General features: G+C 45.9%; 58 protein-coding genes, 2 other RNA genes, 1 pseudogene and 1 other annotated feature (1 of these 62 cut by a window edge). Of the genes and pseudogenes, 30 read left to right on the forward strand and 31 right to left on the reverse strand.

Going from position 1 to position 57,671, the window contains the following annotated elements; translation table 11 throughout:
* Positions 1–725, forward strand: partial view of a thioredoxin domain-containing protein gene (locus C1A10_RS06120; protein WP_101909770.1) — the 3' end only. Its footprint begins 1,324 nt before the window's first position; the window shows 725 of its 2,049 coding nt (coding positions 1,325–2,049); the start codon falls outside the window, past its left edge; it ends in the stop codon at positions 723–725.
* A gap of 59 nt (positions 726–784) precedes the next feature.
* Here the strand turns inward: C1A10_RS06120 and C1A10_RS06125 are convergent, their stop codons facing one another.
* The 9 genes from C1A10_RS06125 to pheS form a co-directional block, all read right to left on the reverse strand.
* Positions 785–1,384, reverse strand: coding sequence for a TIGR04100 family radical SAM protein (locus C1A10_RS06125; protein WP_101909411.1), 600 nt, complete (start codon positions 1,382–1,384; stop codon positions 785–787).
* A 15-nt stretch (positions 1,385–1,399) separates the two neighbouring features.
* Positions 1,400–1,912: a TIGR04002 family protein gene (locus tag C1A10_RS06130; protein ID WP_101909412.1), complete on the reverse strand. Its 513-nt coding sequence runs from the start codon at positions 1,910–1,912 to the stop codon at positions 1,400–1,402.
* On the reverse strand, positions 1,899–2,732 hold the full coding sequence (locus C1A10_RS06135) for a bifunctional hydroxymethylpyrimidine kinase/phosphomethylpyrimidine kinase (RefSeq protein ID WP_101909413.1): 834 nt from the start codon (positions 2,730–2,732) through the stop codon (positions 1,899–1,901). Before C1A10_RS06135 ends, C1A10_RS06130 begins: the two co-directional genes overlap by 14 nt.
* 437 nt (positions 2,733–3,169) lie before the next feature.
* Positions 3,170–3,709, reverse strand: a complete 540-nt coding sequence (locus C1A10_RS06140) for a hypothetical protein (protein ID WP_101909414.1) — start codon at positions 3,707–3,709, stop codon at positions 3,170–3,172.
* Positions 3,710–4,060: 351 nt separating this feature from the next.
* Positions 4,061–4,468 carry a bacteriohemerythrin gene (locus tag C1A10_RS06145; protein WP_101909415.1) on the reverse strand — a complete coding sequence of 136 codons (408 nt, stop codon included), beginning with the start codon at positions 4,466–4,468 and terminating at the stop codon, positions 4,061–4,063.
* 139 nt (positions 4,469–4,607) lie between these two features.
* Complete coding sequence (ymfI, locus tag C1A10_RS06150; protein ID WP_101909416.1) at positions 4,608–5,342, reverse strand: elongation factor P 5-aminopentanone reductase; 735 nt, start codon at positions 5,340–5,342, stop codon at positions 4,608–4,610.
* Between the two features lie 59 nt (positions 5,343–5,401).
* A complete protein-coding gene (locus C1A10_RS06155) occupies positions 5,402–5,647 on the reverse strand; it encodes an IreB family regulatory phosphoprotein (RefSeq protein WP_101909417.1) in 246 nt (81 codons plus the stop codon).
* A 156-nt stretch (positions 5,648–5,803) separates the two neighbouring features.
* Complete coding sequence (gene pheT, locus C1A10_RS06160) at positions 5,804–8,185, reverse strand: phenylalanine--tRNA ligase subunit beta (protein WP_101909418.1); 2,382 nt, start codon at positions 8,183–8,185, stop codon at positions 5,804–5,806.
* A 34-nt stretch (positions 8,186–8,219) separates the two neighbouring features.
* Entirely contained in the window at positions 8,220–9,239 is a 1,020-nt protein-coding gene (pheS, locus tag C1A10_RS06165; protein WP_101909419.1) for a phenylalanine--tRNA ligase subunit alpha, read from the reverse strand.
* Positions 9,240–9,307: 68 nt separating this feature from the next.
* Positions 9,308–9,532 (reverse strand) — a binding site (T-box leader).
* A 149-nt stretch (positions 9,533–9,681) separates the two neighbouring features.
* Between pheS and C1A10_RS06170 the strand changes: the two genes are divergently transcribed.
* Positions 9,682–10,677: an RING finger protein gene (locus tag C1A10_RS06170; protein ID WP_180951019.1), complete on the forward strand. Its 996-nt coding sequence runs from the start codon at positions 9,682–9,684 to the stop codon at positions 10,675–10,677.
* Positions 10,678–10,709: 32 nt separating this feature from the next.
* A complete protein-coding gene (gene galU, locus C1A10_RS06175; RefSeq protein ID WP_101909421.1) occupies positions 10,710–11,579 on the forward strand; it encodes a UTP--glucose-1-phosphate uridylyltransferase GalU in 870 nt (289 codons plus the stop codon).
* 576 nt (positions 11,580–12,155) lie between these two features.
* Here the strand turns inward: galU and C1A10_RS06185 are convergent.
* Together C1A10_RS06185 and C1A10_RS06190 are read right to left on the reverse strand one after the other, a co-directional pair.
* Positions 12,156–12,776, reverse strand: coding sequence for a hypothetical protein (locus tag C1A10_RS06185; RefSeq protein WP_101909423.1), 621 nt, complete (start codon positions 12,774–12,776; stop codon positions 12,156–12,158).
* A gap of 48 nt (positions 12,777–12,824) precedes the next feature.
* On the reverse strand, positions 12,825–13,403 hold the full coding sequence (locus C1A10_RS06190; RefSeq protein WP_101909424.1) for a hypothetical protein: 579 nt from the start codon (positions 13,401–13,403) through the stop codon (positions 12,825–12,827).
* 420 nt (positions 13,404–13,823) lie between these two features.
* Between C1A10_RS06190 and C1A10_RS18200 the strand changes: the two genes are divergently transcribed.
* Positions 13,824–14,123 carry a hypothetical protein gene (locus C1A10_RS18200; protein WP_145997703.1) on the forward strand — a complete coding sequence of 100 codons (300 nt, stop codon included), beginning with the start codon at positions 13,824–13,826 and terminating at the stop codon, positions 14,121–14,123.
* Here C1A10_RS18200 and C1A10_RS06200 read toward each other — a convergent pair.
* From C1A10_RS06200 to C1A10_RS06230, 5 genes are all read right to left on the reverse strand, one after another.
* Positions 14,086–14,940, reverse strand: a complete 855-nt coding sequence (locus tag C1A10_RS06200) for a TraX family protein (RefSeq protein ID WP_101909426.1) — start codon at positions 14,938–14,940, stop codon at positions 14,086–14,088. The two genes, C1A10_RS18200 and C1A10_RS06200, sit on opposite strands and share 38 nt — an antisense overlap.
* Positions 14,941–15,020: 80 nt before the next feature.
* Positions 15,021–15,488, reverse strand: a complete 468-nt coding sequence (locus tag C1A10_RS06205; protein WP_101909427.1) for a hypothetical protein — start codon at positions 15,486–15,488, stop codon at positions 15,021–15,023.
* Positions 15,489–15,730: 242 nt separating this feature from the next.
* Entirely contained in the window at positions 15,731–16,561 is an 831-nt protein-coding gene (locus C1A10_RS06210) for a hypothetical protein (RefSeq protein ID WP_101909428.1), read from the reverse strand.
* 718 nt (positions 16,562–17,279) lie between these two features.
* Positions 17,280–17,918, reverse strand: coding sequence for a hypothetical protein (locus C1A10_RS06225; RefSeq protein WP_101909431.1), 639 nt, complete (start codon positions 17,916–17,918; stop codon positions 17,280–17,282).
* A 15-nt stretch (positions 17,919–17,933) separates the two neighbouring features.
* Entirely contained in the window at positions 17,934–18,755 is an 822-nt protein-coding gene (locus tag C1A10_RS06230) for a hypothetical protein (RefSeq protein ID WP_145997704.1), read from the reverse strand.
* Positions 18,756–19,083: 328 nt separating this feature from the next.
* Between C1A10_RS06230 and prfB the strand changes: the two genes are divergently transcribed.
* The 11 genes from prfB to ssrA all read left to right on the forward strand — a co-directional run bounded on the left by prfB (position 19,084) and on the right by ssrA (position 28,192).
* Positions 19,084–20,208 (forward strand): peptide chain release factor 2, encoded by a 1,125-nt coding sequence (gene prfB / locus C1A10_RS06235; RefSeq protein WP_101909433.1) that lies wholly within the window; start codon positions 19,084–19,086, stop codon positions 20,206–20,208.
* A gap of 123 nt (positions 20,209–20,331) precedes the next feature.
* Complete coding sequence (locus C1A10_RS06240; protein WP_101909434.1) at positions 20,332–21,936, forward strand: peptidoglycan D,D-transpeptidase FtsI family protein; 1,605 nt, start codon at positions 20,332–20,334, stop codon at positions 21,934–21,936.
* 193 nt (positions 21,937–22,129) lie between these two features.
* Positions 22,130–22,996 (forward strand): DegV family protein, encoded by an 867-nt coding sequence (locus C1A10_RS06245; protein WP_101909435.1) that lies wholly within the window; start codon positions 22,130–22,132, stop codon positions 22,994–22,996.
* 104 nt (positions 22,997–23,100) lie between these two features.
* Positions 23,101–23,199: signal recognition particle sRNA small type (gene ffs / locus C1A10_RS06250), an RNA gene on the forward strand.
* Between the two features lie 49 nt (positions 23,200–23,248).
* Positions 23,249–24,856: a DNA polymerase III subunit gamma/tau gene (gene dnaX, locus C1A10_RS06255; protein WP_101909436.1), complete on the forward strand. Its 1,608-nt coding sequence runs from the start codon at positions 23,249–23,251 to the stop codon at positions 24,854–24,856.
* A gap of 50 nt (positions 24,857–24,906) precedes the next feature.
* Complete coding sequence (locus tag C1A10_RS06260; protein ID WP_180951051.1) at positions 24,907–25,230, forward strand: YbaB/EbfC family nucleoid-associated protein; 324 nt, start codon at positions 24,907–24,909, stop codon at positions 25,228–25,230.
* A gap of 8 nt (positions 25,231–25,238) precedes the next feature.
* Complete coding sequence (gene recR, locus C1A10_RS06265; RefSeq protein WP_101909438.1) at positions 25,239–25,838, forward strand: recombination mediator RecR; 600 nt, start codon at positions 25,239–25,241, stop codon at positions 25,836–25,838.
* Between the two features lie 95 nt (positions 25,839–25,933).
* Positions 25,934–26,698, forward strand: coding sequence for a sulfite exporter TauE/SafE family protein (locus C1A10_RS06270; RefSeq protein ID WP_101909439.1), 765 nt, complete (start codon positions 25,934–25,936; stop codon positions 26,696–26,698).
* Between the two features lie 182 nt (positions 26,699–26,880).
* Positions 26,881–27,282 carry a GtrA family protein gene (locus C1A10_RS06275; RefSeq protein ID WP_101909440.1) on the forward strand — a complete coding sequence of 134 codons (402 nt, stop codon included), beginning with the start codon at positions 26,881–26,883 and terminating at the stop codon, positions 27,280–27,282.
* Positions 27,283–27,331: 49 nt separating this feature from the next.
* Entirely contained in the window at positions 27,332–27,799 is a 468-nt protein-coding gene (smpB, locus tag C1A10_RS06280; RefSeq protein ID WP_101909441.1) for an SsrA-binding protein SmpB, read from the forward strand.
* Between the two features lie 44 nt (positions 27,800–27,843).
* Positions 27,844–28,192: a transfer-messenger RNA gene (ssrA, locus tag C1A10_RS06285) on the forward strand.
* Between the two features lie 199 nt (positions 28,193–28,391).
* Here ssrA and C1A10_RS06290 read toward each other — a convergent pair.
* From C1A10_RS06290 to C1A10_RS06300, 3 genes are all read right to left on the reverse strand, one after another.
* A complete protein-coding gene (locus tag C1A10_RS06290; protein WP_101909442.1) occupies positions 28,392–28,571 on the reverse strand; it encodes a hypothetical protein in 180 nt (59 codons plus the stop codon).
* A gap of 210 nt (positions 28,572–28,781) precedes the next feature.
* On the reverse strand, positions 28,782–29,135 hold the full coding sequence (locus C1A10_RS06295) for a YmaF family protein (RefSeq protein ID WP_242968846.1): 354 nt from the start codon (positions 29,133–29,135) through the stop codon (positions 28,782–28,784).
* A 469-nt stretch (positions 29,136–29,604) separates the two neighbouring features.
* On the reverse strand, positions 29,605–33,840 hold the full coding sequence (locus tag C1A10_RS06300; RefSeq protein WP_242968847.1) for a 2-hydroxyacyl-CoA dehydratase: 4,236 nt from the start codon (positions 33,838–33,840) through the stop codon (positions 29,605–29,607).
* 326 nt (positions 33,841–34,166) lie between these two features.
* Here C1A10_RS06300 and C1A10_RS18940 point away from each other — a divergent pair, with 326 nt between their 5' ends.
* Positions 34,167–34,421 (forward strand): CPBP family glutamic-type intramembrane protease, encoded by a 255-nt coding sequence (locus tag C1A10_RS18940; RefSeq protein ID WP_101909443.1) that lies wholly within the window; start codon positions 34,167–34,169, stop codon positions 34,419–34,421.
* Positions 34,422–34,578: 157 nt separating this feature from the next.
* Here C1A10_RS18940 and C1A10_RS06310 read toward each other — a convergent pair whose 3' ends face one another.
* Positions 34,579–35,103, reverse strand: coding sequence for a flavodoxin domain-containing protein (locus C1A10_RS06310; protein ID WP_101909444.1), 525 nt, complete (start codon positions 35,101–35,103; stop codon positions 34,579–34,581).
* Positions 35,096–35,557, reverse strand: a complete 462-nt coding sequence (locus C1A10_RS06315; protein ID WP_180951020.1) for a MarR family winged helix-turn-helix transcriptional regulator — start codon at positions 35,555–35,557, stop codon at positions 35,096–35,098. The genes C1A10_RS06310 and C1A10_RS06315 overlap by 8 nt, the downstream gene beginning before the upstream one ends.
* Before the next feature lie 357 nt (positions 35,558–35,914).
* Between C1A10_RS06315 and C1A10_RS06320 the strand changes: the two genes are divergently transcribed.
* The 4 genes from C1A10_RS06320 to C1A10_RS06335 all read left to right on the forward strand — a co-directional run bounded on the left by C1A10_RS06320 (position 35,915) and on the right by C1A10_RS06335 (position 38,761).
* Positions 35,915–36,781, forward strand: coding sequence for an SAM-dependent methyltransferase (locus C1A10_RS06320; RefSeq protein WP_101909446.1), 867 nt, complete (start codon positions 35,915–35,917; stop codon positions 36,779–36,781).
* 121 nt (positions 36,782–36,902) lie between these two features.
* Complete coding sequence (locus tag C1A10_RS06325; RefSeq protein ID WP_101909447.1) at positions 36,903–37,640, forward strand: EFR1 family ferrodoxin; 738 nt, start codon at positions 36,903–36,905, stop codon at positions 37,638–37,640.
* Positions 37,641–37,642: 2 nt separating this feature from the next.
* Complete coding sequence (locus tag C1A10_RS06330; protein ID WP_101909448.1) at positions 37,643–38,260, forward strand: lactate utilization protein; 618 nt, start codon at positions 37,643–37,645, stop codon at positions 38,258–38,260.
* Positions 38,261–38,350: 90 nt separating this feature from the next.
* On the forward strand, positions 38,351–38,761 hold the full coding sequence (locus C1A10_RS06335) for a hypothetical protein (protein WP_101909449.1): 411 nt from the start codon (positions 38,351–38,353) through the stop codon (positions 38,759–38,761).
* Positions 38,762–38,805: 44 nt separating this feature from the next.
* Here C1A10_RS06335 and C1A10_RS18440 read toward each other — a convergent pair whose 3' ends face one another.
* From C1A10_RS18440 to C1A10_RS06365, 6 genes are all read right to left on the reverse strand, one after another.
* The gene (locus tag C1A10_RS18440; protein ID WP_180951021.1) at positions 38,806–38,979 is read right to left on the reverse strand and encodes a hypothetical protein; all 174 of its coding nucleotides are present in this window, start codon (positions 38,977–38,979) and stop codon (positions 38,806–38,808) included.
* A gap of 228 nt (positions 38,980–39,207) precedes the next feature.
* Positions 39,208–39,753 (reverse strand): redoxin domain-containing protein, encoded by a 546-nt coding sequence (locus tag C1A10_RS06345; protein WP_101909451.1) that lies wholly within the window; start codon positions 39,751–39,753, stop codon positions 39,208–39,210.
* Positions 39,754–39,829: 76 nt separating this feature from the next.
* Positions 39,830–40,606: a FadR/GntR family transcriptional regulator gene (locus C1A10_RS06350; RefSeq protein WP_242968849.1), complete on the reverse strand. Its 777-nt coding sequence runs from the start codon at positions 40,604–40,606 to the stop codon at positions 39,830–39,832.
* Between the two features lie 344 nt (positions 40,607–40,950).
* Complete coding sequence (locus C1A10_RS06355) at positions 40,951–42,156, reverse strand: mandelate racemase/muconate lactonizing enzyme family protein (RefSeq protein ID WP_101909452.1); 1,206 nt, start codon at positions 42,154–42,156, stop codon at positions 40,951–40,953.
* A 68-nt stretch (positions 42,157–42,224) separates the two neighbouring features.
* Positions 42,225–43,646, reverse strand: coding sequence for an APC family permease (locus tag C1A10_RS06360; RefSeq protein ID WP_101909453.1), 1,422 nt, complete (start codon positions 43,644–43,646; stop codon positions 42,225–42,227).
* 143 nt (positions 43,647–43,789) lie between these two features.
* Complete coding sequence (locus tag C1A10_RS06365; RefSeq protein ID WP_101909454.1) at positions 43,790–44,980, reverse strand: mandelate racemase/muconate lactonizing enzyme family protein; 1,191 nt, start codon at positions 44,978–44,980, stop codon at positions 43,790–43,792.
* 768 nt (positions 44,981–45,748) lie between these two features.
* On the opposite strand from C1A10_RS06365, the gene C1A10_RS06370 reads away from it, so the two are divergent.
* The 6 genes and pseudogenes from C1A10_RS06370 (at position 45,749) to C1A10_RS06395 (ending at position 49,859) form a co-directional block, all read left to right on the forward strand.
* On the forward strand, positions 45,749–45,994 hold the full coding sequence (locus tag C1A10_RS06370; protein WP_101909455.1) for a DUF1653 domain-containing protein: 246 nt from the start codon (positions 45,749–45,751) through the stop codon (positions 45,992–45,994).
* Positions 45,995–46,172: 178 nt separating this feature from the next.
* Entirely contained in the window at positions 46,173–46,973 is an 801-nt protein-coding gene (locus tag C1A10_RS06375; protein WP_101909456.1) for a CPBP family intramembrane glutamic endopeptidase, read from the forward strand.
* Positions 46,974–47,082: 109 nt separating this feature from the next.
* Complete coding sequence (locus tag C1A10_RS06380) at positions 47,083–47,556, forward strand: peptide-methionine (S)-S-oxide reductase (protein WP_101909457.1); 474 nt, start codon at positions 47,083–47,085, stop codon at positions 47,554–47,556.
* A 332-nt stretch (positions 47,557–47,888) separates the two neighbouring features.
* Positions 47,889–48,854, forward strand: coding sequence for a DUF3658 domain-containing protein (locus C1A10_RS06385; protein WP_101909458.1), 966 nt, complete (start codon positions 47,889–47,891; stop codon positions 48,852–48,854).
* Positions 48,855–48,909: 55 nt separating this feature from the next.
* Entirely contained in the window at positions 48,910–49,323 is a 414-nt protein-coding gene (locus tag C1A10_RS06390; RefSeq protein ID WP_101909459.1) for a DUF3788 domain-containing protein, read from the forward strand.
* A 68-nt stretch (positions 49,324–49,391) separates the two neighbouring features.
* Positions 49,392–49,859 (forward strand): annotated as a pseudogene (locus C1A10_RS06395) (hypothetical protein).
* Between the two features lie 253 nt (positions 49,860–50,112).
* On the opposite strand, the gene C1A10_RS06400 reads toward C1A10_RS06395, so the two are convergent.
* Together C1A10_RS06400 and C1A10_RS06405 are read right to left on the reverse strand one after the other, a co-directional pair.
* Complete coding sequence (locus tag C1A10_RS06400) at positions 50,113–51,297, reverse strand: DUF1648 domain-containing protein (RefSeq protein ID WP_101909460.1); 1,185 nt, start codon at positions 51,295–51,297, stop codon at positions 50,113–50,115.
* Positions 51,294–51,674, reverse strand: a complete 381-nt coding sequence (locus C1A10_RS06405) for a GntR family transcriptional regulator (protein ID WP_101909461.1) — start codon at positions 51,672–51,674, stop codon at positions 51,294–51,296. The genes C1A10_RS06400 and C1A10_RS06405 overlap by 4 nt, the downstream gene beginning before the upstream one ends.
* Positions 51,675–51,954: 280 nt before the next feature.
* Between C1A10_RS06405 and C1A10_RS06410 the strand changes: the two genes are divergently transcribed.
* Positions 51,955–52,845, forward strand: a complete 891-nt coding sequence (locus C1A10_RS06410; protein WP_101909462.1) for a MerR family transcriptional regulator — start codon at positions 51,955–51,957, stop codon at positions 52,843–52,845.
* 609 nt (positions 52,846–53,454) lie between these two features.
* Here C1A10_RS06410 and C1A10_RS06420 read toward each other — a convergent pair.
* Together C1A10_RS06420 and C1A10_RS18445 are read right to left on the reverse strand one after the other, a co-directional pair.
* Positions 53,455–54,582 (reverse strand): DUF6709 family protein, encoded by a 1,128-nt coding sequence (locus C1A10_RS06420; RefSeq protein WP_101909464.1) that lies wholly within the window; start codon positions 54,580–54,582, stop codon positions 53,455–53,457.
* Between the two features lie 128 nt (positions 54,583–54,710).
* Positions 54,711–54,848 (reverse strand): hypothetical protein, encoded by a 138-nt coding sequence (locus C1A10_RS18445; protein ID WP_180951022.1) that lies wholly within the window; start codon positions 54,846–54,848, stop codon positions 54,711–54,713.
* Between the two features lie 47 nt (positions 54,849–54,895).
* Here C1A10_RS18445 and C1A10_RS06425 point away from each other — a divergent pair, with 47 nt between their 5' ends.
* From C1A10_RS06425 to C1A10_RS06435, 3 genes are all read left to right on the forward strand, one after another.
* Positions 54,896–55,936: an NAD(P)/FAD-dependent oxidoreductase gene (locus C1A10_RS06425; protein ID WP_101909465.1), complete on the forward strand. Its 1,041-nt coding sequence runs from the start codon at positions 54,896–54,898 to the stop codon at positions 55,934–55,936.
* A 35-nt stretch (positions 55,937–55,971) separates the two neighbouring features.
* Entirely contained in the window at positions 55,972–56,337 is a 366-nt protein-coding gene (locus tag C1A10_RS06430) for a DUF4180 domain-containing protein (protein WP_101909466.1), read from the forward strand.
* Positions 56,338–56,886: 549 nt separating this feature from the next.
* Positions 56,887–57,618 (forward strand): FadR/GntR family transcriptional regulator, encoded by a 732-nt coding sequence (locus tag C1A10_RS06435; RefSeq protein ID WP_101909467.1) that lies wholly within the window; start codon positions 56,887–56,889, stop codon positions 57,616–57,618.
* The last annotated feature ends 53 nt before the right edge of the window (positions 57,619–57,671 follow it).

Below are 57,671 nucleotides of genomic sequence, written 5' to 3' on the forward strand. Positions count from 1 at the left end.
CAAGGCAGTTTATTCAGGATTCCCTGACGGACAAAGATGGGTTGCTCTATATCAGTTATCGTGACGGAAAAGTATCCGGAGCCGGGCTTTTAGATGACTACGCTTTTTTAACCTGGGCGGACCTGGAATTGTATGAGGCAACGTTTCAGGTCAAATATCTGGAAAGCGCCCTCAAGCTGGCGCAAACAGTCGTTCTGCGGTTTGCTGATGAAGCGGGCGGATTCTTTCTCAACGCTGAAAACGGGGAAAACCTCATCTTCCGTCCTAAGGAGCAGTATGATGGGGCGATGCCGTCTGGAAACTCAGTTTTCGCCTACTGCCTTGTGAAATTGGCGGCGCTTACCGGAGAACAGAACTGGCAGCAGGCGGCTGACCGGCAGCTCGCTTTCTATAAAAGGCCATTTTCGGAACAACCGGGTGCGTATAGCTTTGCGCTGATGGCGCTGATGCTGTCTGTATATCCCACAAAAGAAGTGGTCTGCGTTTTTCAGGAAGAGCGGGGTGCCACAGAGCTGCATCGGGAGTTGTATGGCCTTTTTTCGCCGCAAACATCCATATTGGTGAAAACTGCGGCAAACGCGGAGCAGCTTTCCAAAGCGGCACCCTTTACCCGGGATTACTTTTGTAAAGAAGGACAGAAGGCGGCTTTTTATGTCTGCCAGAACCAAAGCTGCTCCCCGCCGGTAGAGAACGCAGGAGAACTGCTGCGGCAAATCAACCTGTAATAAGGCCGCTCTGCCAGCCGGACAAAAAGCTGGCTGACAGGGCGGTTCCCGTTTTACGCTTATAGTTTTTCCCTAACCCGAAGCGGAATTCCAAGTCCGGATGCAAGTTGCCTGCAAGCGGCAATCTCTTCTTCTGATAGAATATCTACCACGGTGAACATCACATGGGGGACATACGATTTACAGCTTACCGCAAATTGCAGCATCGAATCAAATGCCGGAAGCCCGTAAATACTTTGCACGACCTCATGATAACGCTGACGGTTGGGAGCATTCAGGCTAATGGAAACCGTATCGACCAATCCTTCCAGCAGCGGGGCTGTCGGCTTTTTGTGGATCAGGTCGGCGAGCCCGTTGGTATTTACGCGAATGGGAAGGCTGCTGATCGCCCGGATGCGGCGGCAGACTTCCAGAAGCACGTCGAGCTGCTCCATAGGTTCGCCATAGCCGCAAAAGACGATTTCCCGGTAACTGCCAAGGTCATAAGAAGCAAGGGCCTCCAGCACTTCATCAGTTGTCGGCTCTTTTTTGAGCCACAGGCTGCCTGAATCGCCTACTGTATCCTGCTCCTGCCGGATGCAGAAGACGCAGCGGCAGGGACAGCGGTTTGTCAGGTTCAGATAGATACCGTCGCCAACGGTATAGGCAATTTGATTCATAAAGGCTCCTTCTCTCTAAATAATCAGTTTGGATTTGATTTTTACCCGGTCAAGCAGATACCCACACAATACATAACAGAGGGAACTGCCTGCGGACTGCAACAGGGAAACAGGAATCTGCACCAGCCCGCCGGCGGCATCACCGGTCAGCAGTACCCCGGCTATATAATATCCAACGACCGTAATGACGCAGGAAAGAACAAGCGCGATAGAATTGCGCGTGCAAAGGATTGTTTTGCGGCGGCTTGTAAAGGATAGCGCGACGAGACTTTTTATGATCAGGGTTGCCGGCAGCCAGACAATCGCCCCGGGGGTGAGCACATCGGACAGGCCCGCGCCGATTGCACCCGCGGCGACGGCATAAGGGGCGGGAAGCATGCTGCCTGCCAGATAAATAAAAGCGTCGCCGAAATGCAGGTATCCTCCGTTGGGGCCTGCCGGGATATGAAAAAAATAGGCGGTGGTAAGATAGATGATTGCGGCGAAAAGGCCCGCCAGGCATAATTTTTTCGTCTTATTCAGATACATTTGGCACCAGCCTCCATAAGTATTGTTCAAACGGAATTCCTTCACGCGGGTCATTTTCGGAACTTAAATTTCCGAGAGCAAGTGAGATGAAATCTGCCGCCAGTTTGACGGCATCTGTCAAAGACATGCCGCGCATGACGGCACCGCAGAGAACGGATGCAAAGATATCACCGGTTCCGGAATAGCCAATACCTGTATCGGGATAGTTCAGCCGATAAACCGCCTGATGCTCAAGATCGATATGCAGAATTTGCGCCAGCTCTTTGCTTCTGCATCCGGTGACAATGATCTGCTTTAAAGTCTCGGAGGCGATTCCAGACGCAATCTTCAGAAAATTCTGATCGGACAGCTTGCTCCAGTCTGTATCAGGCGGCAGATCGGACAGCAAAAAAAGTTCGGTCGGGTTGGGCGTAATCAGGTGCGCGTGTGCCATCAGTCGCTTCATTTCACGGACATAGTTTTGGTCAAAACAGGAATACAACTCTCCCTCATCCCCCATAACAGGGTCAACCAAAACAAATGCGTCGGGGTATTGGCTGATTAGTAGCTTGGCAATCATGGCAGGCTGGGCACCGCTGCCAAAAAAACCCGTGTAGATTGCGTCCGGACGCAGATTGCGCCGCTTCCAATGTTCCAGATAGGCCGGGACTTCGCCGGTTAAATCCAGATAAGAATAATCTCCGAAGCCGGTCTGATTAGAAAGGATTGCGGTAGACAGCGGAAGACAGTGATGCCCCATTGCCGACAGGATGGAGATTGCGGCGTTCAGTGAGCATCTGCCGATCCCGGAAAGGTCATGTACCGTCACAATACGCGGCATAGGTCACCTATTCTTTCTCATCATATTAAATCCAGTATAAATTGGAGGAGAACGGTTTGCAAATTGGCAGGCCGCTTTCTTTCAAACTTAAAATTTGTGATTTATCACAAATTTGATGCGATCATATTAAAAATAAATTGTAGTTATCACAATGAAACTGTCACGCCAGTTTAACCGGTTCGAAGCGAAATAAAAGCCTGATAAAATGAAAGGTTTGCACAAACCAGTTTTTTATTCATTTTATTAAAAATAAAGAATAGGACGTACGCCGCATATTTGCTCACAAAATAAAAAGCAACGCCGATTGCAGTCGGCGCTGCTTTCTTGCAGCTTTAGGCGCCACAGGATGGTGACGCGGTTAAGAATTTTGAATGTCAGATTATATTGGGAGAGAGTTTGTTTCAGTCATGGAACGATTTACTTCTTTTCTTATATACTTACTGCACGGAAAACGATACATCATCGAAGTCGACAAATTCTGTGGGACCGCCGGTGGTGACAGTAATATCAATTCTTGCCGCAGTCGTATTGCATGGAGCGACAGTCGTGATGATCTGATAAAAGCTGAATCCGGCAGTGGCAGGCAGGAATCCGGCAGGCACGGTGATAGCCCCGCCAAAAGCGTCTCCGTTCGGAGTTACAAAATGGACGGAAGCCGTGAACCCGGCGGTTGGAGCAAGCCCTTCCGCACGTGCGAACAGGGAAAGCACATAGGCCCGCCCGCCCGCTACATTCGGGATAAGTTGTGTCAGGTTCGCCCCGTTTTGGAGCGTGACGGAAGAAGTACCGGAGTGTACGCGCCCGGGCGTTGTATTCTGAGCTACCAGGGTGGGCGTTGTTGTGGTCCAGCCCGTAGGAACGGTTCCTGTAAAAGATTCCATCCCGCCGTTTACGACCAGCTCACCGCATCTGACAGGAACGATCGGCTCCGGAATGGGGCAGCAGCGGGAGGATGCGTTTGTGCAACATAAAGACATTCTTATACCTCCTTATGAGATTCATTACATGTTCTTTTCATTCAGACAGAGGAACGTTATCTATCCAAAACATCTTATGCCAGAAACTTGATATGCGTTCAGGTTCCCGGCCGCCCGGGGGCGCCGTTTGCCTGCGGCATGAATAGCAAAATAAAAAAGGAGACCGCAGTGGCTGCGGTCTCCTGACTGTGAAGAACGTTGCGTCAATATTTACCGGTCAATGGATAATGGGGTTCCGGAATGGCCTTGGCTTTCTGGTTACTGACTGTGAAAACAGAAAGACGGTCCCTTTTTCTCTGTTTCCCCGTATCAATAAGACGTCAATATAAGGCCGTATTTACCATGAAGAGGCTATGCCCCTTTTGTTCTCAGATGCATTGCAACTTTGACGTCCTCTTTTTTGATGTGATTAATCAGCCATGATGCAATAACGCTGTTCACTTTGGCCACCAGCTGAATGGTTGCACCTTCTTTATCAAATTCCGCCTGAATTTGCTTCACCGATTGTTTAAAGTCTTCATGATACTGCTTGTGCTGAGCATAGCCCGGATAGCCGTACTTTTTCTGAAGCGTTTCCTCATCGCCAAAATGGCGTGTTATGTAATCGCTCAGAAATTTCAGGGTATTTCCGATTTCGGACCGGCCTTTTCCCTTTGCACAGGATTCCAACAGATCATTGATTGCCTGAATCAATGCCTGATGCTGCTTGTCAATCGCGGTATTCCCGGTTTCCAAGTCTTTTGTCCATGCGTACGCCAAGTTGATCAACTCCTGCTCTATTATATATTATTGAATACCGATCACAATACAAAAACGAATAGGATCATCCTTCGGGCCGCAGTTTCATTTATGATTATGATTAATATACCTTTTTTGTAGAATTTTGTCAATCGGTTTGTCAGATCACAATGCCGCCGTTAGGGCTGATTACCTGCCCGGTGATGAAATCACCCTGTTCCGAAGCAAGGAACAGAATCAACCCCGCAATATCTGCCGGGCTGCCAATCATGCCCAAAGGGGTTTCTTCACACAGCGCGTCTACGGCAGCCTGATCCAACTGAGCGTTCATTTCAGTAGAAACTGCGCCCGGAGCAACACAGTTGACCGTAATTTTTGACGGCCCGAGCTCTTTTGCGAGCGCTTTGGTAAACCCGATTACCGCAGCCTTGGATGCGGAGTAATGCACCTCGCAGGAAGCGCCTGAAATGCCCCAGATGGACGAGAGATTGATGATTTTACCCGATCTGCGGCGAATCATCTGTGGAAGCACCGCCTGGGCGGTATAAAACATCCCGTCCATATTGACAGCGAACATCCGCCGCCATTCGTCGCCGGTGATATCGGTAAACAGCTTTTGCTGGGCGATACCCGCGTTGTTGACAAGCACATCGATCTGGCCGAAACGCGCAGTAACCTGACGCACCATGGCGTCCACCTGAATCCGGTCTGAAACATCCGCGCAGAAAACAGCGCAGTCCGCCCCCGTATTTTCCAGCTCTTTTTGCAGGGTTTGGGCTGCCTCGCGGTGAGTATAATAGTTGATGGCCACACGATATCCCGCGTACGCAAACTGTGTTGCGGTTTTGGCCCCGATGCCGCGGGATGCGCCGGTAATCAAAACGGTTTTTGACATGATGAAGCCTCCCAAAAATAAAAAGCTCCCGCCGAACGACGGGAGCGGAGCAAAACCAATTAATCGTCCAGATAATTTTTGACGAGCAGCTGCAGCAATTCATCGCGATCAATTTTTCTGATCAGTGCTCTGGCGTTGTTATGCGTTGTAATATAGGTCGGGTCTTCTGAAAGGATGTAACCCACGATTTGATTGATTGGGTTATACCCTTTCTGACGGAGCGCGTCATAAACCGTTGTCAGGATTTCCTTGAGCTGCTGCTCCTTGTCCTCATGAATCGAAAACGATATGGTTGGCTCGTGCATTACATCACCCCTTTTCTTTTCTCTATTTTACAACATATTTCGCTAGGAGGCAAGGATAATCAGAAAATTTATCTTCTGAAATAGTCTATGATATTCAAAGCCGGAATATACGTTTAGCGGGAGCCGGCTGGATAGCCGGCTCCCGCATGCAGTTTGTCAGGAACGGATTTCGGCACCGATGGATTTGAGCGCTTTCAGCGCACGCTTCACTGCGGCGTCGGCCTCCTCGTCAGTCAGGGTGCGGTCCGCGGCACGAAGCACCAGATTGTAGGCGACGCTTTTTTTGCCGGTTTCTACCTGCGCGCCGCGATAAACGTCAAACAACCTGATCTCTTCGAGGATGGCGCCAACCGCTGTTTTGATCGTTTTCTGCAGTTCCGCGACCGGAAGCGCGTCGTCGCAGAGCAGCGCCAAATCACGGGTTGAAGCGGGGAACTTGGGCAGCGGGCGGTACCCCTTTTCCGGTGTGATAGTTTGGAACATCGCCTTCATATCCAGGCAGGCAACATACGCCCTCGTCCCGACTGCGTAGTTTTCAAGAACGGTGGGATGGATTTCTCCGATTTCGCCGAGCGACGTCCCTCCAATACGGATTGCCGCGCACCGTCCGGGATGGAAGGTCGGATGGTCTTTTTTGGCTGTGAATTCGCAGCCTTCGATACCAAGCACCTCCAGAAGCATTTCCACGATGCCCTTCAGGCTGAAGAAGTCATGCTCTTCGCCATACATTCCCATGACGACCATCGGATTTTCTTCCGGAAGCGGTTCTCCGCTTTTGGGGATATAAACGTTCCCGATTTCATAAAGAGCAGCCGCTTTGTTCCGGTTGTTATAGTTGCGGGAAAGCACCTCGAGCATGGACGGGACAATTGTCGTGCGCATTACGCTGGTATCTTCGCCGAGCGGGTTGCTGATGACTACACAATTTCGGTACGAGCTGTCCGCGGGCAGGTTGATTTTGTCATAATACTTCGGGCTGATAAACGAATAGGTCGAAACCTCATAAAGCCCCTGCGCCTGGAGTATGCGGTTGATGCTGCGCTCAAACTTCTGCTCCGGGGTATATTTTCCGTTGGCGACGCCGCGAATCGCGGTAACCGGTATTTTATCGTAACCATAGAATCGCGCGATTTCTTCGGAAATATCAGCCTTGTGCTCCAGATCGCTGCGGAAGGAGGGCGGAATGACATCGTCTCCATCAATTTTGCATTCCAGCCGGGTGAGGATACGGTGCATTTCTTCGACCGGCACATCAATCCCGATAAAACGGTTGATCCAATCCGGTTCCAGGGGAATGCGGCGTTCCTGACGGCTGGAATGGTCGACATCGATCATCCCGCCGACGACTTCACCGGCTTCCAGCAGTTCCACCAGTTCACAGGCGCGTTCCACGGCGGGAATACAGGTTTCCGGGTCGAGCTGTTTTTCAAAACGTCCGGACGCTTCCGTGCGCATGCCGAGCTTTTTGGCGGTAGTCCGAACGGATGAGCCATTGAAGCAGGCGGATTCAAACACGATGGTATTGGTGTCGTCGGCAATTCCGCTGTATTCGCCGCCCATGACGCCCGCGACCGCAGAGGGCTTCTTTACGTCTGCGATTACCAGCATGTCGGGTGTCAGGGTACGCTGAACCCCATCGAGCGTTTCCAGCGTTTCACCCTCGTGCGCGCGGCGTACAATGATCTTCCCGCCATCTACAAATTTGTAATCGAATGCATGCATCGGCTGGCCGTATTCCAGCATGACATAGTTGGTGATGTCGACGATATTGTTGATTGGGCGGACACCGGAGGCACGCAGGCGTTCCCGCATCCAGCGGGGCGACGGGCCGATCTTGATATTTTTCACCATACGGGCCACATACCGCGGGCAAAGGTCCGGCGCGGTGACATCCACTCCCAGCAGAGAATGGATGTCACCCTCTGTTTTGCGAATGACAGGCGCTTTGATGTTCAGCGGACGGTCGAATGTAATTGCCGCTTCCCGCGCAAGCCCTGTCACAGAGAGACAGTCCGGGCGGTTGGAGGTAATTTCGAATTCCACGCAGATGTCGTCCAACCCGATGGCGGACTGGATGTCCTGACCCGGCTTCAGGTCCGGTTCCTGAATGATAAAAATGCCGTCCTCAATCGCATAGGGGAAATCATGGACGGTCAGCCCGAGTTCACTCAGGGAACAGAGCATGCCGTTGGATTCCACCCCGCGCAGTTTTCCTTTTTTAATGTGCTTTCCGCCGGGCAGGTCGGAATCGTGAAGCGCCGCCGGGACAAAATCACCGGCATGGACATTCTGCGCGCCGGTAACAATCTGGACGTTTTCACCGGTGCCGACGTCTATCTGGCAGATAAACATGTGGTCTGAGTCGGGATGGCGTACAATTTCCGCCACTTTGCCGACGACCACATTGCGGATTTCGCTGCCTTCCTGTTCCCAGCCCTCTACTTTGGAACCGGACATCGTCATTGCTTCCGCGAATTCACGCGGGGTTACATGCCCGACGTCCACATAGTCGGACAGCCATTTCATTGATAAATTCATGTTGCAAACCTCCGTACACTATTTTCAGCAGCGATTAAAACTGATCCAGGAAACGAACGTCGTTTTCATAGAACAGACGCAGGTCGTCAATGTTGTAACGGCGCATGACGATTCGTTCCAAACCGATTCCGAAAGCAAAACCGCTGTATTCTTCGGGGTCGATGCCGCAGATGGAGAGAACATTGGGGTGCACCATGCCGCAGCCGAGAACTTCGATCCATCCTTCTCCCTTGCAAAGGCGGCAGCCTTCGCCGTGACAGGAAAAGCACTGCACATCCAGTTCGGCGGAAGGTTCGGTGAACGGGAAGTGGTGCGGACGGAAGCGGACAACAGATTCTTCCCCGTAAAGGCGCTTGACAAACATTTCAAGCGTCCCCTTCAGATCGGCCATGGTAACATCTTTGTCGACTACAAGGCCCTCGATCTGGTGGAACAGCGGGGAATGGGTGGCGTCAACCGCGTCCGAGCGGTAAACCCGGCCCGGCGCGATAATCCGGATCGGCGGCTTCTGCTTTTCCATTGTACGCACCTGGACAGGCGAGGTCTGGGTACGCAGAACCACATTATCCGAAATGTAGAAGGTGTCCTGTGTATCACGTGCAGGGTGGTTTTTGGGGATATTCAGGGCTTCAAAGTTGTAATAATCCAGTTCCACCTCGGGGCCTTCCGCAATGGAAAATCCCATCCCAAGGAAAATCTCTTTCACTTCGTCCAGAACCTTTGTCAGAGGATGCGCTTTTCCGAGCGGCATCGCTTTTCCGGGCATTGTGACATCCAGATGCTCCGATTCCAGCTTCTTTTGCTGGACCGCAAGTTTGATTTCCGCGGCTTTTTGATCAATCAGCTGTTCAATTGCGGTACGCACTTCGTTTGCGAGCTGGCCGACCTTGGGCCTTTCCTCAGCGGAAAGCGAACCCATCTGCTTTAAGATCGCGGTCAGTTCCCCCTTTTTGCCAAGATATCTGACACGCAGTTCCTCCAGCAGCTTGGGGTCGCTGACAGCCGCCAACGACTGGGCGGCCTGCTCCTGAATTGTTTTCAGCGCGTTTAACATGTTTGTCATCATCCTTTATCGCATATTTTTCCGGATAATCTGCATAAACTAAAAAAGCTACCCGCCCCAAAAGGGACGAATAGCATAACAGCATCCGTGGTACCACCCAAATTTCCGGCAAAGCCGGACACTTTCGCGCCGTTTAACGAGGCGAACCGTCACCGCCTACTCCAATTTCAGCAGCGCCGCTCACGGGTGAACTTCACAAGCATTCGCCGCAGCCTGCTTTCAGCCGGTGACAGGCCTCTCTGATGCGGTTAGGGACATGCTACTCTCCCGATCTGTGCGTTTTTCAAATTTAATATTAACATATGGTTGAAAAAAATGCAAGCGGGAATCAATTGTGATGGAAAGTTCATAATTACGCCCTTGAATTTTTTGGCAAACGCTGTATTATAAACTGATAGAAGTATGCTTAAGCATGAATTCGGGAGTTGATCTTTTGGCAAACTATGTAGGCGTGCATTGCCCTGTCTGCGACAAACGTTTTGCGGATGGCGATGACATTGTAGTATGCCCCATCTGCGGGGCTCCGCATCATCGGGAATGTTATCAGAAAACCGGACACTGCGCTCTGGAAGAACTGCATCTGAAAGGGCATACATGGCAGGCTTCTGAAAAACAGGCGCAGACGGATGGGAACGGAGCGCCAGGGGAGGCCGTCTGCCCGGCCTGCGGTGCTCACAATCCCCGAAGCGGTATCTTCTGCCAGGTGTGCGGCGCTCCTTTGGGACATGGCGGCGAGGGAAGAATGGCCAACCCTTACGGAAACCCGTTTGCGAAAGGGAACGCAGCGTCCGGTACGGCCTATACGGCGGCTTTCGGCGGGCTGTCCCCCGATGAGGAAATCGAAGAGGAGAGTGCGCGGGATATTGCGCTTTTTATCGGCAACAACTCTTACTATTTTCTTCCCCGCTTTAAGCTGCTCAGCAGACACGGCGGCATCACCTTTAACTGGGCGGCGCTGCTGTTTCATGCATTTTATTTCTTATATCGAAAAATGTATCTGGCCGGGGCGTGCATTTTTGGCGTCTTGCTGCTCACCTATATTCCGGAATTTATGACATTGAAGGAACAGACTTTTTATCTGATGCAGAATATGGCCGACCTGTTTAACGGAAACCCCGTGGCGGAGTTTGTCCCCACGGAACATCTGTGGGCATACAAGGTGGTTCCTGTCATCACGTCGCTGCGCATTATGATGATGGCCGTGCTTTCAATGTTTGCAAACCGGATTTATATGAGGCATGTTCTGACCCGCGTGCGCCAGATCAGAGAACATTTTTCAGATGAGTCCGGCAGGATCAATGACGGGCCTTATGTGAAAGAACTTTCCAGTCAGGGAAGAACGATGGGTGCCGGCTGGATGGTGTTACTTGTTGTAACTTATTTCATCGTTTCCACGGCGATTAAGATGCTGTTTGTCCTGCTTGGATGATGATTTCAAGTCAGAAATATGGAGGATTTCCAATGAAGGTACGCAAAGCAGTTATTCCGGCGGCGGGTTTGGGCACTCGTGTGCTGCCCGCTTCCAAAGCGGTTCCCAAAGAGATGCTTCCCATTGTGGATAAGCCTGCGATCCAATATATTGTGGAAGAGGCGGTTGCGAGCGGGATAGAGGATATTTTAATCATCACCAACCGCGGCAAGTCCCTGATCGAAGACCATTTTGACCATGCCCCGGAGCTGGAAGAAAAGCTGCTTTCCTCCGGCAAGCAGAAACTGTATGACGATGTGGTTTCACTGGCACATCTCGCGAATATCCAGTACGTCCGGCAGAAAGAAACACGCGGCCTGGGCCATGCGGTCTGGTGCGCAAAATCGTTTGTAGGGAACGAGCCGTTCGCGGTTCTTTACGGCGACGATGTCATTATTTCCAAAACGCCGGCAACCGGTGAACTGATCGGCGTCTATGAAAAGTACGGCAAGAGCGTGGTCGGCATCAAGCCGGTGGCAACGGAGCTGCTTCCAAGCTACTGCACGCTGGGCGTAAAGCCGGTGGAAGGCAAAACTTATGATGTGTTCGATATGATTGAAAAACCGCTCCCGGAGGAGATCATCTCCAATTTCGCGATTTTGGGACGCTGTGTTCTGACACCGGATATTTTTGAACTGATTGAGAAAACACCGCCCTCCCGGAACGGGGAAGTGCAGCTCACCGACGCCATGCGGGAGATTGCCCACCGCGGCGGCATGATGGGGATTGAGTATACGGGCACCCGCTATGACATGGGCAATAAGCTGGGCATTTTGCAGGCGATTGTAGAGGTCGGGCTGGAACATCCCGAAATTGGGGGTGCCTTCCGCGAGTACCTCAAATCCATGGCTGCGACACTGTAAATAAAACAATAGGAAACAGCCACCGCAGCAAAATCCGCTGCGGTGGCTGTTATTGTCATTGCTTCTATCTAGGGTTTGGTTCACAGAAGGCCGCTGCAAAATTAACGCCGCCATATAGCAGCAGGAAATAATCGGCTTTCTTAAAATAGGCCATCATAAAGCCGGGAAGCTTTTGATTAAATATGATAAATCCCAAAAAGCAAAGGATGCAGGCCAGTGAGAGTATCAGATAAAAGGGATGAGGCCGTTTTGCTTTGAACAGGCCGCCGCGATGAATGACAGAGAAAAAGATGCCCCAAAGGAACGCGAATAGGTAAATCAGAACGAGCCCCAACAGGGGAGTTTTGAAATAATATTTCTGTATCCTGTCATAATGGGCGGAAACGATAAAATATAAAACAGAAAAGCCGAGGAACAAAAGAAGTTCGAGCAGTGGCCTCAAATACTTTTTACGCCAAAAAATCATAGTTTAAAAAATCATCTCCTTTTGAAAATAAAATGATAGACGGAGTTTCACCGTCTATCATTTCATAGGTTATATTGATTCTACTTAGGATATGACGCTCAAGTGTGAACTTAATTTGCTTTTACATGATCAGATGCAATATAGGTATCTGCGATCTTAGATATTTCAACTTGGAAGTCATTTCTTGTATCGTCATTCCACTCACTTATGCTGTTTTCTTTTGCAAATTTCGCTTTTTGTGAACTCACATATTTATTGGTTATCATTTCTTTTTTTAAATTATCAAACTGTGAATCCCAATATTCATCTATGGTCATTCCCATACCCTCAAAATAAGCATTCACATCCTCAGGGTTTAAATCAACTGTGTGATAATCATTTTTTTGTTTTTCAATCATAGCATATACTTCATCATCTGTTACGTTATATCCTGCGGCCAAAGCCTTTTGGTATAAAGCCTCTCGATGAAGCAGATATTCTTTAGCACGCTCTTCAGCGTTATCATTTCCTGTTAACTTATTTCTTTCCGCTACTTGCTGTAATTCACCTTCAAAAACAGAAATAGAATCGCCATGAAGAATAATTTTACCTTTTTCTGAATCAGTTAAAGGACGCTCACATTGCCCAATTTTTTTAATTAAATCTAGGTTATCTGAGTTATTTTCAGCATATACAGATGGCATACAAAGACATACAATAAATATTATAATTATAAGAACAAATTTTTTCATGATATTTCTCCGTTTAAATCTACTGGGAATTGCTGTTTGTTGCGGGAATTAATTTGGAATGGATTCTCTCATAGGCGACAACACGTTAGACAGCCGTTTTAAGGACTCGATATGGGCGTCCAACACTGCATCATAGTGTTCGCCATATTTTTGTGTGACGGCTTGTTGGAGCCTCAGTTCGTAATCCAGAACAGATTGTATCGTCCCATAAAGGTCATCATTCGGGTTCAGATCAATCGGTAGCTGGAGATCCTGATAAGCGATTGCCGTAAAAGCGTTTTCTGCGTCCTCGCCTGTCAGAAGCCCTTTTTGCACAAGGGAATTTAAGAACAGGCGCTGTGCACGTTCTGACTTTCCCAAAGACTGATATGTTTTCGCCAGCTCATCCAACTCTTCAAATGTGACTGTCCGAACCGGTTTAGTATTGCCAAACGCTTGTTTTTCCATGTCGTACAAGGTACGAATACTATAATCCGATTGTAATCCGCTGTTGCTGGTGGATGATTCCACCGACTGATTGTGCTCTGCTTCATTTTGCAGAGAAAATATGATGTTTTTAACGGATGGTACAGATGCCCGGCCTGTGTTATAAGTAGGGACTGTTTGTCTGATTCCAGTGACTGACATAAGAGACATCCTTTCTAATGTATCAATTCAGTTTTATGAATCTATGGATACGTGATTTTGCTTTCTGTGCGCTTGACAAGCAGCAAGCAGACAAATGATTATAATATTGAACTGATTCCAAATCTGAAAAGACCGATTCAAGGGGAACAGCGGGTACATGAACACGTATATTGTACCAATCGACAAGTACAGGTTATAGGTAAACAATTGATTCAAGTTACCTATTTTCGATTTTTGTGTGATGTATAAAATAATTGCGGTAGAAACGAGCGGGAGTAAATATAAGAAAGGCTGAAGCACAACCGTTTCTTTGTCAAATAAGGACTGGCGCACAACAGCATAGTAAGCAGCGTTGCAGGATAGCAGTGTGCCTACAAACAGCACAAACGGTCGGAGCTTGCGGGATGGGTACAGGGAAGCGTGAAATACCGCAAGGAATACGGCGTTTACAACCAGAACGTTAAAAAAACCAATCCAGAAACCTCTCCATCCGTTTCCGTTAAAGCTCAGATAGATCATTTTCGCGTCGGAAAACAAAAAGAAAAAACACGCGAAAAGGCCTGCGGCACGGAAAAAAAGGGCGGTGGCTTTTCTTGCGGAAAATGGATGACTGACGAAAGAATGCAAAAAGCTGATAAAATCCATATGATGCTATCTCCCTTGGATAGAATTAATAGGTCAATTACTTACCAATTAAACTGCCTATGTAAAAAAGTATGATAATGTGAACAGGATAGAATATATAAAATATATATTTTAACTTTTTCCCTTGCTTTCCGTTATAAATAAGCAGAAAAGGTAAGGCGGCAATCATCATCCATTGAAAGTCTTTGTAAATTAACGAACCGCCTACATCCATTGGATTTATCCCAATTATTGTATCTAAAATATACTCCAGCATATCAGGCAATAAAGTAAATCCCAAATGATAAAATTTTCCTAAGACCACAGATATAAGATTCGTTGCTGTAGCTATAAAGTAAAACATGCAGAAAACAATGTACCCAATGATCAGAAGTTTGCGGTTATCTTTGGTAAGATAAAACAATACACCTAAAAAGGTAAAAATTATACCGCCTTCTAAGCAAAATATATTTCCAAATAATGCAGACAGAAAATAGGCATCAAATTCCTCTGATATAAATAATGCATTCAAAAATAAAATATTTATACTTATGCTGAAAACTTGCCATATGATATATGCAATCAATAATTTCTTGAAATTCCGGTCTTTATTTTTATAAGATTCCAGTAAAGAAAGCAGTACACATATAGAAAACAAAGTTCGAAAATAATTATTTTCAATGAAAATAAAGCACTGAATGATAGACATGACCAATCCAGCGATGTATAGTCTAAGAAGGTAGAATTTTTTGTTACTGGTATATGAATAGGCCAAAACTGAGCAGAACGTAAAAATTGGCGCAGCAAGTCGCCCGATCCAGCGCAAAAAAATGGGGGTATTCGGTATAAACAGGCCAATATGGTCTGCAAGCATGGTTAAGAGCGCAAATATTTTTAATGTTATGAATGACAATTCAAAACCCCCGAAAATGATTGGTGCCTCGAATAAGCCCCGAAAACGGATGTTTCGGGGCTTATGGAATTAGAAATCAGTTATTCTATATATCCGCTGAAATCCTGCGATGCCCCTGCGAAATATATATAGAATTTGGTTGAAGCCTTCATACCTGTAACGCTATAATCTGAAGTAGTGTTTGCTGCTAAAGTATTCGTCGAATATGTATGTGTACGAGTTTTTACTTTAACAGTGAGTTTATAGTTTGAGTTATTTGTTATATGAATGGTATAGCTATCTTTTCCGGTTAGCTTATATTCAGTATATAACGGTTGTTCATACGAGTTACCGGCAAAATCATAACGACCGTCATCTGAAATATCCCAAACCTTAGATGGAATGCCAGTGCCATTCGGACTGATATCTGAGGGTTCATAAGGAGAAACTCCAATGTTGGCTGAGTTAATATATTGACTGGAATCAGTGCTATTACTGGCCAATATAGGTATTGAATTCCCCATTATGATAAGAACGGTAGAAAGAATAATGGATAGTAATTTTTTCATACAGTATATCTCCTTAGTAAAATTCAATTATTTTCAACCGTTTGTACACGAACGTATTGAATCTTTTGCTTCTATAATTACGATAGTCCTGTTAACAAATAAATGCAACTCAATCAGGTAAAAAATAGCAAACGAAACAAAAACTTTGTGATAGAATTGTGACAGATTAAAAACAATTTTACTTTGTTTATCAATAAAGCCGTGCAGCTTTTTTAATTTAATAGTCCAATGGATCACCTCTTTTACTCTTCCAATGTTTTGTATTCAAACACACGATTTTTAAAATCTTTCTCCACGGTAATTTCCTTCTGTTCGCCGGTCATCACGTTGTAGATGTAGTTGAACCACATCGGATAATTCGGTGCGTTGTCGACATCTCCTGTGCGCTCATAGTATTCAAGCCATTCCGGATTGTCCTGCGTCCACCAAATTGCCACATTCGAAAGCGGCATCATCAGCCCGGTCAGGCGCTCGTCCTGATAGATTTGTTCCAACGTTTGGGAGGGCATGTGGTATCGGTAGATTGCATTCCCTATACGGAAAAAGATCAATACGTCGCCGACAAACAGATCCATAATCGGGTCAGTAAATTTCCCACCTACATCCAACAGCACCGTTCTTCCCGTTGTATCCGGATTGAACCTCAGAATCTGTCCCTGAACAGTGGCACAATAGGTTGTTTTGGTAGGATTATAAATACATGAAACCTGTTCCGGAAGGAGCAGCTCGTCGACGGCAGGGTTCCAATCAAGCGTTAAAGTCTTGTAAATATGCCCATCTTCCAAATAGCAATAATACCCTTCTTCATCGCTGTTGTAGCCGGGAGAAGTGTCCCATTTTCGTTCCACCGAAAAAAAATCTTCGTAACTCATTTCCTCACGGGAGATATCAGGTTCTTCTTTGTTTAAAGCTGCATCTACTTCTTTCTCGCTGGATGCTTCACTGCTTTGGTTGGCCACAGAGTTGCTTGCCTCGCTGGACGGCTCCACTTCGGGGTTACAGCCGGTCAATGAAAAGCATAGCAACAAAACACTTACAGAAAGCGCACATGTTAGCAGATATTTTAAGCACAATTTGATCATCTCCAAATAAATTTTGACTTATAATAGTCCAACGGATTCACTTCTTTCAGTTATTTTCAACCGTTTGTGCGCGAACGTATTGGATCCTTTTGTTTCCATATTTACGATAGACCTGATTCCAAATAAATGCAACCCAATCAGGTGAAAAATAGCAAACGAAACATAGGAAACAGCCACCGCAGCAAAATCCGCTGCGGTGGCTGTTGTTGTCATTGGCTCTTTTTAAGGGGTGGTTCACAGAAGGCCGCTGCAAAATTTGCCCCGCCATACAGCAGCAGGAAATAATCGGCTTTCTTAAAATAGGCCATCATAAAGCCGGGAAGCTTTTGATTAAATATGATAAATCCAAAAAAGCAAAGGATGCAGGCCAGTGAGAGCACTAAATAAACAGGATGGGGCCGTTTTGCTTTGAACAGACCGCCGCGATGAATGGCAGAGAAAAATACACCCCAAAGGAATGTGAATAGGTAAATCAGGACGAGCCCCAACAGGGGAGTTTTGAAGTAGTATTTCTGTATCCTGTCATAATGAGCAGAAACAATAAAATATAAGATGGAAAAGCCGAGGAAAAAAAGGACTTCGAGCAGTGGCCTCAAATACTTTTTACGCCAAGAAATCATAGTTTAGAAAATCCTCTCCTTTTGAAAAGCACTCAGCCGAAGAATTCTCTAACAAAGTTCTTCGGCTGAGCGGATATTAAGTTAAGTACTTAGGTTGGAGGATTCACCCCTTCAATATAGTCAAATAATGTGGCGAATTCATCATAGGTAAACTTCGTCAAAGTTACCTTATTATATTTAGTAGAATAGTTAGCATGATAAACAATAATGCCATCTGTATAAACAGAGGTACTTACAGTAATCATTGTGTGCATCTGTTTATCATCTTTAAAGCCAGTTATTCTAGTGCCATTTTTTAAAGATTTCAGTTTTCTTTCTGCCACATCTTTAGAAGGTATAGATGCAGTAAATGTAGTTCCAGATCTGTTATTCCACAGTGTATTATAGACATATCGGGCGAATCCAACACATTCATTGGAGCCATCCCAAATGCTATTGATCGGATAATTATAGAGGGGAATAGTATGACCGTTAATTGCATATTCTCCAGAGATATCACTATAATATGGACTTATTAAATTATTTGGTTCTATATCTTTTCCTAAAATCGGGACTCCCGCAGAGTTATATTTAACATTTTTCGGTAAGTTCTGAACATTTTTATATTCTAAGGACGGCCCATAACTACGAGAGGGATTTTCTGCGAAGGCAGGGATGCTTAATGTCGTAGATAGAATGCACATTGTTACAAAAGTTGCTAAACCAACTAGAGATTTTTTGATTTTCATTATTTTACCTCCTACTTATTCTTCTTCAATGGTGTATTTGAGAAACCCATCTGCGTCGTAATCGGAATCTTCAATTTCCCGTTTTTCGCCAGTCTTAGAATTATAAAAATAACTATCGCTTTGTCTTATTCCGGGAGGGGCATCTTCCCATAGCTTACCTGTCTTTAAAAATTCTTTCCATTCCTCTGTAAATACGGACCAGCGTATAGTATAGTTGGAAAGCGGCCGATAAGAGGAGATTTCTTCTGTTGATGAGATGAGTTCGTCTGCAACATCGGATTTTCTATGAAGCCGTAAAATTGTAAAATCTGAGTTTTCTCTCACAAAATAAATCAGTTCACGGCTTGCCAGAATGTGATCGATGGGATATGGATCTTCATAAATGAATTGCTGATTTTCCCCATTCTCATCCGTTTGAATGATTTTATGATGGTCTACAATAAATATAGGCTTCCCATATACTAATGTATAAGCGTTTACTGAACCCAAATGGTCAGAAATGATTGTTTGGTCTATCTGCTCATTGGTCAAACTAAATTTAAATCTGACAACGGAACCATCCTCTTTCACATCATAGAAATATTCGTCGTCTACTGTTCGCGACTCGTCTATCCATTTACGCTCTTTTGAAAAATATTCATCGTAATCCATTTCTTCAAGAGGCAAATCAGACTTTATTGAACTGGATATTTCACTGTTCTGGCTAATACTGCTTTCGCTGCTATTAGCAACTTCACTTTTGCCGCAGCCCGCTGATATGCAGCAGAAGAGGATACAGCTACAAAGCCGGAGGATCGCCTGTCGGTTAAATTGTTTTATTTTAACCACTACTTTCAAGTTTCAAAATCAATGATAGTTCTTTATTTGGATGAGAAAATATGTTTATTAAATTTACTGGCCCAACGGACTCACCTCTTTCACTTGTTATAATAAGGGTAGCACAGTTCTTTCCATAAAAGCCAAAAAATGCAGAATTGACCGGTTTTCTTGTCTGTCTTACATCGAGTTCACAAATTGTTAATAAAGTAAATAATCTATTCATATTTTCGCCGGATTATGAAACTGAAAAATAGAATATTTCCTCTGCTTTACAAGCGGCTGAAAAAATAGTATACTAAAATATCTGGGTTTATCAGAATGATTGAAGATAAGGAATGGTGGAACCATGTTACAGTTTGAAGAACTGCGGCTGCGGCTGGAAGGGCGCAAGGCGGAACTGGAAGACCTTGCAAATGCCATCGGCTATGAAGGGCTAAAGCGCCGCGTGGAAGAACTGGAACGCCGGGCCGGTGAGCCGGACTTTTGGAATGACCTGGAGAAATCTCAGGCAAACCAGCAGGAAACCGCACGGCTGAAAAATAAAATTGCCGCATATGACGGGCTGAAAACACTGTATGACGACACGCTGACGCTGATTGAGCTGGCCGATGAGGAGGGGGACGAATCCTCCTACCCGGAAGCTCTGGCGGACTGCGAGAAGTTTGAAAAAGATCTGGAAAGTCAGAAGCTGGCCACTTTACTGATCGGCGAATACGACTCCAACAATGCCATTTTGACGTTCCACGCGGGCGCAGGCGGCACCGAAGCGCAGGACTGGGCGCAGATGCTTTACCGCATGTATACCCGCTGGGCTGAGCGGCATGGATTCCAATACCGTATCCTCGATTATCTGGACGGGGATGAGGCAGGGCTGAAAAGCGCCTCCATCATGATCGAAGGGGAAAACGCCTACGGTTTTCTGCGTTCGGAAGCCGGGGTACACCGCCTTGTGCGTATCTCGCCGTTTGATGCTTCCGGGCGCCGGCACACCTCTTTCGCTTCGCTGGAGGTGATGCCGGAGCTTCCCGACGACCTGACGGTGGAAATCAGGCCGGAGGACATTAAAATGGATGTGTTTCGTTCCAGCGGCGCGGGCGGCCAGCATATCAACAAAACTTCCTCCGCGGTGCGTCTGACCCACATCCCGACCGGCATCGTGGTTTCCTGCCAGAACGAGCGCAGCCAGTTTCAGAACAGAGACATGTGTATGAAAATGCTGACTGCAAAGCTGCTTGAAATCAAGGAGCGCGAGCATCTGGCAAATATCAATGAAATCAAGGGCGACCAGATGGCAATCGGCTGGGGCAGCCAGATCCGTTCGTATGTGTTTATGCCGTACACACTTGCGAAAGACCATCGCACAGGGTTTGAAAACGGCAACATCAATGGGGTGATGGACGGAGACCTCGACGGATTTATCAATGCCTATCTAAAGGCTGCCAGCTTAGGAACACTGGGACAGGTTGATTAAAAGAATAGGAACCGCCGGAAGGCGGAAGCGGGAAGCTTGCTCAATTTGATGAAAATTGAGTAAGTTTTTCTATTTTTGCCAACAATACTATCTGCCGGAAAATTTGAAAGCAGGTGATTTTGATTGGGAAAAAGGACAGTTGCAATTTATTTTACAGTCATCATTCTGTTTACAGGGATTCTTTGCCGCATCTACGCGCTTTCTATGGGGGATTCCCTCGCGTCCGTCGCCCATGCGCAAAGCAGCTATCTCTTAGATGTGGATAATACGCGGGGAATGATCTATGACTGCAATTTAAAGCCGCTTGTAGGGACAGAGCGGCGTTCGGTTGCCGCTGTGCAGCCGTCGCCTGAAGCGTTTACCGCACTTGCCGAGGCGGCGCAGGAAACCGGTGAGGCGTTTAACCTGGATGGGAAAAACACAAAGCCCTATCTGATTACCCCGGAAAAAACAGCTGTCTACGCCAAAGGGGTTGAAATGTTCGATGCTGTCAAACGCTATGGCACCTGGCAGATCGCGCCGCACATCATCGGTTATCTCAATCCCGGAAAAACAGATGGGGCCGCCGGAATCGAGATGGCGTATAACGCGTATTTAAAGCAGCACAGCGGGAAGCTCCAGCTGCGCTATCGGCTGGACGCGCTTGGGCGCGCGATGCTCAGCGAAGCCCCTGAGATTGTTCAGGACAACTATCAGGATAAGGGCGGTGTGGCGCTGACTTTGGACGCGGATATCCAGCGTGTGGCCGAACGGGCGATGCAGCAGGTTGAGAAGGGCGCTGCGGTTGTCATGGATGTCAATACCGGCGATATCAAGGCTTCTGTTTCGGTACCCGTATTTGACCCGAACAATCTTGCGGCAAGCCTCAAGAATCCGGCCAGTCCGTTTGTCAACCGCGCTTTTTCCCAGTACAGCGTAGGCTCGACCTTCAAACTTGTAACGGCGGCCGCGGCGCTGGAAAACGGGTTTGGACGCTATACGCCCTATTACTGCAACGGATATATTGATGTGGAAGGGAATCGTTTCAACTGCCACTGGCGTACGGGGCATGGGGAGCTTGATCTGCAGCGCGCGATCGAAGTATCCTGCAACCCGTTTTTTATCCATCTGGGGCTTGAGACAGGGGGCAAGCGCATCGCTTCTCTGGCCCGCGATATAGGATTTGGGAAGGCGGCTGTTTTCAGCGACGACATCCGCACCCAGAGCGGGACATTGCCCCGGGACGATGAACTGGAGCAGCCCGCGGCGGTTGGTAATTTTTCTTTTGGGCAGGGCAGGCTGACTGCTACCCCCATCCAGATCGCTCAGATGATTTCCGTAATTGCCAACGGGGGCTATACGGTGACGCCTCGCCTTGTGGAGGGCTTCACCGAGGATGGGGAGACTATTGCCCAGCACACAACGGTTTACGCGCCCAACCGTGTCATTAACGAGCGCACATCCCGGATTTTGAGGGAAGCGCTTGTTTCCAATGTGGTAAACGGGAGCGGCAAAGCGGCAACCCCTATGAACGGTTTGGCGGGAGGGAAAACCGCTTCCGCGCAGACCGGCATCTATGAATCAGACGGGGAGACGGAAATCGTCCATGCGTGGTTTGCGGGCTATTATCCGGCTGAAACGCCGCTCTATGCGATCGTTGTGCTTGTAGAGGGCGGGGACTCAGGCGGGGATACTGCCGCGCCGATTTTTAAAGAGATCACCGACGGTATCTATCTTTCCAAACTTTGATATGCTCTTGTAATGGCAGCCGGATTACGGTATAATGAAAAACAAATAACAGTTTATTCCAAGGCTATCACCTGCTGGTGTTTCCCTGCGCCGCCCGGCCGAAAATAAAGAGACGCAGCCATGGCAAGCGCTCTGTTTTCTTGGTATGATTGGTATTTTGAGGGAGGCCAGACAACTGTTTGGAGGGTAGATGATGAACCCATTTGTTTTAGTAACAGATTCCAATGCGGATATGGTCCCGGGGTTTGCTGCAGCAAATCATGTGACAGAAATGGAGCTCACCTATACAATAGACGGAAAAACCCATCGCTGCCATGACCCGGAACTGTCCAGGCCGGATTTTTATGCGCTGATGCGTTCCGGCAAAATGCCCATAACGGCTCAGATCAACCTGGAAGACGCAATAGCAAAACTGACGCCGCTTTTGGACGCGGGGAACGACGTGCTGGCAATCATGTTTTCTTCGGCGTTGTCGGGAACCTTTAACAGTGTGCGTCTGGCGGCGGAGGAATTGTCGGCAAAGTATCCGAATCAGCGGCTGGTCGTTTTGGATTCCCTGTGCGCGTCGGCGGGACAGGGGCTGCTGCTTGACCGCGCCGTGCGGTATCAGGAAGCAGGGATGACATTGGAGGAATGCGAGGCAAAAATCCGGGACGATATTCCCCATATGGCGCACTTGTTTACGGTGGACGACCTGTTTCATCTGCACCGCGGGGGCCGCGTGTCGGTTACCGCCGCGGTGGTCGGTTCCATGCTTGGCATTAAGCCGGTTCTCCATGTTGATGACGCCGGACGGCTGGTGCCGACAGGAAAAGTGCGGGGGAGGAAAGCCTCTTTACTGACGTTGGTAGACAATATGGAAAAACAGATGGACAGAGAGCGCTGCGACAGGTTTTTTATCAGCCACGGGGACTGCATTGATGACGCGCAGTTTGTGGCGGATGAAATATCGCGCCGGTTTGGAATCAAAAATTACAGCATCAGCTATGTCGGCCCGACAGTCGGGGCGCATTCGGGGCCGGGTACCGTGGCGCTTTTCTTTTACGCGAAGCAGCGATAACGTTCTTTTGCAAGGGCTTGAAATCTGCCCGACGCTGTGTTATAATAGCACAGCGTCTTATGAATAAGATTCAGCATGACCGATGTGTGCCCAGACATGCGGGTATGCGGGTCCTGTGCGACAGAGCACCGTGAACCATGTCAGGCGGGGAACCGAGCAGCATTAAGCGGTTTGTGATGTGCGCCGCAGGTAATCTGCGTGCCCGCATATGTGGGCATACATTTTTTATATCCGGAATGGCAGGTGAGGAATATGTATCAGGCGCTTTATCGAAAATGGCGTCCGCGCGATTTTGATGATGTGGTGGGACAGGAGCATATTACCGTCACGTTGAAGCATGAGGTCGCTTCCGGAAAATTTTCACACGCTTACCTGTTCACCGGTTCCCGGGGAACGGGTAAAACGAGTTGTTCCAAAATCGTGGCAAAGGCGGTCAACTGTCTTCATCCAAAAGACGGAAACCCCTGCAACGAGTGTGAAATCTGCCGCGGGATTGATGACGGTTCCATTTTGGATGTGGCGGAAATTGATGCGGCCAGCAACAACGGCGTGGACAACATCAGGCAGCTGCGCGAGGAAGCGTACTTTATGCCTGCTGTGGCAAAATACCGGGTTTACATTCTCGATGAATGCCATATGCTTTCTCCCGGCGCGGTCAACGCGCTGCTGAAAATTCTGGAGGAGCCTCCCGAGCACGTCATTTTTATTCTTGCCACTACGGAAATCCATAAGGTCTTGCCAACCATCCTGTCCCGCTGCCAGCGATTTGACTTTAAGCGGATCAAATCCCGCACCATTGCGGACAGGCTGCTCTATGTCTGCGGGCAGGAACAGGTCGTGATTGATGATGACGCCGCGATGCTGATTGCCCGTCTTTCCGACGGCGGCATGCGCGACGCGCTGTCCCTGCTGGACCTGTGCATCTCCTATGGCGATGCGATTACCGGGGAGGTTGTGACAAAGGCGGCCGGGCTGTCCGGGCAGGAGCCGCTTTTCCGGATGGCGGACGCGACGGCGGCCGGCAACCCGTCGGAAGCGCTGGTGATTCTGGATGCGCTGAGCGAAAATTCCGTGGACTATGTCCGGCTGTGCGAACAGCTTGTCAGCCACTATCGGAATCTCATGATTGCCCGGACGGTGAAAGAGCCGGACGACCTGATTCAGGCGACACCGGAGGATTTGCAGCTGCTGTATAAGCAGGCCAAGGAGATTCCGCTTGCCAGGGTGATGTATTCCATTGACGTGCTGCAGGAAACCATGGGAAAGCTGTCCAGAACCGCGTTCAAGCGCACGGAATTTGAGATGGCTTTGATCCGCCTGTGTGACGCCAGAATGGGCAACGGCATGGAAGGCCTTGCGGAACGGATTGACAAGCTGGAAAAAATGATCCGGACAGGTGCAGGCACTGCGGCGCCCCAGCCTGTTCAGTCTACCGCCGATGTCAGACCGGTTTTGCAGGCGGAGCCGCCGGTTGCTTCCGCAAAACCGGAGAAAAGCGCTAAATCGGCCGTTCAGGCCGCAGGCAAGGAAGTGGAACCCTTTTCTCAGTGGGCGGAGGTTTTATCGGAGCTTCAGAAGATCAACGGTGCGCTTCATGGCGCAATGATCGATTCCTGCGCTTACACTTCGGAAGACATGATGCTCATTGACTGCAAGAACGAAATGTTCCTGACGCTGCTCCGTACCAGCATGGCGGCCAAGGAAAGCCTGCGCAGCGCGATTCTGTCCGTAACCGGACAGAAATATAATTTAGGCCCTTATAATCCCGAAAAGCATGCCGTGGCTCAAAAGGCTTCCGACCCGCTGATGGGGATGTTGAAGAAGGCAAGTGCACTGAGTGTGCCGGTCGATCTGAAATAAAAGATGAAATTTTGGAGGAACTTACCGTGAAAGCAAGATTGCCACAGGGGATGGGAGGCGGCCCCCAGAATATGAACGCCATGATCCGCCAGGCTCAGAAAATGCAGGAAGACATGAAGAAAAAGCAGGAAGAGCTGGAACAGATGGAATTTACCACAACTTCCGGAGGCGGCATGGTTGAGGTTGTCATCAGCGGGAAGAAAGAGATCAGGTCCATTTCTCTGAAGCCGGAAATTGTTGACCCGGAAGATATTGAAATGCTGCAGGATTTGATGGTCGCCGCCGTGAACGAGGCAATCCGGTCTGTTGAGGAAAAGTCTGCCGCGGAAATGGAGAAAATCACCGGGAATCTGAATATCCCGGGGATGTTTTAACAAAAACAATGGCGTACAACGTTTTGCCGCTCACCAAACTGATCGAGCAGTTTGAACGCCTGCCCGGGATCGGCAGGAAATCCGCTCAGCGACTGGCGTTCTATGTGCTGTCTCTTCCGAAGGAGAGGGCGCAGCAGTTTGCGGATGCAATTGTGGAAGCCCATGAAAAGATCAAAAAATGCAAGGTGTGCCAAAGCCTGACGGAAAGTGAGCTTTGCCCGATTTGTGCGGACCAGGCCCGTGACCGGAGTATCGTCTGCGTGGTGGAAAACTCGCAGGATGTCATTGCATTTGAGCGCACCAAAGAATATCACGGGCTCTATCATGTGCTGCATGGGCTGATTTCGCCGATGGACGGAATCGGGCCTGATCAGCTTTATATAAAAGAACTGATTGCAAGGATGGGCGACGGCGTGATCAGGGAAGTGGTGATGGCCACAAGCCCCACTGTGGAGGGGGAAGCTACTGCAATGTATATTGCCCGGCTCCTGAAACCGATGAATGTGCGGGTAACACGGCTTGCCTATGGGATTCCGGTGGGCAGCAACCTTGAATATGCGGATGAGGTAACGCTTTATCGCGCGCTTGAAGGCCGCAGTGAAATCTGATGCGGGGAACAGCCTTTGCACAACTGTGCAAGGCTGTTTTTATGTCAGGAATCCGATGATGCGATCTTATTTTGGGACAGAGGGGTTTATTCAGTATGACAACAATGCAAATGATTCTGATTGTTTGCCCGCTTGTTTTTCTGGCGAGCTTTGTGGACAGCATCGCCGGAGGAGGCGGACTGATCAGTCTGCCGGCGTTTATGCTGACGGGAATGCCGGTACATATGGCATGCGGAAGCAACAAGTTTTCGGCTTGTGCCGGGAGTATTATATCCGCGGTTCGGTTTTATAAAAATGGCAAGATGCACGTCCTTGGAGCTGTCATTTCCGGAATTCTGGCGCTGGCCGGCGCGGCGATCGGCTCTAAACTGAACCTGATGATTGACAGCAGCACGCTGAAAAAGATATTCCTGATCATCCTTCCGGTTGTAGCGGTGTTTGTCCTGTTTGGAGGGAACAGCCGGCGAAGGAAAACCTTGCTGGAAGGCAAAAAGCTGTACCTGAGCTGTGCGCTGATTGGCTTTTTTATCGGGGCCTATGACGGATTGATCGGGCCCGGGACAGGCACCTTCATGATTTTCTGCTATACCACTTTCGTGGGATTCGATTACGTAACCGCAAGCGGAAATGCAAAGGTTGCCAACCTGTCGTCCAATTTTGCAAGCATGGTGCTCTATCTTTTTGCGGGACAGATCCTCTTTTCAGTGACGGTTCCAGCGGCAATCTGCTGTATCTGCGGCGGCTGGCTGGGAAGCGGTATGGCCATTCAAAAAGGAAGTAAATTCATTAAGGCTATGCTGATTGTCGTGCTGATCGGGATTTTTGGAAAGCTGATTTGGGATTTACATTTATTTGGCTGAAACGGCCCGTGTTGACGAACTATCGGAAAAATGCTATGATAATCTGCGCGAAGCAATCTTTTTGCATCGTTTTTGACTCAATCTTCTGACTGCATGCTCACTCAACGCTGACAGAAGATTTGATTAAATTAGATATTTCGTGGCAAAATAAGGAAAGAACGGAAAAGAAAGGCTTTCAATCAATGATTGATTTTTTTCATCTGAATGAAGACGAATTCAAACGTCTTCTGAAATTCGGTGTTACAGGCGTGGCGAATACACTGGTAGACGTCGGGGTATATTCGCTTTTGTCCGTGGCGCTCGGCGTGAATGTTTTTTTTGGACAGTGCTGCGGATACGCGACCGGAATGCTTAACAGCTATCTGGTCAACCGCAAGTGGACATTCCAAACGTCTCACCGCTTTTTCAGTCTGCAACTGGTACGTTTTATTATCACTAACCTTGCGGTGCTGGCGGTCAGCCTCCTGCTTTTAAAGGTTTCCATGGACTATTTTGGAATGGGAAAACTGGTTGCCAAACTTGCGACCACCTGCATTACACTGGTGCTGAATTTCATCATCAGCCGTCTCTGGGTGTTTCGATAACAATTGTCATCTTGCGGGTGGATGAAAAGACAGAAAGGACTTGTGACCGATGGAAAAGAAATCGACCAAAACCATCAGTGTGAACCGCAAGGCACGACATGAATATTTTGTAGAGGAAAGCTTTGAAGCGGGTATAGAACTGTTTGGCACTGAGGTGAAGTCCCTGCGCGCCGGTTCCTGCAATCTGAAAGACAGCTGGTGCGATATTTCAAACGGGGAACTGTATGTTAAACAGATGCACATTGCGCCCTATGAGCACGGCAATATTTTTAACCGTGACTCCTACCGTGAGCGCCGTCTGCTGATGCACAGGCGGGAGATTCATAAGCTGATGGGGCTGGTGGCTCAGCAGGGCTATACGCTAATCCCGCTTTCGCTCTATTTTAAAGGTTCGCGTGTGAAAATGCAGCTGGGGCTCTGCAAAGGAAAACAGCTTCATGATAAGCGCAGTGACATGGCCAAGCGCGACGCGCAGAGAGATATTGACAGGGCTCTGCGGGATAGACAAAAAGCATAAAGCGTGTTATACTATTGATACAACCTGACTAGGGTTGTCTATCTGGGGATGTAAAGGTTTCGACGGGGATTTTGAAGTCTGAGCAGCGAGTAGAGGAGCATGCACCTCTATAAAAGTATGACGTTTTAAATTAGACGACAATAATAATTTAGCTTTTGCTGCTTAATTAAGCAGCCGTCTTACCGCGGAGTACCACGGCCGCGGATAAGGCGTCGATTAGTGGTGAACGATCTGTCCGAGCGCCTCGTAGGATAAGATCGTATCGGGGGCTACCAAACTGTTTAGCCTGTCTGCCGGCGATTCGGTGAGGGAATTTTAAAAGACTGACTGCACTCGGAGAAACTTGGATGAATGAGTTTTCGGACGCGGGTTCAATTCCCGCCATCTCCACCAACACAAACCTGCATGGATGGCTTATCCATGCAGGTTTTTTATTTATTATAACTCATCTCTTAACACATCAGATTGCAGTCAGATACGGGCTCGTTATTCCAAACCCGAAGCACGTTGTATTTTATTTTGAGAAAACGGGAGAACAAAAATAAACACATAAAAAAGCCTGCTTATTACAGCAGGCTATCATTTATATTCATTAATAGCGGCAGGAACAGGATGAATCGTTGTCATTTTCGCTCGCTTGCAAACAATTTTCACAATATTCCTTGCAGCAACGATTACATTTGCGGCAGCAGCATTCCCAATGCTGGCAGCAGCGGTTGCTCTGTTCGTTGTCCGATTTTTCGTAATAGTCCGGCGAAAGTTTTTTATTCATAGAAAGACTCCTTAATTTTTTAGCAGATGTACCTGCTTAAGTATCCTATGTAAAACGGCTTTGACTTGTGATAAAAATGTGATGGAACTAATGCGCGATGATTTGGTGTTTTAAAATAAAAAACGCCTTCTGGCGTTTACCCGTATATTTTTTATGAGAATACTACCCGACAATATTTTTTAGAGCCGGGTAGGTATAGCTCAAACATTTTTAATCTCCGGTAGGGTCTTCGATCAAGGTCGCTAGCCGGAATGCATGTTTGTGCCCATCGTTCACTGAAGTCACAGACTCTAAAAAATGGACGTGTCTGTCACCAACTTGAATTGCTCCGGAAGTTTTTCCTGCAAATTCATGGAAATGATTCTCATAGAAATCGGTACAAAACCTAACCTCATGATAATGGTCATTGCTTCCTATGGGAATTGCTTGGCCTGAGACAGTTGCAAAACGATGACCGTGAGGATCTTCCTGAAGTTCGGCCAATTTTACACTGCCTTGAACTTCATGGACATGGCGCTGCGTTTGATTCCCGTAATACGGGGAGCACATATAATTCCTAGACATAATGAACTCCTTTCACTGATAAATTGTTTTATGGTGCAACAGTTTAGCTTGTCAGACTCGGCAGAAAGTCTACAGATCAGTTTATTCCAAAACAAAGTGTAACGTGATGAAAAAGTATTGATCAAGAGAAAGACGGGAAATGATTGATATTGCTGACCCAGACGAAAATGACATGAGGGTTATGGCTTTTAAACTGCTTGACGTACCGCACGATGATGGAACGGAGGATGAATAATGAGGCCGGGGATTCATAGCGGCTGCTTTGCCGTCCGGATATAATATTCATTCAGAAAGAGCCGTGATCCGGCGCGGTAAAAATGTTCTTGAAAAAGTGGTAAGGTTGCTAAATCTTTCAAATAAAGAGTTGCAGGAAATAAAAAGGAGGGATAGCCTAAAAAATGGCTACCCCTCTCTTCGGATTTTGCAGAGTAAAATTTGTAAAGCTGAGAATGCCCAATCCTTTTTATTTTTATTGAGATGTTTTTGCTCTTTCCAGCATCAGTTTCACACGATTGATCTGGTTAATTTCACTGGCACCCGGATCATAATCTACTGTTAAAATATTTGTTTGCGGATATCGTTCTTTTAATGTTTTAATCATGCCTTTCCCGGTAATATGGTTGGGAAGACAAGCAAAGGGCTGCATACAAATAATATTATTGGTTCCTTCCTCAATTAACTCAATCATTTCCGCGGTGAGGAGCCATCCCTCTCCGGACCGGTTACAAAGGGAAAGGAAAGGCTCAGCCTTTTGGGCCATTTCAAATATTGTGCTGGGAACCGTAAACCGTTGGCTGTTTTGGAGAGCATTTCTTATATCCTTCCGATAATGTTCTACACACCGAATCAAGGTGTTGTATAGCATCCGCCGCGTTTTGCCGCCGCCCAAAAAACGGTTGTCCGATTCTCCGCCATAAGCACAGTAGAGGAAAAAATCCATAAGACCAGGAACAACCATTTCGGCGCCCATATCCTCGATAAAATCAACCATATTGTTGTTGGCAACGGGATGATATTTTACGAGAATTTCACCGACAAGGCCAATCCGTGCTTTTACTTCATTCCGTATGGGGATATTTTCAAAATCTTTCACAATTTTATAAATGTTTTCACGAAAGACAGCGGAATTTCCTTGACGGATATTGGCTTTGCATCTTGCTATCCATTCGGAAAAAAGCTGGTTGGATGCCCCTTTATTGATTTCATAAGGCCGGATATGAAACAGGATTTTCATGAGCATATCGCCATACAGAATCGCCATAATAGATTTTTTTATGAAAGGTACGGTCATTTGAAGGCCGGAATCTTTTTCAAAACGGGCGACATTTAGCGACAGGATCGGCACTTGTTGAAACCCGGCGGCAAACATCGCTTTTTTTAATAAAGCCAGATAGTTGCTGGCTCTGCAGGGCCCTCCCGTTTGGCTCATGATTACCGCGGTATGACCAAGATCATATTTGCCAGACTGCAGAGCCCGAAGGATTTGCCCAATCACAATAATGGAAGGGTAGCAGGAATCGTTGTTTACATATTTCAGCCCGATTTCGATATCTTCCTTATTCGCATTAGGAAGGATTTCAAAACAATAGCCTTCGGAACGTACCGCCTCTTGAAGCAGTGCAAAATGGATAGGAGCCATCTGCGGCGCCAAAATAGTGTATTTGCTGCGTATTTCCTTTAGAAAGAAGTTGCTTTTTAGTATAGGAATATGCTTTGTTTGGCAAATTCTATTTTCTTTTTGGGCTTCCATTGCCGCTTTCAATGACCTTAGCCGGATTTTTATGGCGCCAAGATTACTGGTCTCATCAATTTTTATTAAGGTATAAATTTTGCCGTTATGATTTAATATTTCGCTTGCCTGTTCCGAAGCAATGGAATCCGGCCCGCAGCCGAAAGAATTCAACTGTACCAGTTCCAGATTATCCTGTCCGGCTACAAAATCCGCCGCCTCATAAAGACGGGAATGATACATCCATTGATCCAAAACCCTTAACGGCCTTTCGACATGTCCCAGATGGGCAATAGAATCCTCCGTAAGCACCGCTAACCCCATTGATGTTATTAAGTTTGGAATACCATGATTGACTTCTCTGTCCAAATGGTAGGGTCTCCCGGACAAGACAACACCGCAACTCCCTGTTTCCTTCAAATAACGCAGGACTTCTTCCCCCTTCTTTTGAATATCCGTTTTGAACTGCCGATCTTCTATCCACGCAAGCTCAAGCGCGTTTGCCACTTCATTTTTTGTGATGCCAAACGCTTCGAATTCATCGAACAGCCTATGGGCCAACGCTTTCTTGTTGTCATACGGCAGGAAGGGAAAATGCAAAACCACATCATTTTCACGCAGCGCGTCTATATTAGCATGAATAACCTCCGCATAAGCGGTTACCATCGGACAGTTGAAATGATTGTCAGCCCCGTTGATTTCCGCTCGTTCCTTCGGAATACAGGGATAAAACAGATGCTTTACATTTTGCTTGATGAGAGCCATGATATGACCGTGAACAAGTTTAACGGGATAGCAAGCCGTATCGGAGGGAATGGTGTCCATCCCCAGTTCAAAAATATGTCGGTTAGATTCCGGGGATAGTTCTACCCGAAACCCAAGAGTAGTAAAAAAGGTAAACCAAAAAGGATAATTTTCATACATATTCAAAACTCTGGGAATGCCGATTGTTCCTCGGGGTGCCTTTTCCGCTTCCAGTGGCTGATACTGAAATAACCGTTTATATTTATACGCAAAAATATTCGGTACGTTTTGCTGTCTGTCAAGTCCCGCGCCTCTTTCACAGCGGTTCCCTGTTATCAGTTTTTTCCCGTTGTTAAAAAGATTTACAGTTAGCAGGCAGTTGTTGGTGCATTTCCCGCAGCGTGCAATTCTTGTATCCACTGAAAAGACATCCAGCTGAGCAGCGCGTATCAGAGAGGATTGCGTTTCTTCTTTCCAAGCGTTTTTGGCCAGCAGTGCCACCCCGAAAGCCCCCATCAGTCCCGCTATATCCGGTCGTATAACATCTTTTCCGGAAATCATTTCAAAACTGCGCAAAATTGCATTATTTAAGAATGTTCCGCCCTGAACGATTATTTTGTCTCCCAATTCGGAAGGGCTTTTCAGCTTAATTACCTTATACAGCGCATTTTTAATAACCGAATAACATAATCCGGCCGAGATATCTCCAACGGAAACTCCCTCTTTCTGAGCCTGTTTTACTTTTGAATTCATAAAGACTGTACAGCGCGAGCCCAGATCAATCGGATTTTTTGCTTTGATTCCAAGCGTGGGAAATTCCTGTACCGACAACCCTAAGGATTTTGCAAAAGTTTCGATGAAAGAACCGCAGCCGGAAGAACAAGCCTCATTTAAAACGACAGTATTGATAATGCCGTCACGTACACGCATATATTTCATATCCTGCCCGCCGATATCAAGGATCGTTTCAACGCCTGGTAAAAAGTACTTCGCTGCTGTACAGTGAGCAACAGTTTCAACTTCACCAAGGTCGCAGGAAAATGCCGCCTTGATCAATTCCTCTCCATAACCGGTAACGGCGGAATAAGCGATAACGGCTCCCTCAGGCAGATGGGAATAGATTTCCTTTAAAATAGATGCGGCCGATAAGAGCGGACTGCCATCGTTATTACGATAACAGGAGTAGATCAGAGAGCCGTCTTTGTCAATCAAGGCAGCCTTACTGGTTGTAGATCCGATATCCAAACCGAGATAACAGAGCCCCCTGTAACCTTCCAAATCCGCTCTTTTTACTTTATGGCTGGCATGTCTTTCGATAAATTTCTTATATTCGATATCATCGGAAAACAGCGGTTTCAGTCTGCCTTCCGAAGGCTTATTTTCTGCTTTGCCTGTTTTACAGCGGTTTAGCAACTGCATGAGTGAAATTGATTGTTTTTCGGCAGAAAGGGCTGCGCCGATGGCCACATATATCTGCGCATTCTCCGGTATAACCATATCACTTTCCTGCAAATTTAAAGTTTCCTGAAAACGGCGTCGCAGTTGGGGGAGGAAATGCAGAGGGCCTCCCAGAAAGCCAACTTTCCCTTTTATTTTTCTGCCGGAGGCTAATCCTTCGATTGTCTGATTGACGACAGCCTGAAAAACAGAGGCGGCGATATTTTCTTTCTTTGCGCCCTCATTCAGCAGCGCCTGTATATCAGTTTTTGCAAAAACCCCGCACCTTGCAGCGATAGGGTAGATGGCATTGCTATGTTCCGCAAGCTTATCGAGCCCTGTGGCATCGGTTTTCAAAAGGATTGCCATTTGATCGATAAAAGCGCCGGTTCCACCAGCACAAATTCCGTTCATCCTTTGATCGGTGCCGTTTTCAAAAAAAGTGAGTTTTGCATCCTCTCCGCCGAGTTCAATGATAATATTGACGTCCGGAATATACCGTTCAGCCGCTTTACAGCCAGCAATCACTTCTTGTATAAACGGTAAATCCAGCCGTTCGGAAATGGAGATACCTCCTGACCCTGTTACAGCCGCTTTAATTTTTATATCACCAAGGTAGTTATATAATTCTTTAAAAAGTTTCTCTAAAGTAAGCCAAAGATCGGCATGATGCCTGCAGTAATTGCTATACAGCAGTCTGTCTTCACTGTCCAAAACGGCAAGTTTAACGGTTGTTGATCCAATATCAATACCGAGACGAACTATTTTGCTATCAGAATTGATTGCTTCACCCATAAGAAATCTGGTCTTCCCCCTTCGCATGAGATACATAATTGATTGCTAACATATACATAATCAATTACAATTTTCTCAGGAAAAAGGAAAATTATTCTAGTCATGTAATAATTAATTTATAATTCATTAAATCTAAAAAAGTGGATATTCAGAAGAGATAGCAACAGCGTGGGTAAGGCCATAAATTTTAAGACAAATATTTGCTTATTTAATAGGTATATAGTAGAATATTTCTATAAAAATTTTGTTATGCTCTGAATAGAGGGATAATAAACGTCTATGTCAAGCCTTCATTGCCAATGGAAGCGTCAAAAAGGTCACTCTTGATGATTCTCGCGTATCTACCATGTTTCGGTACATTGTTTGCGGTGTTTATCCCTGAAATAACCGTTATTCCTATACAAGCGCTTGAGATAGCTTTACTTTATGCGCTCGTTAACGGAACCATAGAAGAACTGTTTTGGCGCGGTGTTCTTAAGAATATGAAATATCAAGGCGGCTTTGCTACATTGGTTGGAGGTACAGTGTTTATGGGCTTTCTTTGGGATTTGTTGCATATAAGGCAAAGTCTATTCGAGTAGTCACGATAGCCCATATTGTTACAAATTTTTTCGCCTTTAGCGGGATGATATACGATAATTGATTTGTCAGGTAATTTTGAAAGAATTCTTTTTCAGCGTAGAATTGCCACTAATGTTTATGATAACTTAAACTACAGAAGTGTTATTTTCTATAAGTTTATAAGCCCTCCACATAGGAGATTATCGAATCTATGGTTCGCTTATCCTCAAAATTCACTTTTGAATTATAAGTATTGAGAAATTCTTTGTCATCAACTTCTCGCTCAGATTCAGGCTTTCTTTGAATCATGCCTTTCATCATGGCCATCATGACTTTATGGACAGGACTAAGCTTTTTGTAGTCTATCCCTCCGCGCAGATGGAAGAATTTTGTTCTTTCGAGAAGCTCTGGTGTAAAGTTCTTATTAATGATTGCACTATAGTCTGTTGAGTGGGGATTGGCCAACCCAACGGTAAACATAATAAGGTTTTTGCAGGGATTTTGAGTAACCAGTTTTACACCTGCAATACCGCCTGCATACAGACCACCACCATATATAATGATGTCGTATTGACTTAGAACTTTTGGTTCAACCGTTTGGGCTGCAAATAGATCTGCATTCAGTGCCGAAGCAATCCATTCAGCGTACTTGCGAGTTGAGCCGTACTTCGATGTGTATGCGACTAAAATCTTTTTAGACATTAGCTGTCCCCCCGTTTATGTTATCTAAATTTTCAAATATCCTCATTAACGAACCGCTTAAATCAGCAATTTCATCCATACTCATGCCAGAGAACATGTTGTCAATAAACTGCGTTGCAATTTCTTCATTATCTTTGTCCCACTGCTCACATTGATCGCTTGCTGCTATCCGCATGGCTCTGCCGTCTTTCTCGTCGTTATAGACTGTCACAAAGCCCTTTTCGGCCAGCTTCATTACAAGTTGCTTTGTATTTTGGTGAGAAGTATCGCAAGCTGCCGCAAGTTGCTTTAGCGTCGGTGGCTGTTCAAATAATTCCAATGCCAGAATTACAAACCATTGCTTGGCAGTTAGGTCTTTCATCTGCGAATCCATTTTGCTTTGAAGACGATTAGCAACGCGAAACAAATAGCCAAATACTGTCAATCTTTTATCCATCGTATCGAAATCGTACACTGACATCCTCCATAATAAGTAATATACTCCCTATATAGGTATTATATTATCTATCTACATCCTTTGTCAATAAACATATAGGAAAAGACGATAGACCTGACGCTTCCTGCAAGGAAGCGTTCGGCTCGCAGGTAAAAGCTACCCCTTGACATGGTATAATAGATTCATCTAAACTATAATTTAACGGGTAGTCTGAATTACTCGTTATGAGCAAACCGGGTAGCCCGGAAGCAGATTTGAGCTGCGCATAATGTTTAAAATGTTTATACCGATTGGCTATTTATATTACGCACAGCCCAGAGGTCTCTTTAAACTCCGCATAAGGCAAGTAATCCATCTATAAGGGAGAGATATAATATGGCAAAGGCTGCAGCTCAAACAGGATCAAGTCCAACCATGATAGTCGCAATTGAGCAATACTTTCCGGAGGAGAAACGTATCATTAAAGATGATTTAGCCTATCGGATCCTGCCGTCCAGCATGAAAGGTATTGTTGGGCAGATGCAGCTGGACTCTGTCAGAAACTGGATGATTCAAACAAGCGAAAAAGAGTCCCCGGGTATTTGGGGAGGTATCATGTGCAGGAAGCGGTATATAGATGAAAAACTAATTGATTCAATTAGTCAGATTGACGCGGTAGTTAATCTGGGTGCAGGATTCGATACCAGATCATATCGTTTGGAAGGTCTTTCCTCCATTCCGATTTGGGAGGTAGACCAACCCGAAACCATTAAAACCAAACAAAAACAACTGCTAAAGATTTTTGAAGACATTCCTGCCCATGTTAACTTTGCTTCGATAGACTTTGACCACGATAATCTGAGCACTATACTGAGCTCTCTTGGTTATTCTTATGAGAAACGTACTTTTTTCATATGGGAGGGTGTTACTCAGTATTTGACGAATACGGGGATTCAATCAATCTTTGATTTTTTAGCTAAAGCGGTTTGTGGCAGCCGTATCGCTTTTACATATGTTTGCAAAGATTTTCTTGATGGACGGAACGCAGATGTCTGGGAAAAAGGATACGATGATTATGTAAGAAGAAAGATTTGGATTTTTGGAATGGAACCGGAAATATGGCCAAGCTATTTGAAAAAGTACGGTTGGCAGATAATTGAGGACTTAGGTTACGATGAAATGGCAGAGAAATATATAAAGCCTACCGGCCGAAAACTTTTTACATCGCCGATTGAGCGAATGGTCTATGCGGAAAAGTTATAAAAGCTAAGAAAGAACTAGTCGTGCGTGGACATCTCAGTCTCAAATCGGGCCGACAATTCACCGTGCTGCCATTTCTCTGTCCAATTATTTATAAAACACGCGGGAAGGAGGCAATTTTACAGTGGTAATATACTATAGCGCAACTGGTAATTCCAAACATGTTGCTATCAAATTACATGAAGCATTTCAAGGGAAACTGGTAGATGTCTGTAACTTTGAGGAGCCTGCCACATTTTACTTGGAAGATGGGGAAACTCTATTTCTGGTAACCTTTAATTGTTTTTGGGGAATTTCAAACCACATGGAATCATTCCTCCAAAAAAGTGGATTTAATAATGTCAGTAAAATAGTTGTTATTATCACATGCGGTGGATATTTAGGCGGAGGAGACGCCTCAATAGAAAAGCTATTTTTAGAAAAAGAACTTCCTAAGCCAACCGTCTACGCACTAGCCATGGTCACAAACTATTCAATATTGCATGACATACCATCGTTGGAGATACAGAAAAGGAAATTGATCCATGCAGAAAAAGCTCTTAGTAAGATTATTCAGGGAACGCAAAAACCTTATCGCAGTAGCTGGCTCATCCGACGATTAACGCCGAACATTCACGCTCGATATGAGAAAGCCCGGATCACTTCGCTCTTTACCGTGGACCGTTCCTGCATTCGTTGTGGACTGTGCGTGAAGAATTGTCCGGTTCATGCGATTGAAACGAAAGAAAACAAACCGTTTTGGGTGTCCCCGAAATGTGATAATTGCTTACGTTGCCTTCATCATTGTCCGGTTGCCGCTATCAACTATGGAGATTCCACCCGGAATTGTTTGAGATATACTTATGAGTCTTGTGAGAGGTAGATATGGACGAAAGAATAAAGAAAGTAATTTTTAATTTGCAGCGGAACAATATTGCTGGATACTTTGTAAAGAACAAGGAAGAATTGCTTCAATTAATGGATACGTTGATGAAAAATGGTGAAAAGGTTGGATGCGGAGATTCCGTCACATTAGAGGAAACAGGTGTATTTGATTTTGTTCGAAGCAATGACTTTGATTTTTATGATAAGCATCGATCCGGGCTGACATCGGATGAAAAGCGTGCAATCTACTTAAAAAATTTCGAGGTCGATACATTTTTAACCGGTACGAATGCCATTACACTTGATGGGGAGCTATTCAACATTGATGGCAATGGGAGCCGCGTTGCCCCTATGCTATACGGGCCAAAGCAGGTAATCGTTGTAGTCGGTATCAATAAGTTGGTAGAGACCGTGGATGATGCAGTCTGCCGTGCAAGGCAAATCGCTGCACCTTTAGATGCGAAACGGCTAAAAAAGGGTACGCCTTGTACGAAGCTGGATAAATGCATCGATTGCAGACACGAACAGAGGATTTGTAATGACTTTGTTCTTATTACGGGACAGTTTGTCAAGAATAGAATAAAAGTAATCATTGTAAATCAAGCATATGGGTTTTAGTCGGTAAAGATGACCTTATGCTGATTATGAGCATAATCGGCAATCAAATGAGAGCCATATTATTTATATAACAAGAAGGAAGATTCCTTAATGAAAAAATATGCTTTTCCAGTTTTAATGTGGGTGTTGTTTGAAACCTTAGCCGCCACATTATGGCTGACACTTGACAATATATTCTATCTTTTCAATTTTTCATACATAGGTACCTTTCTTGCTTTGGGCATAGCTTTTTATTTGGAAAAGATAAAATATACCCGCAGCATCGTACAATTCGCTGTCGGTCTTTATATGCTTGTTTATTTTGGTATACTCTCCAATGAAAATATGCAGATCGAGGGTTTCTGTTATTATTTATTCTTAGGGGTATTGTTTGTATTGTACCCTTCTAGAGCCATTCAAGCCTCCGGCTTAGCCGGAGGTTTTGACTCTTTGTACAAGCAGTTTCAGCGGTTTCAACTAGAGCTTTGCCAAAATCTTCCAGCTTCAGTTCGTGGTAAATGATTCCGCCGATGACAACTGCATACGATTTCTGTCAGCCGTGCGGATTACAGCGGTTCCACAGCGCCTACTCCCACGCTCGTCAGCAAAACGGACACACAGGTAGTATTGAATGCCGTCACCGTTTCCGGCCAGAACGTGGAATACGGCAAAAGCCTCTCAAACACCACGCCGACCGGGTGGCAGGATGGCACAACCTTCACCGGCCTGACAGCGGGCACGACCTTTTATTTCTTTGCCCGGGTCAAGCAGACCGCAGCGGTTGAAGCGGGTGGCGTCAGCAGTGCGCTTTTCTTTACCCTAAAGCCTTTATCTCCAAGACGTTAGCACTTTGTTAACAGTATTGGGAGCAATACTAAAAGTTGCTCCCAATACTGCATCAATTGAAATGGTCTGTCACGCTGATTTCTGCTCCGGAATTTCTTTGTTGAGTTCGTGCCAACGCTTAACTACTTTAACAGTTGGGCTAACGCCTGCGGCGTGGGAATATCTCCGGCGGACACGCCGTAATGGACATAATCCAACATCAATTTAGGGGATACCACAAACGTGGCAGGAAGTTGCAGTTCATTGCCTTCATATGCCCCATGAGTAAAGCCGGCTGCGGTGGCCTCTTCAATTTTTTCCATTGTATATGCATCGCCCATTTTCTCCATAGATTGTGCAGGTCCAATCTCAAAGCGCTTATAGAGTGTCTGGTCCGGGTCGCAAATGATATCAAAGGGCAATTCCTCCCGCTTGAGCTGCCCTGCCAGCCGCAGTGGATCGGATTGCAGAACGACCAGCATCTGTCCGCCGGAACGTGCGATAGCAGAATGAGCTCGAGCGAACTGGTGGATATCGAATTGGCACAAGGTACAGCCATAATAGCGCAGAAACAGCAGAGCGGTCTTCCCGGTCACCCGGCTCGCGGTCTGGGACAGAGTACGTCCGCTCTCAAAGGGTGTGAAAAAAGTAAAATCCGGCATCTGAACGCCTACCATGAGTTTTGACATAGAAACATCCTTTCAGCATGCGCATCGGCAGGCCGCCTGGCTTCGGCGTATTAGAACATGTCTTTATGCCGGCCCATCAGTCGAAAATATCCATACCTTTGACGGGCGTAATGCCGAGCATCTCCTCTGTGGCCTGCCGCAGCGCGGCGATATCAGAGTTAATGATACAATTGTATATTTTATTGTGGGTATCGTTTTCTCCCAACGGCGGAAGACCAGCCTCAGCCCGGCGGTGGGCGCGGGTGCTTAGCAGCTGGGTAATATGACTGCGGATTAGCTGCTGAACCATGAAGTAAACGTCCTTATACAGCTTGTTGTGGCTCATTTTTACCACTTTATAGTGGAAATTAAAATCGGCGTCCACCACACGTTCGAGCGCTGCCTCATTGTCCAAATTGAAATTATAGTCCAACGCAAGGCTGTTATAGTATGTCAGCGCGACACGCAGCTCCTCCTTCTCCGCATCAGTGGCGGAAAGGGTCGCTAAACGCATACACTCATATTCCAGTAGGTTACGCAGCTGCTGAACGTCGTGGTAGCGATCATCGCCACTATAAAAGACAGAAATCTCACTGAGCACAGGCTTAAGAGAAAAGTTACAGACGAAGGAACCCTCACCCACACGGGTTTCGATAATGCCAAGGGTGCTGAGCTTCTGCAAAGCCATGCGCACACTCAGGCGGTTGACGCCGAAGATGTCGGCAAACTCAGATTCCGAGGGAATCTTGTCTCCCGCTTTCCAGGTACCATCCGCGATATCCTGTTTAATGGATGCGCAGACCTGATCCACCACGGAGATCCGGCTGATTTTCATTTTTCGGTTGGAAGCCCGGCTGCTAAACTCTTTTTCCACACGGTTCACCTAAAATCACTTATATTTATATATTAATTATAACGCTTATTATATAAAATGTCACTCCTTTTAAGAAAGTGAACCTACGGAAAAAGAGCAGCTTTAAAATTCCGGCAGTAAAAGCAGTCCATAATAGGCCAACGTCATCCCGTAAAAGATATCAGCCCGAGGCAGAATTTTGTGGATCAAGGATACTTAAAAATATTATAATCCTCGGCACACACCGCCAGCTATATGTGGATGCTCAGATTAGGTGAGAACAGAAGGACAGCCACCTTCTTGCCGGGAGGCGGAAGATGGCTGTTTACTGTGGAAAGGGGAATAGCGCAAAAGAGCGCGCGGGATTACTTGATAACGACCTTCTTGGCCTGGGCCATGTACACCTCGCTCATCTCCTGACCGATGCCGGGGAGATCGGGAACTTCATAAAAGCCGTTCTTGGGCGCATAGTAGTATTTGCCTGCTGTTTTAAACTTGGTGAGCAGGTTAGCGTTGTGCTCTTCATGGATAACGAAGTTAGGGATGATAGCCTCTACATGGAGCGCTGCGGCAGTAGCAATGGGGCCGCCGCAGACGTGTATCTGAACGCCTACATCGTAAACCTGAGCCATATCGCAGATCTTTTTAGTCTCCGTGATTCCGCCGGTGTTGGCCAGGTCGGGCTGGATGATGTCCAAGGTCCGATCCTCGAAGAACTGACGGAAGCCCCAGCGGGTATAGCTGCGCTCGCCGGTGGCCAGGGGCAGGGAGCAGCGCTCCTTAATATGCTTGAACACCGAGGGGTTGCAGGGCATGGTGGGCTCTTCGTAATACATGATCCGGTAGGGCTCCAGCGCCTTGCCCAGCTCAGCGGCTGTGTTGGCATCCAGCAGGGAGTGGATTTCCACAATAATATCCATATCGGGTCCGCCCGCCTCGCGGGCTGCGGCGATTCGTTCTACGGAGCGGGCCAAATCGTGCTGACGGTAGCAGCCGCGGATCTGAGTCCCCTGAGTGGCGAACACCTCGGTAAAGGGCTTTTCTATGGTTGGGGCAAAGACCGGATCGATCTTAACAGCGTCATAGCCCTCGGCCATGGCGTCCTTAACAACGTCGTAATAGTCCTGCGGATCATACAGCAGGGTTAAAGCATCATTCTTTTCAATGAGTTTCCGCCAGCCAAACTGGAGCTGGGAGGCGTAAGCGCGCAGCTTGTCATTGGTCTTGCCGCCAAGCAGCTTATAGACGGGCTGATTCAGGGCCTTACCCTTGATATCCCAGCAGGCGATGTCGATGGCCGCCATGGCGGAGGTGACGACTACGCCGCCGCCCATGCCCCAAAAGGTGTGGCGGTGCAAGTGCTCCCAGATTTTTTCGGTATCGAAGGGATCAAAACCGATAACCAGCTTGGCAAAGTCCTGGCATTGGCCAAAGGCCGCTTCAGAGCAGTTACCGTAGGCCAAGCCGGCCTCGCCAAAGCCGCTGATGCCCTCGTCCGTATTGACTTTGAGGGTAACGAAGCCCCCGAGCGCGCCGTTGCCTAAGTAGCATTCAATGCTTGTGATTTTCATGAGTATTTGCTCCTTTCTTTCACTATGAGTCCCTCACGGCTAAATACAATTTAGCCGTGGGAAGGCCATTAATTTTGTGGTGTGGGTTGCTTCTGGTCGTCAGCCCACACGGAGGTATGTATCTCAATATTGCCGCGCTTGGCACGCCAGACGCCTATGGCTGCCATAGCCAGCAGAGCCGCCACGTTGGTGATAGCTAAGGCGGGTGTCATGGATAGGCACGACTTCCAGAATACCACGATAAATCCGGATAGAGACAACACACAGACCGCGAAGTACAGCCCGTCGGGTATATGGAATCGGGATTTTTTCCATGCCTCGGGATACTTTCCAGGCAGCCTGATGAGTGCCACAAAGTTTAAAAAGGCAAAGAAGGAAGTAAAGAGCTGTACCATGTTGGTGATGACAGTAATGGAAAGACCAAAAATGATGGGGATAATGCCTAAGACGTACATGAAGGTCAGAATGAGAACGCGGGAACCCTGGGCGTTCTTTTTTCCGAAGCTGGCGGGGAGCCAGCCGTCGTCGCAGGATTGCCCGATGGTGATGGCATTATAAGCAAAGCTGGAGTTCAGCGTGGACAGCAGCGCCATAATGGGGCCGCCGATGATGAAGAAATAAAACAGCCATGCGGGGAAGATACGCTGGGCGGCAAAGACCAGCGTCGTGGAGGCACCGTATTCGCTCACGCTCATAACGCCGACGCCGGCCATGGCCACGCCCACATACAGAACAGTCAGCGTGGGGGCGGACAGCAGCAGGACTACAGGAATATCCCGTTTGGCGTTCTTGGCGTCACGGCCATAGGCGGTGGTCATGTAATAACCCTGGCAGGAGTATACGAACAGCAGGACGGCACCGGTAAAGCCGCCGGAGATTTGTCCCCCGGTAAAGGTGATGCCCCAGCCGTTGATAAGAAAGTTGGGATCTGCAAAATCAAAGATTGGCAGCTTCATCTTGAAGATGCCCACAATAGCGAAGAGGAGCAGGGCGGCAATGAGCAGCCATGTCATCAGCTTTTGCGCCTTTGCCATGACGTCTACGCCCAGCAGATTGACGACGAAGAAGAAGGTCAGCAGGGACACGCCTACGATAATGCGGGGTATGGTACCGCCCAGGGCAGGGATAATGTCACCAAAATAGGCGGATGCAGAGGCGCCGAACAAGGATAAAGACAGGCACTGGGTCAAATAGGCGAATGCAAAGATGCCGGAAGCGGTGGGACCGGCCAAATCGCACAGCATGGAGTAGTTTCCGCCGCCAAGGCGGAGGGTGGATGAGACAAAAACAAAGGGAAGGATCATAACGAACCCCATAATGATAGCCATGAAATAGGCAAGCCAGGCTGAATAGCCGGTCATTTTGATGGCGGGAACAATGAGTGTAATGACGCCGGCACCGATAACCTGCCCAATGGCCAGCGCGTAGAGTTCAATTCTTCCAAGTGTTCCGGACTTTGGTGCGGGTTCCTTGATAATATTGACTGCCATAACAAAAACCTCCTCATTTTTTCGCCCTATTTTGTGGTAATGCGGTAATATTGCGTTAGCAGAGGCTTATAGCGAAGGCTATCCTTGCCCCTTTTATTTTTACACCTTCTTCTAAACTCATAGCGACCTTCTCACGAGGGAGATCATTCCACCACTTTGTAGAGACGCGCCTTGTCAATGGCCTCCTGCAGGAACTCGTTGCCGATGCCTGGCAAGTCGGGGATGGTGAAGTACCCGTTTTCGGGCTGGAGGTTGTGCTTGGTGAGGCCCAGACATGTGTCCATCCGATTGCAGGTGTGATGCTCGTGAATGATGAAATTGGGGATAACGCACTCCAGATGCAGCGCCGCGTTGGTGGACAGTGGACTGCCTGCCACATGGATTTGGATGCCTGCATCAAAAGCATGAGCCATGTCACAGATCTTCTTCACCTCGCTGATACCTCCGCAGTTGCCGATGTCGGGCTGGGCCAACTGCAGGAGATTGCGCTTGAAGTACTCGGCATATTGCCAGCGGGAGAAGATGCGTTCGCCGTTGGCAATGGGCACGCTAGTGTATTTGGTGATATATTCCACCGTCTGGACGGTAGGAGTGTTGGGCTCCTCGAAAGCCAGAATATGATACTTCTCGGCCAGCTTGCTCAATTGAACCGCGCCCAGAGCGTCGGGATAAGAGTGATTTTCCATGATGATGTCCACCTCGTCGCCAGCGGCCTCCCGGGCGGCTTTCATCCGGGCTTCCACCATCTTGAGCTTGGTAGGGGTAAGAAAGCCGGTGGTGTCCAGAAAATTCAGAGGTTTGCCCGCCTCATCCCGGTCGAAAAAGTCAATCTTGACAGCGTCAAAGCCCTCGGCCACGGCTAGCTTTACATTATAGGCGTAATCTTCCGGCTTCACGGCCCAGAGGTGTTCGCTTACACCAACCTGACCCCAACCAAACTGCAGCTGGCTGGCATAGGCGCGGAGCTTGTCGCGAATTTTACCACCCAGCAGCTGATAAACCGGAACATTAAAATACTTACCCTTGATATCCCAAAGTGCCACATCGATGGCGGCAATGCCAGAGAATACTACCGGGCCGCCATTTTGGCCCCAGAAGGTCTTTTTATGCATGGTCTCCCAGATGAACTCGGTCCGCAGAGGATCCATACCGATAATCAGTTCCGCTAAGTCGCACACCATACCGAATGCCGCAGAACCACCCACGCCATAGGCCATGCCGGCCTCGCCGTCACCGCATATGCCCGCATCGGTATGGATCCGGCAGCCGATAGGGCTGTTCATTTTGCTATTTGCAGTGGGCAAGCGGAAGACCTCTACCTTGGCAATTTTCATGCTCGTCACTCCTTGTTTGCTAATCGCTTGTTCAGTTGTTCGCCATGTAGTCAGCATATATATTTCCGTATGTAAAGTCAAGTGAGATTTGTTATTTTTGTATGATATTAAGATTGTAGCTTTTAAATTTTGTTTATTTTCACTTTTGAATGAGCCTCACTTTTCAAGTTTTTTTAGAAAAGTGAGGCTCCCAAACCTTATTGCTGGATTTACGATTTTGTGGTATGAATCTTCGGAAGAATTTGGTATAATATCCCTAAATTCGACTGAGGTATATAAATCCTATATGATGCCGGGATCCCGTGTGTATACGACGTTCATCCAACGGTAGGCCATAGCAATTATCCTGCCAAGACTTGTCAAGCAATTTTTAATATTTTGCTTCTTTCAGAGAAGAGCATAACAAACAAGGCCTGTTTCCAGACCTAAAAAAGTTTATTTGTTTATACGTTGCTTATCGATTATTATGCCTTTACATTGAAGCAAGACGCAATCCGTCTTGTTTGGATGAAAGACTCAGGGAGCTATTATCAACCATAGGGATATATCAACAATATCAGCAAATTACAGATTTTATCTCGTGGTGTAATTCACCAGATGATGAAAGCACTGACACTACTGCCGTAGGCGTTTAGCGCTATATTCATATACCGAGGACAAGTCCAAATGCCTTGACTCCCCATGCAGGACTTTTATGACAATCAATAATGGTCATATATTTGAGATTCACATTATGTTTAATTTATTGATCAAGGAGATGAAAATTAAATGGAAAGCGAGATAAAACCAGGCCGATATCGCCATTTTAAGGGTAATGAGTATAACGTTTTATACATTGCCAAGCACTCCGAAACTCTGGAATCGATGGTTGTGTACCAGGCTTTATACGGGGATGGCGGAATCTGGGTGAGGCCCGCTTCCATGTGGAATGAAGAAGTTGAAATGGATGGCGCTATTTATAAAAGGTTTGAATACATAGATGAAAAAAATAATTTGTCCAATAATTGGTCTTGAAAATAAAGATACTAATAGTTTTACAGAGTTAGGATTGAGAAGAAAACAAGGCTCAATTATTTATATTTTGTGTGGAGCGCAACTTTGAATTGGCAGAAAGCAAACATTAGGTGATAAAATTCAAAGCGTCCATCCGTTAAAATTTAATGTATACTTCAAAATGTGAGGTGGAGAAATTGTGACAGACAAAAAAATCATAGTACAATTTACGATGCTGACATTTTGCATAGCCTATCTTGTATCAGGTGCTTTAATTGCTCTTGGGCAATTCGGATATTCGGTTCATAATTGGGTTCACTCGTTACAGCAATTCGGGATGAATATTCCTTTTGCAATCTACATTCTGTCGCCTGCTATTGCTTCCTATATCGTTCTAAAGAAAAATAACAAAATAGCAGATTTTAAGGAATGGTTGAAAACTGTTTTTTACGCCAAAAATAATATATCTCTCTATTTGTTCGTTGTTGCAGGGCTTGCACTGTATTTTTTGATACATATTGCAGTTTCAGGCCGCACGGAAATGGTGCTTCCATTTTATACGTTCTTCCTTTCCCTACCGGGTAATCTTTTTATCGGAGGTTTGGAGGAAGCTGGATGGACGTATATCATGCAGCCAGGGCTTGACAAAAAATTTGGTTATGTTTTATCTTGTGTCCTTGCCGGGATTATTTGGATCTTATGGCATATCCCGCTTTTCTTCATACCGGGGACAAATCACGGAGAAGGACTTATTAACTTCTGGATGTTTGCCGTTCAATGTATGGCTTTTAGATTTTTCTTTGGAGCAATCTACAAAGTATCAGGAAAAGGCCATGTGTTTATGTGCGTATTATACCACACCATGTTCAATGCGGCATCCCCCATCTTTGGCACCATGACTATGACTTGGGCGGGAACAATTGCCGCAAATGCTGTGATTGTTCTTGTTTCAATTGTAACCGTTGTGATATACGACAAAAAGAACAGGCGAATAGTATGAGCATATTCGATATTTGAAAGATCAAACTTAGTTGCGTATTATGTTTATGATGGCCGTTACGGGTAAGATCTAATTATTCATATTTGACGAAAGAAAATAGGTGAATACTATGGTTGAAACAATATATTTTGCAGGTGGCTGTCTATGGGGTGTACAAGCATTTATCAAAACACTAAAAGGTGTTATTAATACTCAAGCAGGACGAGCAAATGGTTATTCAAATACTCTTGAAGGCGAGTATGATGGTTATGCTGAATGCGTAAAAACAGTATTTGACCCTGAAATTGTAACTGTTTCTCAACTAATGGATTATTTTTTTGAGATTATAGATCCTTACAGTATGAATAGACAAGGTAATGATGTGGGAAAAAAATACCGCACAGGCGTATATAGTAAAGTGCCTCGACATTTGGAAGATGCCAAGAATTATATAACAGAAAGAGCAGATAGGGACAAAATTGTAGTGGAAGTCCTTCCACTTATGAATTACGTTAAAAGTGCAGATGAACATCAAGATAGATTAGATAGATGCCCTAATGACTATTGTCATATTCCTAAAGAGTTATTACACAAATATTCATAACCCACTGTTATGAGCAAACTGGGCATTTCAAAAGAAAATGCGAGTTGCCCATAACGTTTAAAGTGTACTTTTTGTCGAGATAAAAATCCAATTATTTATATGACACACAGTAAAAAAATTTATAAGGTAATAAATTATTATGGCTTCTAATACAAATCTCACGCGAGAGATAGCGGTTCGGCTTATAAAAGGACAAGAAATAATATGCCCCAATTGCGGCAAAGAAAAGTTGCGTTCTCGCTATACTTATAAAAATCAGAATGTGGAGTATATGTGTCCATCCTGTAAAGAGGTTTATCACCCAGCCAAGTTAATATAACGAGGTGAATTCAATGGTTAAAATTGTGTTCAGTGACAGCGCGGGCGGATGTTTAAAGCTGGCACAGCATTATGGTGAGGGAAAATACCGTGGCGGAGCAGTCGGAGTTATCATAAGTCATTCAGACGGCAGCAAACCGACAAAAACCGAGATTGAGAACGCACAGCGCCAACTTGGGGAAAAGGAACGCCGTGCTTGGGAAAAAGCTGTCCCCCTGGGCGGCGACTCTGCGGATGTGTTCAGTTTCAATCTTGTATGGAGCATTGGAAGTATCGGAGACAGCGGCGTTGGCATAGAACGCCTTGCCGCACTGGAGCGGCTTTTCAGCACCTATCCTGAGGATGTTGGAAAACCGGCTGCAGAAGAACTATATCTATCGGCCACAAAAAGTCTGGATGCTATCCGTAATCGGGCAGAGAATGGCGAGACTCTGCGTGTGTGGTATAGTAATCAACCGGACGAAATATGTGGGTTATATTGGCTTATGAATCTGTTGAAAAGTTGGAAACAGTCCTCTATCAAGGTCGTCCTTGTCAAACTCCCGGAATGGGAAATGGAAGAAGCAACGATTATCCGGCATAGCGGCTGGGGTGAGGTTGAACCGGGAAAGTGGCATAACTGTCTTGGTTTGCAAAAGGCTGTACCGGAAGCCTTGATCAATGCTATCGCTTCACGCTGGTCGGAACTTCAAAAAGAAAATGCGCCATTGCGTGCCGTCATAAACGGAAGACTGCAAAGTGTTCCCGAGAACTTTTATGATGATTTTATCCTACGTGAGATTGTTTTAGAAAAAAATGAATTCCGCGAAGCAAATTTGATTGGCAGAATTCTTGGGAAATATCAACTTGGCATTGGTGATGGCTGGTTGGCACTGCGTATCGAAGAAATGATTCGTGCAGAAAAGTTGGCAGTCGTCTCGTCTGCGCCGGAGGATGGACCAAGCTATCACCGGATACTGAAAAAAACGACTTGGAGATAATGAGCATTATATGAAACTTAGATTAAAGATGGACAATGTATCGGAGGAATAAGCCATGCTTGAGAAAGCACCAACTAATGAAGAAATGATTTCTTTAATTGGAGAATCCTTATTTGATGTATGGGTAAAGCTCACCAATTTAATTGAATCCAGATACGATATGGAGCGCCTTTGGAACAGCGGCGGGAAAAGATGGACATATGAGTATAAGTATCGCAGAGGCGGTAAAACTCTGTGTGCTTTATATGCGAAAGAAAATGTTCTTGGCTTTATGCTTATCTTCGGCAAAGATGAAAGAGCAAAATTTGAAGCAGACAGGAATAACTATTCATTGGAAGTGCAAAGGATTTATGATGAATCTACAACCTATCATGACGGGAAATGGATGATGTTTGAGTTAACTGATGCATTGCTATTCTCAGACATGGAAAAATTATTAATGATTAAACGAAAACCCAACAAGAAATAGCGTTTCGGCGGTATTGTAACAGGAACAGGCAGTTTAATCATCTATATGCCGATAAGGAGAGAATATCAATGGTTCATTTAGTGTATTGCGATAATACCGGAAAACGTGGAGAACGTATGTTGGATAAAATTTTAATCGGAACAACCACAATGGTGATATGAGGTGCGGCAGGCCGAAAAATTCCTCATAGCAGAGTATTTGAAGGTGAAATTCTCTATTTTATGGAGAAGGGCACGGCTGAAATTTCTGCTTATGCAGCTGTAAAGTTCGTACGAAATTATGTAAAACTTACGGATGCCGAAATTGTAAAGACTCTTGCAGATAATCAATCAAAACTTAATTTAACAGATAAACAAAAAGTCCGCTGGCATAAAAAGTGCCTGTGCCTTGTAGAATTTGAAAAAGTTCAGCAGATTGATCCGCCATTTGCGTTTGATCACCAAGGCAACATGGACGATTGGCTGATCATTGAAAAAATTGAAGATGTGGTTGTTGGAACCAGCATTCCATACAACTATGAAAAGTCAAGGTTTTAAATGATGGGTATGTGGAATCCATGGCGAGGGTGTCATAAATATAGCGAACTGTACATAGCTATATTCTAAATCAGCTCGCAGGGTTTTTGATAAGGCTAATAAATAATAAAACCTTCAAAAGGATGTTAATCTCTTGAAGGTTTTATTCAATACAATTGTCATCTTGCAGCTAATCATTGCTAGATTTAGAACTTTTAAGCTGTGATGAAATTTTTGGGCAATGAATCTAGTAAAGAAATGAACTAAAGTGGTTTTATCTCAAGAATTGCTCTGGTGCTGTGGCCCATAACACTGTAATGGTTGCATAGGTGACAACCAGTATCGCCGTCATCAGTGCCACAAACAGCTTGGCGGACAAGCGGGCGTAGTTCAGCCCTCCGTTTAGGCCAAACCGGTCTTCCACAAATACGCTGGGGTCCTCTTTATTGTAGTAGAACAGACCTAGCTTCCAAAATCGGTCGTCATCCCGGCCTGAAAAAACCTCCTTAAGCACGGGAGCATATTTCCCGTCTGCGTCTTTGGGGAGTATGGCGGGTTTCAACTTAAAGCCGGATTGCCCTGCTTTCAACGAAATAATGACAATGGGAATAATGGTCAGCAGTAGATAAACGGTCAGGCCGGTGAGAAACGGCACCGTCTCCAAATTGGCCAGCCCCATGGAAGATGGTGCCATCAGGGCTATTCCAACGGCAGTCGCCAGTGTGATCAGGCCCAAGTAATGGCTTAGAATCCGCCGGTATAAACGGTGCTGGGCGAAGGACAGTGCGGGATTTTCGGTGCTGACCTGCAATTTCATTTTGAAGATGGCCACATTGCTCAGTATAAATACTATGATCATGGCGAACCCGATCAGCGGCATGGTCAGAACCGTCAGCACGCTTTTATCGGAATATTTGTCGGGCTGCATATCAGGTCCCCAGTGGGTGGGAAACCGGTTGGGAATATGGGGGTATTGATAAGCCGCATAGGCGCAGATGCCCAACAAAACGATCAGCGAGGCAATGTACCAGCTCCAGGGCAGCCCCTTCAGCGTTTGCTTGATGAGGGCACTGGATGTGTCCGCTTTGATACGCGGGTCGGGTTGCCAGTTGTTTTTTTGCTTCATCGCTATCGCCTCTTGATGACAGGGGTAATAAATCACCAACGACAGCGCCGCATAGATAAGCGGCAGATACATCACGGTCAACATGGTGGCACCGGGCAGCAGGACAAACTGTAATATAGCTGCAGCGGCCATGACTCCCAGCAGCACAAGTCCGCGCACGGCGTATTGCTTTTTGAGTGCCTTCACCTCTGGCTGCTCATGGACCGCTTCGGGCACACGCGTGCCGAAAAGTAATGAGCGACGCAGGATGTATGGGGTGACAATGGTCATGCCCCCCATTAATAAAACTATCAATATATTGATGCCAAACATCACAGAATTAAACAGGCTCATATTCCGTTCTCCTCCTTAAACTCCTCGAAAATTGATCTGCATATATCCAAAAACGCCTGCTCGGAGACCCCTTTGCAGATAGCCTCGGCCGCCATGGGCCGCAACCGGTCGGCCAGCTTATTGGTCAAATCCTCCGCCGGGGGATTGGTCACCACCGCACCGATTCGGCGATCCATTTTGATATACCCCTCATCCCGCAGCATTGCGTAGGCCTTGTTAACGGTGTGTAAATTCACCCCAATTTCGGCTGACAGCGCCCGCACCGAGGGCAACGATTCCCCAAACGTCAGCTGACCGGACACCATGCCGATGATGATTTGTTCGTATATCTGGGTATAGATGGGAATATCGCTGTAAAATGAGATAGAAAGCAACACAGTTTCTTCCCCTCCCTTTTTTGTTATAACTGTTATACATATAATATAACAGATGATTAAAAAATGTCAATAGGGCGAAAATATTTTGCGGTAAAGCAATTTTGTATAATTGTAAAAGCAATATTCTGGATGTTTCTATCCATCTTGATTCTTCGGTAACATCCCAAGTATCTGCCAGTCAATATTTACATATGGACGCTGGGAAACAAAGATTCTTTTATTAAGACTTGACTACTCCCTTGGGGGATGGTTTATAGTGTTTTCAGAAGGAGTGTTGCATATGTTGATAAAGGAAGTATGCCGTGTATGTGACTTAACCAAAAAGGCCGTTGAATATTATGAGCAGCAAGGATTTATCAAGCCTCAGGTGTTGGATAATAGTTACCGAGATTATACAGATGCGGAAATCGCTACGCTAAAAGAAATATCGGTGCTGCGTAAGTGTGGCATTGGTATCCAAGACATCCATATAATTTTAAGCAGCAATGATAAATCGGTAGCGCTTGCACGTTATAAGCACTTAAATGAACTTAAAATGCAAAAGCTCAAGGCGGCACAGAACTGCATTGATGTCTTGATTAAAAACTACGATATTGAGAACAGCTTTCACCGTTTGCAACAGCTTGATGAGGAATGCCTGACCGTTCAGGAAAAATTGGTTCTGGCTTTTCCAGGTAACTATGGCTTATACCTTTCGTTGCATTTCGGACGATTTCTGAGAGAGCCAATCAAAACGGAAGAACAGCGTGCGGCCTACAACAAGATAGTCGATTATTTGGATAACGCGGCGTCTCTCATCCCGGATGAACTGAGCGCCTTTATGGAAGAGGCCATACAGCTTAATGAAAATGTGAATATGGAAAAGTACGAGGATGCAATGAACCTTTTATTGGAGGAAGCCATACGTGACCCGGATGCTTATTTCCGGAATCTGAAGGTGGAGGAATATATCGCTTACCGCACTTCTGCGGAATTCAGGCAGTCTCCGCAAGGAAAAATGACGGATTTAATGCTGGAATTCCAGAAAAATAGCGGCTATCATGACGTGTTTCTTCCCAATTTAATGATATTGAGCCCGGCATATAAAACGTATTGCGAGAGACTTGAGTCGGCAAACTCGGCATTTGTAGAAAAATACCCACAGGCTGGAGCTATTTACGGAATTGAGTAACGCATGGGCATGCTGGCTTCACAACCAAGAAGCCAGCATGCTTACTTACATATATCCCTACAACGCTCCAGTCAAAACTTGCATAAAGACGGTGTACAACTGCAGCTATGGATGGTATGATGATTATAGGAAAAAGCTTAAATTACTCATTATTGATATGACATACCAATAGGAGCCTAATTTAGGCTGCGCATAATGTTTATACCGATTGGTTATTTATATTACGCACAGCCCAGAGGTCTCTCTAAACTCCGCATAAGCCAAGTAATCCATCTATAAAGTAGAAATTTATTATAGCAAAGGCTGCAGTTCAAACAGGATCAAGTCCAACCATGCTAGTCGCAGTTGAGCAATACTTTCCGGAGGAGAAGCGTATCATTAAAGATGATTTAGCCTATCAGTTCCTGCCGTCCAGTATGAAAAGTATTGTTGGGCAGATGCAGCTGGACTTTGTCAGAAACTGGATGATTCAACGCAGCTGTCTGGGAAAAAGAATACGACGATTATGTAAGAAAAAAGATTAGGATTTTCGGAATGAGACCGGAAATATGGCCAAGCTATTTAAAAAAGTATGGTTGGCGGATATTGGCGGATAATAGAACAGATAAATTATATATCCGTTTCGAATGAATGCCTATGTACATCTGCAAGAGCAAGAAACGCCGGATAGTCCTTTTTATACAGCTGCATAAGTTCATCATTATAGCCGCTCAGCACATGCAGAGAGCCTGCTATTTTATCAAGAAGTTCCGGTGTGATTTCCCTATGATAGGAAGTAATGATAGCAGGTGTTCTCAGGCCCCGAAAATACAAAACAAGTTGCTGACTCTTCGCAATGGTTATAAAATATTGCTTATGACGAATTGTTTTCAAATGAGCCCATATCAACTGCTTCGTTGGAAAGACACGCCATTTCCCGCCCTGCAAAGCGACAATATAATCCAGCGTAATCAGTCCTGCATTCAAAACTGAACTGGATTGGCTAATATACAGGGGACAACCCATTTCAATATTTAAATTAATAGTGTACTCAATATTTTCAGGATTTCCCATCCTTGCCAGCTGGCGAAACAGCGAACCTTTCCGGTAATCTGCTAAATGCCATGCTTTTACAGAGATCATCACGGTAGAGATTATCGCCATCAAGAGGATCACTGCCGACAGCAGCTGATCTTCCAATCGTCCATAGCGGTTTATTGTCAACATCATGGGCGGCACAAATTGCATCATTTCTTCAAAGGATAAACCGTAAATTTCCGCCAGTATGGAAATAGTTCCTTTGTATTTTTCGTAGCTGTCACTACTTGAATACAGCGGACTAAACTTGACGTCTGCGAAATAATCCAGAATTACGGCATCATTTTGATCCTTAAGCGACGCAGGAACCAGTGCAAACAGATAGCCATCGTTATATTCTATTACAGAATATATCTGATCTAATTCATCCTCATTTCGAAAGATTTTTCGAAAAATATCGGGAAAGCTGTTGACGGAGCTGACTCCATAATCAGTAAAATAGAGCCTTGCATTATTTACATGGGCATATATGCTTTGATTTTCAAACAGCTTTTTGGCATCAGCCATACTGTTAATCTGGCAAAACGGTGAAAATACAGCCAGCATTTCGGTCCACCCTGTAAAGATATACAGCACGGATAAGAGGAAAAAGCATAGGCTGAAAAGGAGCGTTCTCTTACTTAATTGGTTTTGCAGGCGTTTGATGTAATTTTCTGTCATATAAATCTATCCTTATCGTCGTATGTTTTTAATAACAAGTATTTTAAGAACCTGATCCTTTGCCAAAGTCTGGATTTAAACTCCTTCAGCGGGTCTCTTAATATTAGATCGGTCAAAAGTTATGAAAATTAAACATAGAACATCATGCTGCTCACCACGCGGAACATCATGGCTTCAGCCGGAGTCGGTCCAATATCGAACAGCTTGTTGCCCACGCTGCTAATTCTTTGAATCTTATTTGTCTCAAGGAAAATTTTATGATACACTGATGACGTCCGCCGGTTTATATAACTTTTTATAGGAGAAAATTAAGATGTTCGATGTGATAATTATTGGTGCAGGCCCGACAGGCTGTACCGCCGCACGCGAATTAGCCTGCAATGGATATAAAGTATTACTGATTGAAAAATTCAAAATGCCAAGAAATAAATCTTGCTCTGGTATCCTTATAAAAAAGTCAATGAATTTGGTCCGGCAATACTTTGGCGAAGATGCACCGGACTTTACTATGTGTGCACCGACTGATAACCGAGGCATGATTTTTACCAGCGATAAAGGTCATGAGTACCGTTTTGAACAGGAAGGATTAAATATATGGCGCAGTTCCTTCGATTACTGGCTGGCAACAAAAGCTGCCGAAACTGGTGCCGAACTGCGCGACGGAACCACAGCCCTGTCATGTGAGGAACAGGAAAACTATGTCCTTGTAAATCTTAAGGGCACTTCTTTCTATTCTGAAAAAGCAAAAATAGTTATTCTATGTGACGGTGTTGTAGGCTCTGTTAAGCGAAAACTTGTACACGCGCCGCAACGCTATATAACCACTTACCAAACCTTCAATAAAGGGTCCATCGATTTGGATCACCATTATTTTTATGCTTATTTACAGCCGCATCTATCGGAATATGATGCGTGGTTTAACGTAAAAGATGGCTACCTCATTTTTGGCGTGTCTGTTAAGGACACAAGTAAACTTGAAAATTATTACTCCGAATTTATTGCCTATATGGGAAAACACCATAACGCAAAAATTGAAAAGCAGGAGAAAACCGAAAAATGGCTTATGCCACACATTATGTCCGGATGTCCTATAGAATACGGAAACGGAAAAGTGTTGTTTGCAGGTGAAACAGCGGGATTTCTAAACCCTATGGGCGAGGGCATTTCGGCAGGAATGGAAAGCGGGTATGCGGCTGCAAAGGCGATTGAGGAAATAGATTTGAACAGCGATATAGATATGGTAGAGTTATACACTTTTTATCAAAACAACACTTTTGCATTGAAAAACTATATGGAACGACAATGGAATTTTGTTGCGAATATGTCGGAAACTTTCAACTACATGAAATTATGAGCATAGTGTATGAGAGAAAAGGAGAAAATTCAATCATGAATATAAAAAAGATCAAGGTCAGCGATACGGAAATAGCGCTTGTCAATAGTGATGAGGTTTGTATTTCGGATGGGCAAACTGCACTGGACTTTATGATGTCTGTAAATTATGAAACAGGATGCCATTCCATTGTAATAAACAAAGCTGCTGTTGTTGAAGAGTTCTTTGTTTTAAGCACAGGGGTTGCCGGTGAAATTTTACAGAAGTTTATCAATTATCATTTCAGGCTTGCGATTATCGGCGACTTTTCAGGCTATATAAGCAAACCGCTGAAAGACTTTATTTATGAAAGCAATAAAGGAAAAGATATCTTTTTCGTATCTTCCGAACAGGATGCTATAGAGAAGTTGGGCAGAGTATGAACTTAGTACTATAATGTACACCCGATGTTGTCATATCCGACCAAAAGGATGTTATTACCATTGAAGTCTAAAGAATTATAAATTCAAATTGTACTTTTTAATTAGCTAACATAATGAAAATAATAAAAGAAAAAGTGGCTTAAACGTAATGTTTAAGCCACTTTTTGGTAGTTGCGGAGATGGGATTTGAACCTACGATCTCTGCAATATAAGAACATCTCATTATTTCCACTAGGCTTTGTTGCAAATAAACCAACAAGAAATTTGTCTTTTGCTTTAAATTTTGGGTTGTCGGTGGAGCTTGCAAAAATTTCACCTTTCCTTCGTTTAGCAAACGATATGTAGCATTTTTCCGATCATGTTCTTCGGTTTATTAACGCTATGTCTGCTATGAGCTACTCATTGAACGGATATTCCTTATTCTCATCTTTTGATTAGATATATTCACTAAATAATATCAACTAATGTTTGGAATTACTGTGCATTGACATTGCGGAATGATATTATATAATATTAACATAGTCAACCTGTGATACAGGTAGTCATCTTATGAGTAGTGTAGTAGGGCATAAACCATCAGGAAATGCGGTGATTGCGGTGATTGAGCGAATTGAGCATGTCAGCCTGAGCGGTCAGGTGCTGGAACAGATGAAAAAAATGATACGTTCACACGAATGGCCGCCGGCGTCAAAACTGCCGTCGGAGAGCGATTTGAGTGCGATGTTCGGGGTTTCGCGGGTGACGATACGTAACGCGCTGCACAGGCTTGTCGGGCTAGGGCTTATTGAAACGCGATTCGGTGACGGATCGTATGTTGCGCGGATTGACGAAAGCAGCGGGCTGAACAGCTTAATCCCGGTCGTGTACTTAGAGGAAAACATCGAAAGCATACTTGAATTCAGACGCGAGTTTGAGTCCGGTGCGTGCGCGATAGCGGCGGGACGTGCCGAGACGGAGGATATAGAGGATTTGCGGCGGATGCTCGCGAAAATGCTTACTTTGCAAAACGACCGCTCCGCACTCGCGGATGCTGATTTGAAGTTCCACTACCGCATTGCCGCGATATCGCGCAACAGCCTGATTATCAAGACATACGAAATTATCAGCGAGGTTTACGCAGCGCATATGAAACGGGTAGTGCGGGCTATCGGCGGAGAAGCGGGTTGCTATTACCACGCCATAATCGTGGACGCGCTCGAAGCCGGGGACGCGGAAAAAGCGCGTAGATTTATGTATGAACATATTGCGTCGAATGAGAAAATTCTGCAAAGAGGAAAATAATAAGGTCTTAACTGCCAATTCTCTATTTTAGGGTTTATGCGCCGTCCTGGCGC

Source organism: Marasmitruncus massiliensis (genome assembly GCF_900186535.1).
GTDB lineage: Bacteria > Bacillota > Clostridia > Oscillospirales > Ruminococcaceae > Anaerotruncus > Anaerotruncus massiliensis_A.

Coding starts and splice junctions, on each gene's coding strand:
- C1A10_RS06345 (WP_101909451.1), bottom strand. CDS start 39,753: ATGTCAAAACTCATGGTAGGCGTTCAGATGCCGGATTTTACTTTTTTC.
- C1A10_RS06260 (WP_180951051.1), top strand. CDS start 24,907: ATGGGAGGCGGCCCCCAGAATATGAACGCCATGATCCGCCAGGCTCAG.
- C1A10_RS06270 (WP_101909439.1), top strand. CDS start 25,934: ATGACAACAATGCAAATGATTCTGATTGTTTGCCCGCTTGTTTTTCTG.
- galU (WP_101909421.1), top strand. CDS start 10,710: ATGAAGGTACGCAAAGCAGTTATTCCGGCGGCGGGTTTGGGCACTCGT.
- C1A10_RS06400 (WP_101909460.1), bottom strand. CDS start 51,297: ATGAGCCTGTTTAATTCTGTGATGTTTGGCATCAATATATTGATAGTT.
- C1A10_RS06225 (WP_101909431.1), bottom strand. CDS start 17,918: ATGAAAATCAAAAAATCTCTAGTTGGTTTAGCAACTTTTGTAACAATG.
- prfB (WP_101909433.1), top strand. CDS start 19,084: ATGTTACAGTTTGAAGAACTGCGGCTGCGGCTGGAAGGGCGCAAGGCG.
- C1A10_RS06425 (WP_101909465.1), top strand. CDS start 54,896: ATGTTCGATGTGATAATTATTGGTGCAGGCCCGACAGGCTGTACCGCC.
- C1A10_RS06365 (WP_101909454.1), bottom strand. CDS start 44,980: ATGAAAATTGCCAAGGTAGAGGTCTTCCGCTTGCCCACTGCAAATAGC.
- C1A10_RS06310 (WP_101909444.1), bottom strand. CDS start 35,103: ATGTCTAAAAAGATTTTAGTCGCATACACATCGAAGTACGGCTCAACT.
- C1A10_RS06155 (WP_101909417.1), bottom strand. CDS start 5,647: ATGCACGAGCCAACCATATCGTTTTCGATTCATGAGGACAAGGAGCAG.
- C1A10_RS06295 (WP_242968846.1), bottom strand. CDS start 29,135: ATGTCTAGGAATTATATGTGCTCCCCGTATTACGGGAATCAAACGCAG.
- C1A10_RS06300 (WP_242968847.1), bottom strand. CDS start 33,840: ATGGGTGAAGCAATCAATTCTGATAGCAAAATAGTTCGTCTCGGTATT.
- C1A10_RS06335 (WP_101909449.1), top strand. CDS start 38,351: ATGAAAAAATATGCTTTTCCAGTTTTAATGTGGGTGTTGTTTGAAACC.
- C1A10_RS06390 (WP_101909459.1), top strand. CDS start 48,910: ATGCTTGAGAAAGCACCAACTAATGAAGAAATGATTTCTTTAATTGGA.
- C1A10_RS06420 (WP_101909464.1), bottom strand. CDS start 54,582: ATGACAGAAAATTACATCAAACGCCTGCAAAACCAATTAAGTAAGAGA.
- C1A10_RS06205 (WP_101909427.1), bottom strand. CDS start 15,488: ATGAAAAAATTACTATCCATTATTCTTTCTACCGTTCTTATCATAATG.
- C1A10_RS06410 (WP_101909462.1), top strand. CDS start 51,955: ATGTTGATAAAGGAAGTATGCCGTGTATGTGACTTAACCAAAAAGGCC.
- C1A10_RS06290 (WP_101909442.1), bottom strand. CDS start 28,571: ATGAATAAAAAACTTTCGCCGGACTATTACGAAAAATCGGACAACGAA.
- C1A10_RS06385 (WP_101909458.1), top strand. CDS start 47,889: ATGGTTAAAATTGTGTTCAGTGACAGCGCGGGCGGATGTTTAAAGCTG.
- C1A10_RS06190 (WP_101909424.1), bottom strand. CDS start 13,403: ATGTCAGTCACTGGAATCAGACAAACAGTCCCTACTTATAACACAGGC.
- ymfI (WP_101909416.1), bottom strand. CDS start 5,342: ATGTCAAAAACCGTTTTGATTACCGGCGCATCCCGCGGCATCGGGGCC.
- C1A10_RS06135 (WP_101909413.1), bottom strand. CDS start 2,732: ATGCCGCGTATTGTGACGGTACATGACCTTTCCGGGATCGGCAGATGC.
- C1A10_RS06245 (WP_101909435.1), top strand. CDS start 22,130: ATGAACCCATTTGTTTTAGTAACAGATTCCAATGCGGATATGGTCCCG.
- C1A10_RS06140 (WP_101909414.1), bottom strand. CDS start 3,709: ATGTCTTTATGTTGCACAAACGCATCCTCCCGCTGCTGCCCCATTCCG.
- C1A10_RS06130 (WP_101909412.1), bottom strand. CDS start 1,912: ATGTATCTGAATAAGACGAAAAAATTATGCCTGGCGGGCCTTTTCGCC.
- C1A10_RS06370 (WP_101909455.1), top strand. CDS start 45,749: ATGGAAAGCGAGATAAAACCAGGCCGATATCGCCATTTTAAGGGTAAT.
- C1A10_RS06380 (WP_101909457.1), top strand. CDS start 47,083: ATGGTTGAAACAATATATTTTGCAGGTGGCTGTCTATGGGGTGTACAA.
- C1A10_RS06330 (WP_101909448.1), top strand. CDS start 37,643: ATGGACGAAAGAATAAAGAAAGTAATTTTTAATTTGCAGCGGAACAAT.
- C1A10_RS06320 (WP_101909446.1), top strand. CDS start 35,915: ATGGCAAAGGCTGCAGCTCAAACAGGATCAAGTCCAACCATGATAGTC.
- C1A10_RS06430 (WP_101909466.1), top strand. CDS start 55,972: ATGAATATAAAAAAGATCAAGGTCAGCGATACGGAAATAGCGCTTGTC.
- C1A10_RS06435 (WP_101909467.1), top strand. CDS start 56,887: ATGAGTAGTGTAGTAGGGCATAAACCATCAGGAAATGCGGTGATTGCG.
- C1A10_RS06360 (WP_101909453.1), bottom strand. CDS start 43,646: ATGGCAGTCAATATTATCAAGGAACCCGCACCAAAGTCCGGAACACTT.
- C1A10_RS06355 (WP_101909452.1), bottom strand. CDS start 42,156: ATGAAAATCACAAGCATTGAATGCTACTTAGGCAACGGCGCGCTCGGG.
- pheT (WP_101909418.1), bottom strand. CDS start 8,185: ATGAATTTATCAATGAAATGGCTGTCCGACTATGTGGACGTCGGGCAT.
- dnaX (WP_101909436.1), top strand. CDS start 23,249: ATGTATCAGGCGCTTTATCGAAAATGGCGTCCGCGCGATTTTGATGAT.
- C1A10_RS06185 (WP_101909423.1), bottom strand. CDS start 12,776: ATGAAAAAATTTGTTCTTATAATTATAATATTTATTGTATGTCTTTGT.
- pheS (WP_101909419.1), bottom strand. CDS start 9,239: ATGTTAAACGCGCTGAAAACAATTCAGGAGCAGGCCGCCCAGTCGTTG.
- recR (WP_101909438.1), top strand. CDS start 25,239: ATGGCGTACAACGTTTTGCCGCTCACCAAACTGATCGAGCAGTTTGAA.
- C1A10_RS18940 (WP_101909443.1), top strand. CDS start 34,167: ATGATTCTCGCGTATCTACCATGTTTCGGTACATTGTTTGCGGTGTTT.
- smpB (WP_101909441.1), top strand. CDS start 27,332: ATGGAAAAGAAATCGACCAAAACCATCAGTGTGAACCGCAAGGCACGA.
- C1A10_RS06275 (WP_101909440.1), top strand. CDS start 26,881: ATGATTGATTTTTTTCATCTGAATGAAGACGAATTCAAACGTCTTCTG.
- C1A10_RS06125 (WP_101909411.1), bottom strand. CDS start 1,384: ATGAATCAAATTGCCTATACCGTTGGCGACGGTATCTATCTGAACCTG.